General features: G+C 64.5%; 49 protein-coding genes and 1 pseudogene (1 of these 50 only partly in view). 28 read left to right on the top strand and 22 right to left on the bottom strand.

Annotated elements, in window-relative coordinates; genetic code table 11:
* Positions 1-231: the 3' end of a nicotine blue oxidoreductase gene (gene nboR / locus BMF89_RS13380; protein ID WP_078107596.1), read on the top strand. It extends 399 nt beyond the left edge of the window; the window shows 231 of its 630 coding nt (coding positions 400-630); its start codon lies beyond the left edge, outside the window; its stop codon occupies positions 229-231.
* Between the two features lie 49 nt (positions 232-280).
* On the opposite strand, the gene BMF89_RS13375 is transcribed toward nboR, so the two are convergent.
* From BMF89_RS13375 to BMF89_RS13355, 5 genes are all read right to left on the bottom strand, one after another.
* Positions 281-3118, bottom strand: a complete 2838-nt coding sequence (locus tag BMF89_RS13375; RefSeq protein ID WP_078107595.1) for a molybdopterin cofactor-binding domain-containing protein — start codon at positions 3116-3118, stop codon at positions 281-283.
* 2 nt (positions 3119-3120) lie between these two features.
* Positions 3121-4074, bottom strand: a complete 954-nt coding sequence (locus BMF89_RS13370) for an FAD binding domain-containing protein (RefSeq protein ID WP_078107594.1) — start codon at positions 4072-4074, stop codon at positions 3121-3123.
* Complete coding sequence (locus tag BMF89_RS13365) at positions 4065-5261, bottom strand: XdhC/CoxI family protein (protein ID WP_078107593.1); 1197 nt, start codon at positions 5259-5261, stop codon at positions 4065-4067. The genes BMF89_RS13370 and BMF89_RS13365 overlap by 10 nt, the downstream gene beginning before the upstream one ends.
* 306 nt (positions 5262-5567) lie before the next feature.
* The gene (locus tag BMF89_RS13360) at positions 5568-7139 is read right to left on the bottom strand and encodes an NCS2 family permease (RefSeq protein ID WP_078107592.1); all 1572 of its coding nucleotides are present in this window, start codon (positions 7137-7139) and stop codon (positions 5568-5570) included.
* A gap of 15 nt (positions 7140-7154) precedes the next feature.
* On the bottom strand, positions 7155-7649 hold the full coding sequence (locus BMF89_RS13355) for a nucleoside deaminase (RefSeq protein WP_078107591.1): 495 nt from the start codon (positions 7647-7649) through the stop codon (positions 7155-7157).
* Positions 7650-8046: 397 nt separating this feature from the next.
* Here BMF89_RS13355 and BMF89_RS13350 point away from each other — a divergent pair, with 397 nt between their 5' ends.
* Positions 8047-9450 (top strand): 8-oxoguanine deaminase, encoded by a 1404-nt coding sequence (locus tag BMF89_RS13350; RefSeq protein ID WP_078107604.1) that lies wholly within the window; start codon positions 8047-8049, stop codon positions 9448-9450.
* Between the two features lie 34 nt (positions 9451-9484).
* Positions 9485-9601 (top strand): annotated as a pseudogene (locus BMF89_RS22775) (DUF2510 domain-containing protein); the annotation flags it as partial.
* 855 nt (positions 9602-10456) lie between these two features.
* On the opposite strand, the gene BMF89_RS21960 reads toward BMF89_RS22775, so the two are convergent.
* On the bottom strand, positions 10457-10633 hold the full coding sequence (locus BMF89_RS21960) for a hypothetical protein (RefSeq protein ID WP_171983492.1): 177 nt from the start codon (positions 10631-10633) through the stop codon (positions 10457-10459).
* Positions 10634-11046: 413 nt separating this feature from the next.
* On the opposite strand from BMF89_RS21960, the gene pucL reads away from it, so the two are divergent.
* The 4 genes from pucL to BMF89_RS13325 all read left to right on the top strand — a co-directional run bounded on the left by pucL (position 11047) and on the right by BMF89_RS13325 (position 16267).
* Positions 11047-11961: a factor-independent urate hydroxylase gene (gene pucL, locus BMF89_RS13340; protein ID WP_171983491.1), complete on the top strand. Its 915-nt coding sequence runs from the start codon at positions 11047-11049 to the stop codon at positions 11959-11961.
* A gap of 161 nt (positions 11962-12122) precedes the next feature.
* Positions 12123-13613, top strand: coding sequence for a nucleobase:cation symporter-2 family protein (locus tag BMF89_RS13335; RefSeq protein ID WP_078107589.1), 1491 nt, complete (start codon positions 12123-12125; stop codon positions 13611-13613).
* Between the two features lie 111 nt (positions 13614-13724).
* Positions 13725-14549 (top strand): MurR/RpiR family transcriptional regulator, encoded by an 825-nt coding sequence (locus tag BMF89_RS13330; protein ID WP_078107588.1) that lies wholly within the window; start codon positions 13725-13727, stop codon positions 14547-14549.
* 140 nt (positions 14550-14689) lie between these two features.
* Entirely contained in the window at positions 14690-16267 is a 1578-nt protein-coding gene (locus BMF89_RS13325) for an NCS1 family nucleobase:cation symporter-1 (RefSeq protein WP_078107587.1), read from the top strand.
* Positions 16268-16351: 84 nt separating this feature from the next.
* On the opposite strand, the gene BMF89_RS13320 is transcribed toward BMF89_RS13325, so the two are convergent.
* Complete coding sequence (locus BMF89_RS13320; RefSeq protein ID WP_078107586.1) at positions 16352-17107, bottom strand: IclR family transcriptional regulator; 756 nt, start codon at positions 17105-17107, stop codon at positions 16352-16354.
* 211 nt (positions 17108-17318) lie between these two features.
* Here BMF89_RS13320 and BMF89_RS13315 point away from each other — a divergent pair, with 211 nt between their 5' ends.
* The 6 genes from BMF89_RS13315 (at position 17319) to BMF89_RS13290 (ending at position 25332) form a co-directional block, all read left to right on the top strand.
* Complete coding sequence (locus tag BMF89_RS13315) at positions 17319-18743, top strand: NAD-dependent malic enzyme (RefSeq protein WP_078107585.1); 1425 nt, start codon at positions 17319-17321, stop codon at positions 18741-18743.
* A gap of 14 nt (positions 18744-18757) precedes the next feature.
* Positions 18758-20353 carry a malate synthase A gene (aceB, locus tag BMF89_RS13310; protein ID WP_078107584.1) on the top strand — a complete coding sequence of 532 codons (1596 nt, stop codon included), beginning with the start codon at positions 18758-18760 and terminating at the stop codon, positions 20351-20353.
* A 2-nt stretch (positions 20354-20355) separates the two neighbouring features.
* Positions 20356-21624 (top strand): aldolase, encoded by a 1269-nt coding sequence (locus BMF89_RS13305; protein ID WP_078107583.1) that lies wholly within the window; start codon positions 20356-20358, stop codon positions 21622-21624.
* A 10-nt stretch (positions 21625-21634) separates the two neighbouring features.
* A complete protein-coding gene (locus tag BMF89_RS13300) occupies positions 21635-22447 on the top strand; it encodes a bifunctional allantoicase/(S)-ureidoglycine aminohydrolase (protein WP_078107582.1) in 813 nt (270 codons plus the stop codon).
* A gap of 200 nt (positions 22448-22647) precedes the next feature.
* Positions 22648-23880: a serine hydrolase gene (locus tag BMF89_RS13295; RefSeq protein ID WP_078107581.1), complete on the top strand. Its 1233-nt coding sequence runs from the start codon at positions 22648-22650 to the stop codon at positions 23878-23880.
* Positions 23881-23937: 57 nt separating this feature from the next.
* On the top strand, positions 23938-25332 hold the full coding sequence (locus tag BMF89_RS13290; protein WP_078107580.1) for an ATP-binding protein: 1395 nt from the start codon (positions 23938-23940) through the stop codon (positions 25330-25332).
* Between the two features lie 33 nt (positions 25333-25365).
* Here BMF89_RS13290 and BMF89_RS13285 read toward each other — a convergent pair whose 3' ends face one another.
* Both BMF89_RS13285 and BMF89_RS13280 read right to left on the bottom strand, forming a co-directional pair.
* Positions 25366-25611, bottom strand: a complete 246-nt coding sequence (locus tag BMF89_RS13285; RefSeq protein ID WP_078107579.1) for a hypothetical protein — start codon at positions 25609-25611, stop codon at positions 25366-25368.
* Between the two features lie 74 nt (positions 25612-25685).
* Entirely contained in the window at positions 25686-26318 is a 633-nt protein-coding gene (locus tag BMF89_RS13280) for a GDSL-type esterase/lipase family protein (protein ID WP_253190815.1), read from the bottom strand.
* Positions 26319-26757: 439 nt separating this feature from the next.
* On the opposite strand from BMF89_RS13280, the gene BMF89_RS13275 reads away from it, so the two are divergent.
* Positions 26758-29367, top strand: coding sequence for a DUF2156 domain-containing protein (locus BMF89_RS13275; protein WP_253190814.1), 2610 nt, complete (start codon positions 26758-26760; stop codon positions 29365-29367).
* Positions 29368-29373: 6 nt separating this feature from the next.
* Here BMF89_RS13275 and BMF89_RS13270 read toward each other — a convergent pair whose 3' ends face one another.
* From BMF89_RS13270 to BMF89_RS13255, 4 genes are all read right to left on the bottom strand, one after another.
* On the bottom strand, positions 29374-31224 hold the full coding sequence (locus tag BMF89_RS13270) for a glycoside hydrolase family 15 protein (RefSeq protein WP_290439679.1): 1851 nt from the start codon (positions 31222-31224) through the stop codon (positions 29374-29376).
* Entirely contained in the window at positions 31221-31796 is a 576-nt protein-coding gene (locus tag BMF89_RS13265; protein WP_290439678.1) for an adenylate kinase, read from the bottom strand. The genes BMF89_RS13270 and BMF89_RS13265 overlap by 4 nt, the downstream gene beginning before the upstream one ends.
* A gap of 103 nt (positions 31797-31899) precedes the next feature.
* On the bottom strand, positions 31900-32832 hold the full coding sequence (locus BMF89_RS13260; protein WP_078107575.1) for a threonine/serine dehydratase: 933 nt from the start codon (positions 32830-32832) through the stop codon (positions 31900-31902).
* 87 nt (positions 32833-32919) lie between these two features.
* Positions 32920-33192 carry a hypothetical protein gene (locus BMF89_RS13255; protein ID WP_253190813.1) on the bottom strand — a complete coding sequence of 91 codons (273 nt, stop codon included), beginning with the start codon at positions 33190-33192 and terminating at the stop codon, positions 32920-32922.
* A gap of 205 nt (positions 33193-33397) precedes the next feature.
* Here BMF89_RS13255 and BMF89_RS13250 point away from each other — a divergent pair, with 205 nt between their 5' ends.
* The 4 genes from BMF89_RS13250 to BMF89_RS13235 all read left to right on the top strand — a co-directional run bounded on the left by BMF89_RS13250 (position 33398) and on the right by BMF89_RS13235 (position 39418).
* A complete protein-coding gene (locus tag BMF89_RS13250) occupies positions 33398-35572 on the top strand; it encodes a transglycosylase domain-containing protein (protein ID WP_078107574.1) in 2175 nt (724 codons plus the stop codon).
* Between the two features lie 218 nt (positions 35573-35790).
* Entirely contained in the window at positions 35791-37503 is a 1713-nt protein-coding gene (locus BMF89_RS13245; RefSeq protein ID WP_216353821.1) for an alkaline phosphatase family protein, read from the top strand.
* A 183-nt stretch (positions 37504-37686) separates the two neighbouring features.
* On the top strand, positions 37687-38028 hold the full coding sequence (locus BMF89_RS13240; protein ID WP_078107573.1) for a hypothetical protein: 342 nt from the start codon (positions 37687-37689) through the stop codon (positions 38026-38028).
* 118 nt (positions 38029-38146) lie between these two features.
* Positions 38147-39418 (top strand): MFS transporter, encoded by a 1272-nt coding sequence (locus tag BMF89_RS13235; RefSeq protein ID WP_078107572.1) that lies wholly within the window; start codon positions 38147-38149, stop codon positions 39416-39418.
* A gap of 35 nt (positions 39419-39453) precedes the next feature.
* On the opposite strand, the gene BMF89_RS13230 is transcribed toward BMF89_RS13235, so the two are convergent.
* Positions 39454-39753 (bottom strand): hypothetical protein, encoded by a 300-nt coding sequence (locus BMF89_RS13230; RefSeq protein ID WP_139359653.1) that lies wholly within the window; start codon positions 39751-39753, stop codon positions 39454-39456.
* A gap of 407 nt (positions 39754-40160) precedes the next feature.
* Between BMF89_RS13230 and BMF89_RS13225 the strand changes: the two genes are divergently transcribed.
* The gene (locus BMF89_RS13225) at positions 40161-41666 is read left to right on the top strand and encodes a CYTH and CHAD domain-containing protein (protein ID WP_078107570.1); all 1506 of its coding nucleotides are present in this window, start codon (positions 40161-40163) and stop codon (positions 41664-41666) included.
* Positions 41667-41721: 55 nt separating this feature from the next.
* On the opposite strand, the gene BMF89_RS13220 is transcribed toward BMF89_RS13225, so the two are convergent.
* On the bottom strand, positions 41722-42024 hold the full coding sequence (locus tag BMF89_RS13220; protein ID WP_059389433.1) for a DUF4193 domain-containing protein: 303 nt from the start codon (positions 42022-42024) through the stop codon (positions 41722-41724).
* A 119-nt stretch (positions 42025-42143) separates the two neighbouring features.
* Entirely contained in the window at positions 42144-42674 is a 531-nt protein-coding gene (locus BMF89_RS13215) for a MarR family transcriptional regulator (RefSeq protein WP_078107599.1), read from the bottom strand.
* Between the two features lie 98 nt (positions 42675-42772).
* Between BMF89_RS13215 and BMF89_RS13210 the strand changes: the two genes are divergently transcribed.
* Positions 42773-43519, top strand: a complete 747-nt coding sequence (locus BMF89_RS13210) for a hypothetical protein (protein WP_078107569.1) — start codon at positions 42773-42775, stop codon at positions 43517-43519.
* Positions 43516-44319 carry an SDR family NAD(P)-dependent oxidoreductase gene (locus BMF89_RS13205; protein ID WP_078107568.1) on the top strand — a complete coding sequence of 268 codons (804 nt, stop codon included), beginning with the start codon at positions 43516-43518 and terminating at the stop codon, positions 44317-44319. The genes BMF89_RS13210 and BMF89_RS13205 overlap by 4 nt, the downstream gene beginning before the upstream one ends.
* Positions 44320-44327: 8 nt before the next feature.
* Here BMF89_RS13205 and BMF89_RS13200 read toward each other — a convergent pair whose 3' ends face one another.
* A complete protein-coding gene (locus BMF89_RS13200; RefSeq protein ID WP_078107567.1) occupies positions 44328-44939 on the bottom strand; it encodes a DUF1992 domain-containing protein in 612 nt (203 codons plus the stop codon).
* Positions 44940-45098: 159 nt separating this feature from the next.
* Here BMF89_RS13200 and BMF89_RS13195 point away from each other — a divergent pair, with 159 nt between their 5' ends.
* The gene (locus tag BMF89_RS13195) at positions 45099-45350 is read left to right on the top strand and encodes a DUF2630 family protein (protein ID WP_078107566.1); all 252 of its coding nucleotides are present in this window, start codon (positions 45099-45101) and stop codon (positions 45348-45350) included.
* 53 nt (positions 45351-45403) lie between these two features.
* On the opposite strand, the gene BMF89_RS13190 is transcribed toward BMF89_RS13195, so the two are convergent.
* The 4 genes from BMF89_RS13190 to BMF89_RS13175 all read right to left on the bottom strand — a co-directional run bounded on the left by BMF89_RS13190 (position 45404) and on the right by BMF89_RS13175 (position 50770).
* A complete protein-coding gene (locus BMF89_RS13190) occupies positions 45404-46303 on the bottom strand; it encodes an NAD(P)-dependent oxidoreductase (protein ID WP_078107565.1) in 900 nt (299 codons plus the stop codon).
* A gap of 3 nt (positions 46304-46306) precedes the next feature.
* Positions 46307-48226: a TRAP transporter large permease subunit gene (locus BMF89_RS13185; RefSeq protein WP_078107564.1), complete on the bottom strand. Its 1920-nt coding sequence runs from the start codon at positions 48224-48226 to the stop codon at positions 46307-46309.
* 92 nt (positions 48227-48318) lie between these two features.
* Positions 48319-49356, bottom strand: coding sequence for a DctP family TRAP transporter solute-binding subunit (locus BMF89_RS13180; RefSeq protein ID WP_078107563.1), 1038 nt, complete (start codon positions 49354-49356; stop codon positions 48319-48321).
* Positions 49357-49414: 58 nt separating this feature from the next.
* Positions 49415-50770 (bottom strand): Gfo/Idh/MocA family oxidoreductase, encoded by a 1356-nt coding sequence (locus tag BMF89_RS13175; protein WP_078107562.1) that lies wholly within the window; start codon positions 50768-50770, stop codon positions 49415-49417.
* A 239-nt stretch (positions 50771-51009) separates the two neighbouring features.
* Here BMF89_RS13175 and BMF89_RS13170 point away from each other — a divergent pair, with 239 nt between their 5' ends.
* Positions 51010-52044 (top strand): LacI family DNA-binding transcriptional regulator, encoded by a 1035-nt coding sequence (locus tag BMF89_RS13170; RefSeq protein WP_078107561.1) that lies wholly within the window; start codon positions 51010-51012, stop codon positions 52042-52044.
* Positions 52045-52053: 9 nt separating this feature from the next.
* Positions 52054-52365, top strand: a complete 312-nt coding sequence (locus tag BMF89_RS13165; RefSeq protein ID WP_078107560.1) for a putative quinol monooxygenase — start codon at positions 52054-52056, stop codon at positions 52363-52365.
* 58 nt (positions 52366-52423) lie between these two features.
* Here the strand turns inward: BMF89_RS13165 and BMF89_RS13160 are convergent, their stop codons facing one another.
* Positions 52424-53203, bottom strand: coding sequence for an SDR family NAD(P)-dependent oxidoreductase (locus BMF89_RS13160; RefSeq protein ID WP_078107598.1), 780 nt, complete (start codon positions 53201-53203; stop codon positions 52424-52426).
* Between the two features lie 81 nt (positions 53204-53284).
* Here BMF89_RS13160 and BMF89_RS13155 point away from each other — a divergent pair, with 81 nt between their 5' ends.
* From BMF89_RS13155 to BMF89_RS13140, 4 genes are all read left to right on the top strand, one after another.
* Entirely contained in the window at positions 53285-53902 is a 618-nt protein-coding gene (locus BMF89_RS13155) for a TetR family transcriptional regulator (protein WP_078107559.1), read from the top strand.
* A gap of 19 nt (positions 53903-53921) precedes the next feature.
* Complete coding sequence (locus tag BMF89_RS13150) at positions 53922-54395, top strand: NUDIX domain-containing protein (RefSeq protein ID WP_078107558.1); 474 nt, start codon at positions 53922-53924, stop codon at positions 54393-54395.
* A gap of 116 nt (positions 54396-54511) precedes the next feature.
* On the top strand, positions 54512-54871 hold the full coding sequence (locus BMF89_RS13145) for a VOC family protein (protein WP_078107557.1): 360 nt from the start codon (positions 54512-54514) through the stop codon (positions 54869-54871).
* 58 nt (positions 54872-54929) lie between these two features.
* Positions 54930-57320 carry an excinuclease ABC subunit UvrA gene (locus tag BMF89_RS13140; protein ID WP_078107556.1) on the top strand — a complete coding sequence of 797 codons (2391 nt, stop codon included), beginning with the start codon at positions 54930-54932 and terminating at the stop codon, positions 57318-57320.
* The last annotated feature ends 100 nt before the right edge of the window (positions 57321-57420 follow it).

The raw sequence follows: 57420 nt of genomic DNA, 5'->3' as shown, positions 1-57420 counted from the left end.
TACGCCGAAGCCCCCTTCGAGGGCGGCCACACGACAAAGCTAAGGCGCGGCCACCCCTTGATCATCGACGCCGGCCTCCGCGCCGAGGTCGCCGAGTCCGCCGTCGGCGACGCCGGGGCACGCCGTTTCCTCAAGGCGCACCCCGGACTGGTGGAGGTCGTCGACTGCAGCGATCTGACCGACGGAGCCGACGTGGACACGAAGGACAAGCTGCACCTCCTCGGCGACTAGCTCCCCAACTGACTCGCAGTAGATGCCGTTATGAGGCCCCAAAACGACATCAAATGCGAGTCAGTTGGGTGGGGGTGGAGGCGTCGGCGTCCTTCAGCGCCAGGTAGATCTTGTCCCGGGCGATGGGTAGCGCCGCGAACCTCACCCCGGTAGCGTTCCGGATGGCGTTGGCCAGCGCAGGGGCCACGGGGTTGAACGGGCTCTCGCTCATCGACTTCGCGCCGAGCGGCCCCATCTGGTCGTTCGTTTTCGCGAAGTACACCTCGCTGCGCGGCACGTCCGCGAAGGAAGGGATGTGGTACTGCCGCAGGATGTCGGTAGTGACCTTGCCTGCGTCGTTCACGCGGACTTCCTCATACAGTGCGACACCCAGTGCCTGGGCGATTCCGCCTTCCACCTGGCCGCGGCATTGCCGTGGATTGACCACGACTCCGGCATCGGCCGCCTGCACGCTCTGCAGGATCCTCAGCTCCCCCGTGCCCGTATTCACGGCAACGCGGAATCCGTGGACGTTGAACGCGACCGAACGCGGGGTCCCTCCCCAACGCCCTTCGGCTACGGATTCAACGCCCTGCTGCCGCGCGGCGTCGTACACCTCGGTGAAGGGAACCACCCGCGAACCGCAGCGCACGGCGCCGTCCTCGAGCACGCAGTCCGCCTCCGGCACACCGGCAACCTCGGCCGCCACCGCCCGGATCCGGAGCGCGAGCTCCTGCGCCGCGAGCAAGGTCGCTTGCCCGGCCACCACGGTTCCTGCGGAGCCGAACGCGCCGGTATCGTGCTCCACGAGGTCCGTGTCGGACTGGCGAACGGCCACGTTCGACGCCGTCGTGGACAGGGCGGTGGCCGCCAGTTGGGCGTGGACCGTGGTGGTGCCGTTGCCGAACTCGGCGGTCCCGACGGCGGCGTCGAACGTCCCGTCCGGCAGGAGCCTGAGGCGCGTGTGGGCGAAGTGCCCTCGAGGCGGAACGGTGTCGATCATGGACAGTGCGGAACCGACGCCCGTGACCCACCCCGGGCCGAAGTTGTCGAGGCCGGCATCCCGGTAGCGTTTCTCGCCCCGCTCGAGGGCATCCCGCACCAGAGCCACGCACTGGTCCAGTCCGTAACTCCCGTAGAAGACGTCCTCCTCCGGTTCCGGGTGCGTGGACAGCATGTGGTCCCCCGGCCGGACCATGTTCTTGAGCCGGAAGTCCAAGGGGTCCATGCCGATTCCCACGGCGAGTTCATCCATGGCGGACTCAATCGCGAAGATCATCTGGCTCAACCCGTAACCACGGAAGGCACCGGCCGGGACCGTGTTGGTGTACACGGCTTGGGCATCCACCTTCTTGTTGTCGCAGTTGTAGACGGCCAAGGACTCGCCGCAACCGTGGAACATCACTCCGGGCGCGTGGTTTCCGTACGCACCGGTGTTGGTGACCACGTCCACCTGCATCGCGGTCAGGTGGCCGTCCCTGCTGGCTCCGGCCTTGACTTTGATGGTGAAGGGGTGGCGAGTGGTGGTGGCGGTGAACTGTTCGGTGCGGGTGAACTCCACTTGGACGGGCCGGCGCAGCTTGAGCGCCGCCATGGCCACGAGGTCCTCGGTGAGCACTTCCTGCTTGCCGCCGAACCCGCCGCCCACGCGGCCGGCCACCACGCGGATGCGGTCTTCGGGAAGATCGAACACGCGGGCAAGAGTGCGCCGGACCAGGAACGGGACCTGGCTGGAGGAACGCACCATGAGCCGGTCCTCCCCTGGGTTCTCTGAGGGCTCCACCCATGCGATGGAGCAGTGCGTTTCCATGGCGACGTGCTGCACCCGCTGGGTCTGGTACGTGTTCTCGTGGATGAAGTCGGCCGCCGCGAATCCGGCTTCGACGTTCCCCAGCTCGGAGTGGACCTCCGCCACGACGTTGTTCTGCGGGCGGGAAATCCGGGCCGTTTCCCCGTCCTTCTCCCCGTGGATCGCGGGCGCACCGGGCAGCAACGCCTCCTGTGGCGAGAAGACAGCGTCCAGGAGTTCGTACTCCACTTTGATGGCCCGGGCCCCGGCTTCGGCTGCGCCCACCGATTCGGCGACGACGGCGGCAACCCGCTGGCCGATGAAGCGCACCACGTCGTCGAGGACGCGGGTGTCGTCGGGATCATCGGTGTAAAGCTCGTGCTGGGCCGTGGAGAACAACCGGTCCGGCGCGTCCTCATGCGTGAAAACCGCGACGACGCCGGGTACCTGGAGGGCCGCCGTCGTGTCGATGGAAACAACCCGGGCATGCGCGTGCGGCGAGCGCAGCAGTTTGAGGTGCAGCAGCCCCGGGAGTTGTTCTGCCGGGATGTCGAGGGTGTAGCGGGCGGTGCCGGTGACGACGGCGTGCCCCGCCGGGGCGGGTACGTTGTCGCCGAGTTGGCCGGAACCCTCGGCAACTGCCCCGGAACCCTCGGCGACTGCGCCGGAGCGCGCCACGCCGCCGTCGGGCGCGTGACTGCCGCAGACCGCGTCCGCGATCGAGCGGTAGCCTGTGCAGCGGCACAGGTTTCCCTTGAGGTTTCGCGGGAGGTTCGCCTTCTGTTCCTCGTCGAAGGTGGCGGCGGTCATCATCATGCCGGCCGTGCAGAAGCCGCACTGGAAGCCCTGGTTTTCCAGGAACTGTTCCTGGACCGGGTGCAGCTCTTCCCCTCCTGACAAGCCCTCGATGGTGGTGACCGAGTGCCCTTCGGCGCGGACGGCCGGGTAGATGCAACTGTGCACGGGTCTACCGTCCACGTGGACGGTGCACGCGCCGCAGTCGCCGCCGTCGCACCCTTTCTTGACGCCGAAGTTGCCCTGTTCGCGGAGGAACGTCCGAAGGCACTGGCCCGGGCGGGGTGCGGCCTCGGCGGCTGTTCCGTTGATCTCGATTGCCATGCTCAGGCCTCCTTCTGCTGCTCGGTGGTGAATTCAGGTTGCGTGGACGGTTGCGGCGACGTGGCATGCGGCGGCCAGAAATCGCCCGATACGGTGGGCGGTCCGTCTGGAACCGGATCCAGCAACTCGGAGCGGATCTCCTCGGCCAGGCGAAGGGTCATGTCGTGGCGCCATTCCGGGAGCCCGTGGATGTCGTCGTGGTACAGCTCCGCAGGGATTGAATGCCCGACGGCGGCGGCCAGCCGCTCGGCGTCCGGCAACTCCGCTGCGGCGAACCGCAGTTGCACGGGCCGTTTGGTCGCGGCGGTGACGCTGAGGACCAGGCCGCCATCGGCGTCGAGCCTTCCGATCAGCAGCACCCCGGATCGCCCGAGGTTGCTCAGCGAGAGTCGGCGGAAGGCCACCCTCGCCGCCAAGGCCGACGCCGGCAGGTGGATGCTGCGCAGGAGCTCGCCGGGTGCCAGGCAGTTTTTCCCGTCCCCGGTGACGAACTCGGCCACCGGAACAGTTCGGCTGCTGCCGTGGCGTCCGAGGATGGTGGCCTTGGCATCCAGGCCGGCGCACAGGGAAATCATCGGCCCGGCCGGGAGCGAAGTGCACACATTGCCGCCAACAGTGGACATGTTCCACACCTTGAACGAGGCAACGAAAGAGTCGCAGCACGGCCTGAAAAGTTCCAGTCCCGGCCAGTTCCGGCCGGCCACGGCGTCGGACATGGGCAAAGCGTAGAGCTCGGCGATGGTACAGGTGGCGGCCAGCTCAATGCCGGCGTCGCTCACGGTGACGGCGGGCCAGCCTGCTTGCCCCAGATCGAGCAGCCGTCTGAGGGGTTCTTCGCTGCCCACCGGGCTGCCGTAGGAAAACAGGACCGTACCGCCGGCAAGCCAGGCATCGCCGTCGCGCCACTGGCCTGGATCCGTGGTGGCAACCACGGACTCGATGGTGTTCATGTCCATGGGGTCACCTTGCTTTGTTTGGGGGTATTGGTGCGGTGGATCGGTCCCGTTCCGTCTTTGAGCGAACCCCGGGCGGAGGCCGGGTGCGGAGCGCGGGACGCGAGGATTTCGGCGGTAATGGAAACGGCCACTTCTGCGGGAGTGACCGCGCCAAGATCCAGTCCGATCGGCGAATGGAGGCGTTCGAGGGCCTCGGCCGGGACGCCGCAGTCCAGCAGTCCGTCGATCCGTTGCCGGTGGCTGCGCCTCGAACCCATGGCTCCCACATAGGCGAGATCCAAATCCAGGGCGGTTTCCAGCAGCGGAATGTCGAACTTGGGATCGTGGGTCAACACGCACACGACCGTGCGGGAATCGATCCGGCCCGCGGCTGCTTCCGCGGCAAGGTAGCGGTGCGGCCAGTCGGTGACCAGCCGGTCGGCGGCAAGGAATCGGACCTGGCTCGAAAAAGCAGGCCGCGCATCGCACAAAGTGACGTCGTAACCCAGGAGTTTCCCGGCGGGGAGCAAGGCCGCGCCGAAGTCGTTGGCGCCAAAGATCAACATCCGGGCTGCGGGCAAGCGGCTTTCCACGAAGAGGGTAAGGGGTTCGGCTCCCGCAGCTGAGCCCGAGCAGCCTTCGGCCGGAGCGAGCCGCACCAAGCCCGCACGGCCTCCATGCAGGAGTGGTTCGAGCTGGGCCGCGGCCGCGCGGATCACGGCGTCATCCCCGCCGAGAAGGGCCGAAAGTTCCCGTGAACCTGCGGCGGAAAAACCCGCCGGATCAGGAACGACGACGGCGCCTCCCGCCGCGTCGAGCCTGCGGATGAGTGCCAGGGAAGAGCCACCGGCGCTGTTCAGGAGTGCCAGGTCAAGCCCGGCGGCGCTGGTTGATTGGATTGGCTGGATGTGGATTTCCAACTCGCCACCGCAGGTGAGCCCGACGGCGAACGCGTCCTCGGCACTGTAGCCGAACGACTCAAGGCGGCTGCCGCCGTCGTGCATTGCTTGAAGGGCGGCCTCCACCACGGCGCCTTCCACGCAGCCTCCGGAGAGGCTGCCAAGCACGTCGCCGTGTTCGGAAACCAGCATTGATGTGCCGAGGGGCCGGGGCACGGAGCCTCCCGCGGCCACGATGGTGGCGACGGCGCACCGCTGCCCGGAGACAGCGGGCCGCCAGGTGCCCAGCGAGGGCATCAAATCCAGCATGGCAACACCTCCATAACCGAGGTCCCGGACCGGAAACCTGCCCGGGGCAGTGTGCGATCTTGCCTCATATTCTCATTCCTTGCGTCTGTACAGGAGAGCTTCGGGTAAACAGGCACCCCGTTGCGTGAAGAGGACCGGGGCGGGCCTCTCATTTCCCGCCCCGGTCCTTGGCGGAGCGGCCGCATCTCGCCGCCGCCCGCCGTCGTCGTCCGCGTTGTGCGGGTGGTGACGATCGGCGGACGCCTATTCATTGCGGTGACTTGCGGCCGGACCGCCGTCTCAATGGCCGGCTACGCTCCTGGCCGGCTACCCTCCCATGAGCGTGCTGATCGGGCCGCGGGCGAAGTAGATCAAGAAGCCCACGGTCACTACCCACATGAGCGGATGGACTTTCTTGCCCTTCCCTGCTGCCGAATGGATCACGGCCCAGGAGATGAATCCGACGCCGATGCCGTTGGCGATGGAGTACGTCAGCGGCATGGTGACGATGGTGAGGAAGGCGGGCAGGGCCACGGAGAACTTGGAGAACTTGATCTCGCGGATCTGCGCCATCATCATCGCGCCGACAACTACCAACGCCGCGGCTGCGACCTCGAGCGGAACCACGCTGGTGAGCGGGGTCAGGAACATCGAGCCCAGGAACAGCAGCCCGGTGACTACCGACGCCAGGCCGGTACGGGCTCCTTCGCCAATGCCGGCCGCGGAGTCGATGTACACGGTGTTGGACGAGCCCGACGTCGCGCCGCCGGCTACCGCGCCCAGGCCTTCGACGATGAAGGCCGACTTGAGCTTGGGGAACGTCCCGTCCTTGTAGGCCACCCCGGCGCTCTTGGCGAGGCCGGTCATGGTACCCATGGCGTCGAAGAAGTTGGTGAACACCAGGGTGAACACCAGCATCGTGGCCGCCAGGCCGCCGATCCTCGAGAACGAACCGAAGAGGTCGAAGTGGCCCACCAGGCTGAAGTCCGGGGCGGAAACCAGCTGGCCTGACAGTACCGGGGTGTTGAGGTGCCAGCCACCGGGATTGGCGGCGCTGCCAGGCCCGATGTGCATGACGGCCTCGACGACGGCGGCGAGGACCGTGGTGGCGACGATTCCGATCAGGAGGCCGCCTTGGATCTTGCGGGCCACGAGGATTCCCATGACCAGCAGACCGACAATGAAAACAAGGGTTGGTATTGAGGTGATGGAGCCATCGGTGCCGAGCTGGACCGGCGGTCCGCCTTTTGTGGGGCGGACGAAGCCGGAATCGACGAAGCCGATGAAGGCGATGAACAGGCCGATGCCAACGGTGATGGCGGCCTTGAGTTCCTTGGGCACAGCCTTGAAGATCGCGGTCCGGGCACCTGTGACACCGAACAGGACAATCAGAATGCCGTTGATGACCACCAGGCCCATGGCTTCCGGCCAGGTTACTTCGTGGATGACGGCTACTGCGAGGAACGAGTTGATTCCCAGGCCTGCGGCGAGCCCGAACGGCAGGTTCGCGATCAGGCCGAAGAGGACCGTCATGACGCCGGCGGTCAGGCCGGTGACCGCCCCGACCTGCGCCGCGGACAACCATCCGCCAGCCACGTCCGTGGGTGCGTTCTGGGCGGAGAATCCCCCCAGGATCAGTGGGTTGAGGATAACGATGTAGGCCATCGTGAAGAACGTGACGATGCCGCCGCGGAATTCGCGGGCCAGCGTGGAGCCACGCTTGGTGATCTGGAAGAAACGATCCAGGAAGGAGTTCGACGCCGGGGGCTTGGGGCTGCTGCCCCGCCGTGCCAGTCCGGTTGCCGTGTGCTTTTCGCCTGCCTCTGTCTGCCCTGCGCCGGAAGGCGCAGCCTGCTTTTCAGTTGCCGTTCGCATTTCTGCGGGGTCCAGGATTGTCATTTTCAGCCACCGGCCCTAGTAGTCAATCCTGGAGTCAAGCGTGTTCCAGGTGTTGAACGGTTCCAGGATGGCCGGCGCCTGGGGGTCGCCCAGTTCCAGTTTGGCGACCGGCATGAGGGTATTCCGGTCTTCGTTCTCGAAGTATTCGTAGAAGACGGCGTCGTCGAAGCCGACGGACGCGGCGTCGTGCCGGTCCGCTGCGAAAACCACATTGCCGATGCGGGCCCAGAGAGCCGAGGCCAGGCACATGGGGCATGGCTCGCAGCTCGTGTAGAGAGTGGCTCCGCTGAGATCGAAGGTGCCGAGCTCGCGGCAGGCGTTGCGGATGGCGGTGACCTCGGCGTGCGCCGTGGGGTCGTTGGTAGCGGTGACCCTGTTGACGCCTTCGAAGGCGCGGCCATCCGCGGTGACAATGACGGCGCCGAACGGCCCGCCGCTGTTGAGGACATTGGCTGTTGCCAGCTCAATGGAAGTGGCCAAGAAATGTTCGGCCGTGACGGTGGTACTCATGTGCGACTTCCTTAGTGCTGAGGAAGCCTGTAACCAGGGGGCATCTGAACATGACAGACCAGTGCTGCGGTTACCAGGCTTCAGCATGTGCTTTTGAAGGTTTCGCCTGGTAGATAGCTTCCCGGAGTCCGGGTGCCCGCCTTTGGCAAATTGAGATTAGCACCGGAGTTGTGAGCCGCGCCATAGTTTCTGGAAAAAAAGTTTCAACATGTGAAATTCTGGCTTGGTGGCGGGCAGATGGCTGGGCGAGCGCCGGGCTTGGGCGCCGGTCACATTGACGCACTTCGGGGAGCCACCTACGCTGGGTGCCACCGGCAGGATTGGCCTCCGGAACCTGGATCAGCAGACAGGAACCACTGAGCTGGAACGCAACTACGCCGACCAGACAAGGATCCCCGTGTCCCCGACATCCGCTTTCCAGCCAACCACTCCCGCAACAGACCCGGGCTCTTCCCGGCTCTGGATCAAGAATCCCCTCGCAGTGTTCACCGCCAACGGCCACGACGCCCGCGGCGGCATCGTGGTCAGCGACGGGAAAATCGCCGAGCTCGTCCCCGCAGGCAAGAGTCCATCCGCGCCGTGCCATGAAACGTTCGACGCCGGCAGCCACGTCCTGCTGCCCGGGCTCATCAACACGCACCACCACTTCTACCAAACCCTCACGAGGGCCTGGGGCCCGGTGGCCAACGCTCCCCTGTTCCCCTGGCTGCAGAACCTGTATCCCGTATGGGCGCGGTTGACGCCGGACAGCCTCGAACTTGCCGTGAAAGTCGCGCTCGCCGAACTCCTGCTGTCCGGCTGCACCACGGCAGCCGACCACCACTACCTCTTCCCCTCGGGACTTGAGGACGCAATCGACGTCGAGGTCGGCGTCGTACGCGGACTCGGGATGCGCGCCACCCTCACGCGCGGGTCCATGACGCTGGGCGAGGACGACGGCGGACTGCCGCCGCGGTCCACCGTCCAGCGTCCGGAGGTGATCCTCGCCGACAGCGAACGGCTCATCGGGAAGTACCACGAACGCGGAGACGGAGCGGTCATCCAGATCGCTTTGGCCCCCTGCTCGCCGTTCTCGGTGACAAGGGAGATCATGGCTGAGAGCGCCGCCATGGCCGAACGACTGGATGTCCGGCTCCACACGCACCTCGCGGAAACCATCGACGAGGAAGATTTCTGCCGTGAGATGTTCGGACTGCGCACCGTGGACTATTTGGAGAGCGTCGGGTGGCTCGGAAAGCGCACCTGGCTTGGCCACGGCATTCATTTCGACGACGACGAGATCGCCCGGCTGGGTGCCGCCGGCACCGCCGTCGCGCATTGCCCGACGTCGAACATGCGGCTCGCGTCCGGCACCGCGCGGGTGCTGGAACTTGAGGCCGCCGGGGTTCCGGTGGGGCTGGGAGTGGACGGTTCGGCGTCGAACGATGCCTCCAACATGATCCTCGAAGCGCGGCAAGCGCTGTACCTGCAGCGGCTGCGCTACGGCGCGGACGTCCCGGTGGAGCGGGCGCTCGGCTGGGCGACGCGGGGGTCCGCCGCAGTGTTGGGGCGCACGGACATCGGCCAGATTGCGCCCGGCATGCAGGCCGACCTTGCCATGTTCACGCTTGACGGGCTGCGCTTCTCCGGCAGCCACGATCCCATCGCGGCCTTGCTGCTCTGCGCTGCGGACCGCGCCGACCGTGTGATGGTGGGTGGAAAATGGCGCGTTGTGGACGGGCAGATTTCCGGCCTGGACATCCCGGAACTTATTGCCAAACACTCAGCCGCCGCACAGAAAATCATCAGGGCTTCGGAGTAGCCTCTCGATTAGGTCGTAGATCAGGAGGCACATCATGACCGTCCCCCAGCACAACACGCCGACTCCTCCAGGTTGGTACCCGGACCCCTCGGGCTCCGGGCAACTACGGTGGTGGGACGGCAACGCCTGGACCGGGAACGCGTGGAACCCACCGGCTCAGGCCGGCGCAGGTCAGCCCGGCGCGGTTCAGCCCGGCGCAGCGTGGCCCGGCGCAGCGTGGCCCGGCGCAGGTCAGGCGGGCGCGGGTCAGCCCGGCGCAGCGTGGCCCGGCGCAGGTCAGGCGGGCGCGGGTCAGCCCGGCGCAGCGTGGCCCGCGGCCGCGAGGTCCGGGCAATACGGCGGAACGGGGCAGTACGGGGGACCCGGGCAATACGGCGGAACAGGACAATACATGGGACCTGTCCAGCCCGCGCCGCGCCCGGAAATCAGCAAACAGACCCCGGTCTACAATCCGTTCATCTGGCTTGTCACGCTGCTGCCTGTGATCACGCTGATCATCCTGCTGCTCTGGAACCCGGTCTTCCACGTGAGGTACGTCGGTGCCCGCCGCGTACCGACCCTCGATCCCAGCGCATTCAGCGTTCCATATTTCCTGCTCGTTATTTCAGCCTGGCTCATCTACGGAGTCAGCGTTCTCTTGTCCTACCTCGACTGGCAAAAGCTCCAAAGGGACGGGGTAGTCCGCCCCTTCCACTGGGCATGGGCCTTCCTGGGCGCCGGGGTCTACGTGGTAGGCCGCTCTGTGATCGTCCACAAGGTCGCCCCGCGGCGAGGGCTCGCACCGGTTTGGGCACTGATTGGCCTGACTGCACTGAGCTTGATCCTGGTGTCGGTCAAAGCGGGCTCGATCGTTTCCACCCTCGCCAAGGCCATGCAAATGTAGCTTCGCCGGACGGATTTTCCATCGCACGACGCAAAACGGCGGGCGGCACGACCCCTGGGGAGTCGTGCCGCCCGCCTTTTTTGGCTCTGTTGCGCAGAGTCCTTCATCCCCGGGGCAGGAGCCCTAGGAACGCTGGCGGCCGAACACCGGGAGCGCGCGCAGCCAGCGGGAGAACGTCCCGGGCATACGGTCACAATCGGCCGGAATATAGAAGTCGGGATCCGTGGCGCCGAACGGCAGGTACAGTTCCTGGCCGGGCGCCGGGAAGTCCACGACGTTGTTCTTATCCTGCGAGTCCATCTGTCCTCCTGTTTCATGCGCTCAAGTTCTCCGTGGCGATGTGGCTATTCTGAGTTGAACTTCCACATGTTGGAAAACAGTTTTTGTTATATGGAAATCGTAGAGGGGATTCCGGAACCGCGTCAAGGGGTGCCCAACGGGCACGCCATCGCCGCCACCCGCCGCCGGTCACAATCGGAAAGTACATAACGATTCTTCGGAAGTGATGTACACCACTGGCAAACGTGGGCTACGCTTTCTTCAATTCGTGGCGCAGGTCACGTAACCTGGGAGCAGCAGGCAGGGTCGTAATGAGCTGGCATCAACGGATGCCGGCTCTTTTTTGTTGGGTCGGCTCCACCAGAAACGCGTATGAAACACGCGCTTAATTTCATTGGTGGACCTTAGGGGTTCCACCTCATAGAAGTTGGGATATGACCATGAGCAACAACATCGTCCTCGGCGACAACCAGTACGGCAAGGCAGAAGTCCGCGTCGTCAAAGTCACCCGCGACACCGACCGCCACCAGATCGAAGACCTCAACGTCACCTCGCAGCTGCGTGGCGACTTCCAGGCTGCGCACCTCCAGGGCGACAACGCACACGTCGTCGCCACGGACACCCAGAAGAACACCGTCTACGCCTTTGCCCGCGAGGGCATCGGCTCCCCTGAAGCCTTCCTCCTGCGCCTGAGCGAGCACTTCACCTCAAGCTTCGAGTGGGTCACCGGCGGCCGTTGGGAAGCCGAGGCCTACACCTGGGACCGCATCCAGGCACACGGCTCCGAACACGACCACAGCTTCGTCCGCAAGGGGCAGGAAGTCCGCACCGCCGTCGTGGTCCGGGAAGGCAACACAACGCACGTCATCTCGGGCCTCAAGGACCTGACCGTCCTCAAGACCACGCAGTCCGGCTTCGTGGGCTACCCCCGCGACCGCTACACCACGCTGCCCGAGACCACGGACCGTATCCTCGCCACCGATGTCTCGGCCCGCTGGCGCTACAGCACCGGCCTTGACATTGCCGGGACCGACTTCAACAAGAGCTACGAAGACATCAAGGCCCTGCTTCTGGAAGGCTTCACGGAGAACTACTCCCACGCTCTGCAGCAGACCTTGTTCGACATGGGCAAGAAGGTGCTCGAGGCCCATAGCGAAGTGGACGAGATCAAGTTCTCCATGCCCAACAAGCACCACTTCCTGGTGGACCTTAGCCCGTTCGGCCTCGACAACCCCAACGAGGTCTTCTTTGCCGCCGACCGCCCGTACGGCTTGATCGAAGCCACGGTCCAGCGCGACAACACCACACCTGCCCCGGCTGCGTGGAACGGCATCGCCGGCTTCTGCTAAGCCCCCAGGTACCCGCCCAACTGGCTCGCAGTAAGTGTCGTTTTGGACCCTCAAAACGACATCAAATGCGAGTCAGTTGGGCAGCCATACCCAAAACCACATTGTTAGCCAGACAAAGTTAGCCAGACAAAGACGTCTGCCATGAACCAAGAGAGTCTGCCATGAACACGAAGAAGAAATCCCGCCCCGCAGAGTCCGGGCCGGCCCGACCCGAGGACAAGCGCCTCTCGCTCGGAAGCACGTTCGCCTACGGCTTCCAGCACGTCTTGACCATGTACGGCGGCATCATCGCCCCGCCGCTCATCATCGGAGCCGCCGCAGGCATGTCCTCGCAGGACATCGGCCTCCTGATCGCGGCCTGCTTGTTTGTGGGTGGCCTCGCGACCATCCTGCAGACGGTCGGCATCCCGTTCTTCGGATCGCAACTGCCGCTGGTCCAGGGCGTGTCCTTCGCCGGGGTCTCCACCATGGTGGCGATCGTCAACGGCGGGGGCGGGATCCAGGCGGTGTTCGGCTCTGTCATGGTGGCCTCCCTCATCGGCCTGCTGATCACACCCCTTTTCTCGAAGATCATCAAGTTCTTCCCACCGGTAGTCACGGGTACTGTCATCACCACCATCGGGCTGACGCTCATGCCGGTCGCGGCCAACTGGGCCATGGGCGGCAACAGCGCCGCACCCAACTACGGAAGCGTGGCGAACATCGGCCTCGCGGCGGCCACGATGGGCATCGTCCTGCTCCTGAGCAAGATCGGCAACGCGGCCATCTCCCGCCTGTCCATCCTCCTGGCCATGGTCATCGGAACCGTCATCGCCCTCGCTACGGGCATGGCCGATTTCTCCAAAATCGGCCAGGGTCCAGTGGTGGCTTTCCCCACGCCTTTCGCGTTCGGTGCACCCACCTTCGAGATCGCTTCCATCGTTTCGATGCTGATCGTCATCCTCGTCACCTTGACCGAAACCTCGGCTGACATCATCGCCGTCGGGGAAATCGTGGAAACCAAAGTCGATTCACGCCGTATCGGCAACGGCCTCCGGGCGGACATGCTCTCCAGCGCCATCTCGCCGATCTTCAATTCCTTCACCCAGAGCGCCTTCGCCCAGAACGTCGGCCTTGTGGCCATCACCGGCATCAAGAGCCGCTTCGTGGTCAGCGCCGGCGGGTTCATCCTGGTGATCCTCGGCCTGCTGCCCGTCCTCGGGCGAGTTGTCGCAGCGGTTCCCACGCCGGTCCTGGGCGGCGCCGGCGTCGTACTCTTTGGAACCGTGGCCGCAAGCGGCATCCGGACGCTCTCCAAGGTGGAGTACCGCAACAACATGAACCTGATCATCGTGGCGGCGTCCATCGGCTTTGGCATGATCCCGATCGCGGCCCCGAAGTTCTACGACCAGTTCCCGGCATGGTTCTCCACGATCTTCCACTCGGGCATCAGCTCGGCCGCGCTCATGGCCATCCTGCTGAACGTGCTCTTCAACCACCTCAAGGCCGGCAACTCGGACAACCAGTCCGTGTTCGTAGCAGGAACGGGCCGCGTGGTCAGCGAAGCGGACATTGCCTGCCTCGCGCACGGCGACCGTTTCGAGAACGGCAAACTGATCGACGCCGAAGGCAAGGAAGTGCCGCTCAAGTCGGACAGCCCCGCCGAGCACTGACCCTTTTGCTCCGACGAACTGGCAGGTGTTGCCCCTCTCGCAAGGAACGGGCAGCACCTGCCAGTTCGCGCTGCATACGTTTTTGCCACCTCCGCGTGAGACGGTTGTTTCATGAGGATCGATGAGCGAATCGAACAACACTATTCGGAACTTGGGCCGCAGGAGCAGAAGGCCGCAGACACCCTGCTGGACCGCCTGGGCGACTTGGCTGTCTACAATGCGGCCGAGCTCGCTCAGCTAAGCGGCGTCTCCAAGGCCACCATGAGCAGGCTCTTTCGCCACCTCGGATTCGCCGATTTCAACGAGGTGAAGGAACACACGCGGGGCCTGAGGTCCAGCGGAGTGCCGCTTGCCAAACAGGAGGCCGACGGCGGAATCCCCCTGCATTTGGCTACGGAACAGCAGAGCCTGAACCGGCTTTTCGAAACGCTCGACGACGATCGCCTCCGCAAGGTGACGCAGCAATTGGCCGAGGCCGGCAAGGTCTTGCTGATCGGCTTCCGCAACAGTTTCCCTGTAGCCCTCCACCTACGGCAGCAGCTCCTGCATTGCCGCCCCTCGGTAAATCTGGCCCCGCAGCCGGGCCAAAGCGTGGGTGAGGAACTGGCAGGGCTGGACGCTCACGACGTCGTGGTCCTGATCGGCTTCCGGCGCCGGCCGGACGGCTTCCACCAGGTCCTGAAGGCCGCCACCGCGACCGGCGCGAGCACCATCCTGATCGCGGACCCGAGCGCCCGCTGGCTTGCGGCGGAGGCCTCCGTTTGGATCGAATGCCCTGTGGAAGGCAGCGCCGCCTTTGACAGCTATGCCTCGGCCATGAGCCTCATGAGCGTCCTCGCGAACGGCGTACTGGCCGCGCGGGGGCGTCCGGGAAGGGACCGTGTCAGGGAAATAACCGGCGTCTACGACTCGCTGGGAGAGATCGAGCGGAGGTAGGCGGGCAGGGCCCAAACCCGGCGTCGAGCAAGCGTAAAGAAGAGTTAGCGGCCCGGAAACGGCACTGAAACATCTGTTCCATTCAATTGAATCAGTGAAACGACTGCCCCTGTCGTGGATAACCCTGATTCGAGGAACCGATGGCCGAAGCACAACTCGCCCCAGAGCAAACCGGCACAGAGCAAACCGCCACCCTGCTGGGCAGCCCGATTGACGAAGCCGCAGCACACCGCGATCCGCGGCTCAGCAATGAAGACTTGGCGCCCCTGAAGAACCAGCGCTGGAGCAGCTACAACCTGTTCGCATTCTGGATGTCAGACGTCCACAGCATCGGGGGCTATGTGACTGCGGGCAGCCTCTTCGCCCTCGGCCTCGCCAGCTGGCAAGTGTTGGTCGCCCTGCTGGTGGGCATCGTGATTGTCCAGGTTTTCTGCAACCTCGTGGCGAAGCCCAGCCAAAAGACCGGCGTACCGTACCCCGTGATCAACCGCGCCGTCTTCGGCGTCAAGGGCGCCAACATCCCAGCTATCATCCGCGGCCTGATCGCCGTCGCCTGGTACGGAGTTCAAACCTTCCTGGCCTCCGAAGCCTTGGTGATCGTGTTCCTGAAGTTCTTCCCCGCCATGAAACCGTTGTACGACGTCCATCAGTACGGCTTCCTCGGCCTCTCTGCCCTGGGTTGGATTTGCTACGGAATCCTCTGGGTGGCCCAGGCCGCATTGTTCTGGAACGGAATGGAAAGCATCCGCAAGTTCATCGACTTCGCCGGTCCAGCCGTATACGTGGTCATGTTGGTCCTTGCCATCTACTTGGTTTCCAAGGCCGGCATCAGCAACATCAGCCTGAACCTGTCCGCCGGCCAACCGCTCGACTTCGCTGCGTCCATCCCGGTCATGATCTCCGCGATCGCCTTGGTGGTGTCGTACTTCTCGGGTCCCATGCTCAACTTCGGCGACTTCGCGCGCTACGGCAAGAGCTTCAAGGCCGTCAAGAAGGGCAATCTCCTGGGCCTGCCGGTCAACTTCCTGTTCTTTTCTTTGCTGACCGTCATCACGGCGTCGGCTACCATCCCGGTCTTCGGGCACCTCATCACGGACCCGGTCAAGACCGTGCAGGAAATCGATTCGGTGTTCGCCGTGCTGCTCGGTGGGCTGACCTTTGTCATCGCAACCGTGGGCATCAACATCGTGGCCAACTTCATCTCGCCGGCGTTCGACTTCTCGAATGTGAGCCCCCAGAAGATCAGCTGGCGCATGGGCGGCATGATCGCCGCAGGCGGATCCGTCATCCTGACCCCTTGGAACTGGTATTCGAACGACGACGCCATCCACTACACGCTTGGCGTACTGGGTGCGCTGATCGGCCCGCTCTTCGGCATCCTGATCGCAGGCTACTACCTGGTGGGCAAGCAGAAGGTGTGGGTTGAGGACATGTACACGATGAAGCCCCACGGCAAGTACTGGTTCCGCAACGGCTACAACCCCAACGCGGTGAAGGCAGTAGCCATCAGCGGCGTCGTCTCCATCGCTTCGGTCCTGATCCCCAAGGCGCTCCTGGACTCAGGAGCCACGACGGTCAACGCAACCTGGATCGGCAACTACAGCTGGTTCCTCGGTTGCGCCTTGGGCCTGCTGACCTTCTGGTACTTCGAAAAGCGCTCCCCCATGATCAACCTGGAGCCGAACGGCGTCGAAGCGAACGACGGCGCCCTCGTCTGAGGAACCCCTTAGCCGAGCTGGCAGTTGTTGCCCCTAATTCGTAGGAAGGGGCAACAGCTGCCAGTTCGCGCGAGAAAAGGGGCGCTAGTTCTGGTTCAGCTCGGCCGAGATCGCGAGGGCGGCCTCGCGCAGTAGGGGCACGGCACGGTCGGCAAAGTGCTGGTCCACGCGGGAGACAGGTCCGGACACGGAAATGGCGGTGGGCGTCGGAGCGTTGGGGACGGCCATCGCGAAGCAACGGACGCCGATCTCCTGCTCTTCTTCGTCGATCGAGTAGCCTCGTTCGCGGATCCGGTCGAGATCGGCGAGCAGGGAGTCGATGTCCCCGATGCTCTTGGCCGTGGGGGTCGGCATGCCCGTGCGGGCCACGATCCCGCGAACCACCTCGTCGTCGAGCTGGGCCAGGATGGCCTTCCCGACGCCGGTGTCGTGCGTGTGTGCGCGGCGGCCCACCTCGGTGAACATGCGCATCGAGTGCAACGACGGAACCTGGGCCACGTAGATGACCATGTCGGAATCCAGCACGGCCATGTTGGACGTTTCGCCGAGCCGGTCCACGAGGGACTTCAGCTGGGGGCGGGCCAAGGCTCCGAGTTGCTTGTTGGCGCCTTCGCCAAGCCGGATGAGGCGGGGGCCCAGCGCGTAACGACGATTGGGCAGCTGCCGGATGTAGCCGAGGGACACCAAGGTGCGCAGCAGGCGGTGGATGGTGGGGAGCGGCAGGTCCGTCGACGACGACAGTTCGCTCAACGTGACGTCTCCGCCGGCGTCGGTGATGAGTTCCAGCAGTTCGAAGACGCGCTCGACGGACTGCACGCCTCCCGAGGGCTTTTCAGCCATTCCGTTGTCTCCTATGGCTCGGAATCCGACAACTCTTATCCGCATCGTGAAAAGAATTGCTTAGAACACTCAAGATACAGCACGCGACGCCGGAATGCTCGCTCACCAAACAGGGCTTGTGTTTCCACTTTGTAGATAATAATATCCATAATACGAAAACATTCAGTTTGAGCGGAGGCCCGTCACGGGCCTTGTACGAGGAGGAAATTCAATGGCGAACCCGAGCCCCGGAAATTCGATCACCCTGCGCGTCGCCGCGCCGTCGAGCTTCACTGCTACGAGCGAGCTGGCCGCAGCCGTCGGCGCTGCCGGCGCAGCCGTCACCGCACTGGATGTGACCGAGTCGCACCACGACACCCTGGTTGTCGACGTCACTTGCAACACCACGGACGAAGACCACGCCAACCGCGTCAAGGACGCCCTCAACGCGCTCGACGGCGTCACGGTCCAGCACGTCTCGGACCGCACCTTCCTCATGCACCTGGGCGGCAAGCTCGAGGTCGTCCCGAAGGTGGCCCTGCGCAACCGCGACGACCTTTCGCGCGCCTACACCCCCGGCGTCGCACGCGTTTGCCTCGCCATCGCCGAGGACCCGGCGGCTGCACGCAACCTGACGGTCAAGCGCAACACGATCGCCGTCCTCACCGACGGTTCGGCCGTCCTTGGCCTGGGCAACATCGGCCCTGCCGCAGCGCTGCCTGTCATGGAGGGCAAGGCCGCACTGTTCAAGCAGTTCGCCAACGTCGATGCCTGGCCGGTCTGCCTGGACACCCAGGACACTGAAGAAATCATCATGATCGCCAAGGCCATGGCCCCTGTCTACGGCGGTATCAACCTTGAAGACATCGCAGCCCCGCGCTGCTTCGAAATCGAGAAGCGGCTCCGCGACGAGCTGGACATCCCCGTCTTCCACGACGACCAGCACGGAACCGCGATTGTCACCCTCGCGGCCCTCGTCAACGCATTGCGCGTCGTCGACAAGAAGCTGTCCGAGGTCAAGATCGTGGTTTCCGGCGTCGGTGCCGCCGGCTCGGCGATCATCCAGCTCCTCAAGGCCCAGGGCGCGCAGCACATCGTCGCGGCCGGCCGCTCCGGCGCCATCCACTCAGGCGAAAAGTACGACGACGAGCACCGTTCCTGGATTGCGGCGAACACCAACGAGGCCGGCTTCTCCGGCACGCTGCACGAAGCCCTCAAGGGTGCCGACGTGTTCATCGGCGTCAGCGCACCGCACGTGATCGGCGAAGAGCAGGTCGCCTCGATGGCCGAGGACGCAATCGTGTTCGCCATGGCCAACCCGACCCCGGAAATCGACCCGGTGATCGCGTCCAAGCACGCAGCCGTGGTCGCCACAGGCCGGAGCGACTTCCCCAACCAGATCAACAACGTGCTGGCCTTCCCGGGCTTCTTCCGCGGACTGCTCGACGCCGGAGCATCGGACATCATCCCGGAAATGCTCGTGGCCGCCGCAGAGGCTATCGCCAACCGGGTCGCAGATGATGAACTGAATGCGAGCTACATTATCCCCAGCGTCTTCGACCCCCACGTTGCAGCCGATGTCGCCGCAGCCGTAGCCAATGCAGCAAACGCGGCAAACGCGCGGCAGCAGCAAACGCAGGCCACCAGCGCTCTCTAGGAAAGGACCATCCCATGGCTCTCACAGTCACAGACCCCCGGCCGATCGAACGAGCCGAGGAGATCCTGACTCCCAAGGCGCTGGCCTTCGTGGAGGAACTGCACCGCCGTTTCGCGGGCACCCGCACCGAACTCCTCGCGGCCCGCGTCGCCAAGCGCGAAGAAGTGGCCCGCACCGGCCGCCTCGACTTCCTGCCCGAAACGCAGGACATCCGCGACGGCGACTGGAAGGTCGCCGAAGCACCCAAGGCCTTGCAGGACCGCCGGGTCGAGATGACCGGCCCGGCCTCCCCGGCCAAGATGGCCATCAACGCCCTGAACTCCGGCGCCAAGGTATGGCTCGCCGACCTCGAAGACGCCAGCACGCCGACGTGGGCGAACGTCATCGACGCCATCCTGAACCTCCGCGACGCCGCCCAGGGCACCCTGAGCTACACCTCCCCGGAGGGCAAGGAATACCGGCTCCGCACGGACGCGCCGCTTGCCGTCGTCGTCGCCCGCCCCCGCGGCTGGCACATGGACGAACGGCACCTGCTGCTCGACGGCGAACCCACCGTGGGCGCGCTGGTGGACTTCGGCCTGCACTTCTTCCACGTGGCCAAGCAGCTCCTGCTCAACGGCCACGGCCCGTACTACTACCTGCCCAAGATGGAAAGCCACCTCGAGGCCAGGCTGTGGAACGACGTCTTCGTCTTCGCCCAGGACTACCTCGGCATCCCTCAGGGCAGCGTCCGCGCCACGATGCTGATCGAAACCATCCCGGCCGCCTTCGAAATGGACGAGTTCCTCTACGAACTGCGGGACCACGCGTCCGGCCTCAATGCCGGCCGTTGGGACTACCTTTTCAGCATCGTGAAGTACTTCCGCGACGCCGGCGAGTCCTTCATCCTGCCGGACCGCGCGTCCGTGGTCATGACGGCCCCGTTCATGCGCGCCTACACGGAACTGCTGGTCAAGACCTGCCACAAGCGCGGCGCTTTCGCCATGGGCGGCATGGCTGCCGTCATCCCGAACCGCCGCGAGCCCGAGGTTACTGCCCAGGCGTTCGAGAAGGTCCGCGCGGACAAGACCCGCGAGGCCAACGACGGCTTCGATGGTTCCTGGGTGGCCCACCCGGACCTCGTCTCCACGTGCCGCGAAGTGTTCGACTCGGTGCTGGGCGAGAAGCCGAACCAGCTGGACAAGCAGCGACCCGAGGTTTCCGTGACCGCCGATCAACTGCTGGACATTTCCTCCGCCGGCGGCCACGTGACCGAGGCGGGGCTTCGCTTGAACCTCTATGTCGCCGTCGCGTACACCGCCGTGTGGCTCTCCGGCAGCGGCGCCGTTGCCATCCACAACCTCATGGAAGACGCCGCCACCGCGGAGATCTCCCGGTCCCAGGTGTGGCAGCAGATCCGCAACAAGTCCGTCCTTGCTGACACCGGCAACACGGTCACCCGCGAACTGGTGACCAAGATCCTGGGCGAAGAGACCGACCGCCTGCGCAGCGAGGTCGACGCCGAGACCTTCGGGAAGTTCTACGAGCCGGCCAGCCGCCTGATCGCGGACATCTGTCTGTCCGAGGACTACACGGACTTCCTCACCACTCCCGCCTACGAGCTGGTGTAGGAATGGCCGCATCCTCTTTCTCGGCGGCCGATCTCGCCGCGATAGACTCTCAGCTGGCCGCGACCGACCAGCTGTTGGAACGCAACTACCCTGGCGACGACGGCACCCGCCAGCCCGTGCACACCGTGTACGTCCCGGCGGACCGTTTCACGCCGTCGCTCTCCGCAGAATGGGGCGCCCAGGCGATCACGACGGCGGAGGCCCACGGCGGTCTCGAAAGGCTCGGCACGCTGCTGGGCCAGGAGCCCGAACTGGCCGCCGCCGTCGCCACCCGTGTGGCTGCCAAGTTGCGCAGCGAACCGATCGAGGACTTGCGCCTCGACTTCGAAGACGGCTACGGCGACCGCGGCGACGAAGCGGAAGACGTCGCGGCCGTAGCGGCGGCCCAGGCTGTCAGCGAAGCCGTTTCCGCGGGTTCCGCCCCGCCGTTCATCGGCATCCGCTTCAAGTGCTTCGAGGCCCCCACCCGGGCACGTGGCCTGAAGACCCTTGACCTGTTCGTCTCCACGTTGGCCTCCGCCGGGGAACTGCCCGAGGGTCTTATCCTGACACTGCCGAAGGTCACCACAGTGGCCCAGGTACAGGCGATGGACTTCGCGGTCTCCCGCTTGGAAGAGATCCACTCCCTTCCGGCGGGCCGGCTCCGTTTCGAAGTCCAGGTGGAGACGCCTCAGCTGATCCTCGGCCCGGAGGGGACCTCCCCCGTGGCCCGGCTTCCGCACGCAGTTCCTGGCCGTATCAGCGCATTGCATTACGGCACCTACGACTACTCCGCTTCGCTGCAGATCTCCGCGGAGTACCAGTCCATGGAGCACCCGGTGGCCGATTTCGCCAAGGAAGTCATGCAGCTGGCCGTCGCGGGAACGGGCATCCGGCTCTCCGACGGCTCCACCAACATCATCCCCGTGGGGGACAACGTGGAAAACGCGTGGAAGCTGCACGGTCGTTTGGTCCGCCGCTCCCTTGAACGCGGCTATTACCAGGGCTGGGACCTGCACGCTGCCCAGTTGCCGAGCCGCTTCGCGGCAACGTACGCCTTCTACCGCGAGGGCCTGCCTGCCGCCGCGGCCCGCCTCCGCAACTACGTGGAGCGTACCGAAGGCGGCGTCATGGACGAACCCGCCACCGCCCGCGCCCTGGCCGCCTTCGTCCTGCGCGGCGTCCAATGCGGAGCGGTGGGTTCCGAAGAAGTGCTGGCGCTTGCCGGCGTCGAACTCCCCCGGCTGACTGCACTGGCGCATCCGCGGCTCGCACACACCACCTCCAAGTAAGGATCCAATGATGGGAAAGTACTACTACCCCCAGGGCGGGCTGCCGCCGCAGACCCACCTCACCACGGAACGGGCCATCGTCACCGAGGCCTACACCGTGATCCCCAAGGGTGTCATGACCGACATCGTGACCAGCACCCTGCCGGGCTTCTCCAACACCCGTTCCTGGATCCTGGCCCGCCCCATTTCCGGATTCGCCACCACGTTCTCCCAGTTGATCGTTGAGATCGGCCCGGGAGGCGGCGCTCCCAAGGCCGAGTTCGAGGCAGGCGTCGAAGGCGTCGTCTTCGTCACCAAGGGCAAGGTCAACCTGACTCTCGACGGCGAACTGCACGAGCTCGAGGAGGGCGGTTATGCCTACCTCGCCGCCGGTGCCTCCTGGGGCCTGGAAAACGTCTCCGACGACATCGTCTCCTTCCAATGGATCCGCAAGGCCTACGAACGGCTTGAGGGTTACGAGGCAAAGTCCTTCGTGACGAGTGATGCCGAGGTGGAACCCACCGCGATGCCGGACACCGATGGCGCCTGGAAGACCACCCGCTTCACGGATTCCAGCGACCTGGCCCACGACATGCAGGTGAACATCGTGACGTTCCAGCCGGGCGGGGTCATCCCGTTCCCGGAGACCCACGTCATGGAGCACGGCCTCTACGTGCTTGAGGGCAAAGCCATGTACCTGCTCAACAATGACTGGGTGGAAGTGGAAGCCGGCGACTTCATGTGGCTCCGCGCCTTCTGCCCGCAGGCCTGCTACGCCGGCGGTCCGGGCCAGTTCCGTTACTTGCTGTACAAGGACATGAACCGGCAGATCAAACTGACCTAGGACTCGTCCTTCCGGCTTCCCCAACTGACTCGCAGTTAATGTCGTTATGAGCGCTCATAACGACAACTACTGCGAGTCAGTTGGGTTTGGGGGGCACTTGCGTTCTCGGCGTTGACCCCCTCGCTTGGGAAGAGGACGATCGAAGCTAGGGGGCAAGGGCGCCCAGCCGTTGCCCTGCAGCGTTGCTTCAGGAGGCAGCCATGGAGGCTGCGCGGGCCTCTCGGACTTCCCGGACGTCGCGGCGATCGCGGACTTCCCGGACGTCGCGGCGAGCGGGGGTCGCCGCGGTCCTGGCTTTGACCTTGGTGTCCGGAGCTTGCACCTACCCCCTGACAAGCGAACCCCCGGCGGACACTTCGCTATCCGATTCGCAGGCGGCACTTCCTGAGTCCCCTGTTGCGGATTTCTTCGCGCATGAAATGCTCAACCGGGGTGCGCCGGCCGTCGTCGTCCAGATCAAAGTCCGGGGTCGGGAATGGTCCCAGGCCTACGGAAGCCAAGACGTCGAAACCGGCGAACCCGTGGCCGTAACCGACCGGATCCAGGCCGGCGGCATCACTCAGTCGATGGTGGCGGTCTCGGTGCTCAAGCTGGTCCAGGAAGGAAAGCTTGGCCTTGAGGACCCCGTCACGGAATACTTCCCGGAATTCGAGCAGATCGACCATCCGCCTGGCCCCGTCACCATCCGCTCCCTTCTGAACCACAGTTCCGGCCTGCCCGATGCGCCGCAAGCCATCTTGAAGGCCATGCCGCCCAAACAGGCCATCGACACGAGGTTCGGCATCCAGGACTATCTCCGGATGGCCGGGACGGTGCCGTGGGCGCACGCAAACTTCCAGCTCTACCGTTACTCGGATGCCAACTACTTCGTCCTCGCCGCGATCCTGCAAAAGCTCCGCGGCCGACCACTCGGCGATGTCCTGAATTCGGACATCTTCGCGCCGCTGGGAATGAGCCACACCTCGCTGGCAGCCGAGCCGGATCGTGATGCCCGCGACATGATCCAGAGCTACGAATTCATCGACGGCGAGCGCATCAACGCCTCGCAGCCGGAGTTTCTCATCGCTTCCCCCGCAGAGGGGGTCATCTCGACGGTGGGCGACATCAACACGTTCTATGCAGCGCTCATGCAGGGGCGCCTCCTGACGGCGGACACCCTCCGCGACATGCAAACAATGTGGCAGGAGGACCACGGACTCGGGCTGCAGCGTTGGAATGACGAATGCACCAACGGTTTCTACTACGGCTATGGGGGCAGCACCTGGTTTGCGAGCATCGCGTTGTCCACGAGCGACGGGAGCCGCCAGATAGCGATGAGCTTCGCCTATCCCTCCGACACGGAAAAGCACCTTGAGTCGACCGACGGGAGCGGCCAGCCGGAGTTCGAACAGCTCCGGGAGGTGGCCATCGCGGCGATGAACGGACTCTGCTGATTCACTCCGACGCCGGCGCCCCTGACCATGCAATTCCCCTCCTGCTAGGGTCTGACCATGGATGAGAATCTGGGGAAATTCATCGAGGACTTCGCAACACTGACCCGATTGGCCCAGTCTGGAATGGACCAGTCCGACGCCGAGCAGCTGCTGCAGGCGCTGACCGGGCATCTCGGCGTGCCCGCACATGAACTATCCGTGGTGGCGGAGGAGATCCCGCCGCACCGGTTGGTGGATGTGGACATCGTCATGGAAAGGCTTGCCGGCCGGGATCCGGACTATCGGCTGGTAGGCATCGGCGGTGGCGATCAACGCCACCATATGTCCTTCAGCGATATGCTCCAGCAGTCCCGCAGCTATCCGCGCTTTCCCATCGCCCAGCCGGATTACACCAACCTGGCCACGGGTCCGGATTCCCAGCGCCAGGCCGTGGCGCTGGGACTGTGGCTTTTCGACTATGGCGGCTCGCCCGTGGCAGTCCTCCAGCGCGAGGCCAAGATGGAACGACACCGGCAGACTGTCTCGCTCGAAGTCCTGGCCACCCGCCCTGCCGTCGCATCCGGGCTTCTGGCGGAGGTGCGTCGCGACATGGAACGCCAGAGTGTTTTCAAAGGCCAGATCGTCGCCCTCGCAGTCAGCGATTACGGGCCGAACATCAGCGGTGTGACCTTCATCAGGCGCCCGGAGCTGGCCAGCAGCGACGTGGTCCTTCCGGCCGGCCTCCTCGACAAAGTGGAGGGCCACACCCTGGGCATTGCCCGGCAATCGGCCATCCTGGCTGCGCACGGACAGCATCTCAAGCGCGGCCTCCTCCTCTACGGGCCGCCGGGCACCGGTAAAACACACACGGTCCGGTACCTGCTGAGCCAAAGCGAGGGTACGACGGCGGTACTCCTCTCCGGCGGTTCGCTCGCCAGGATTGCCGAGGCAGCCAAGATGGCCCGGGCCTTGGCGCCGTCCATCGTGGTGCTGGAGGACTGCGATCTGATCACCGAGGACCGCAGCTTCGGCCATGGACCCAGACCTTTGCTTTTCGAAGTGCTCGACGCCATGGACGGGTTGGACAACGACGCTGACGTCGCGTTCGTGTTGACCACCAATCGCGTGGAACTTTTGGAACGCGCACTCTCCCAGAGGCCTGGACGAGTGGACCTGGCGGTTGAGATACCCCTTCCGTCCAAGCACGAACGGGTGGAGCTATTGAAGCTGTATTCGAGCGGACTCCGGTTCTCCCCTTCGGCGATCGAAGGTGCCGCTGCCCACACAGCCGGCACTACGGCGTCGTTCGCCAAGGAACTGATCCGACGCTCGGTGGTAGCGGCCGCGGTGGCAGGCCAAGCTCCCGGCGATTCGCACCTGGGCGACGCGGTGGGCCAGCTCATGGCCGATAGCGAAGCCCTCACACGGAGCCTGCTCGGAAGCGACGGCCGGGGGCCCCTCGCAAAGGAGTAGCCGCCGCCCAAGCTCAGTACGCCAAGGGCGCGCTCAGCCGGGATTGCCCTCCTGTTCGGACTCTTGGTCCGCGGGTGTCCACGTGAGCTTGACCGTGGCTCCGCCGTTGTTCTCGTCGATCCTCAGGCGCAGTTCCTCGCCGTAGAGGAACTCGTGTTCAAAATGCCGTCCGTCAATCCGAGCCGCATCCAGGAGCTTCGTCATCGCCGTTGCCATCGCCCGGCCCCAGTCATGCGGATTCTTGCTGGACGCGTCTTCAAGGGCTGAATAGCTGACCATAGATCAATTGTTCTCCGGCGCACGAAGTTCTGCCAGCATCAATGTTGGCGCAGGTCCATGACTTTGGAGACGGGTCAGTTGGCAGGATCCGCGGGCAAGCGAAGTCCCGCCGCGGCCATGTCTGCCGCGAGGACACCCGCGAGCTTGGCATGCCCGGCAGCATTCAGGTGCACGCCGTCCACCAGGTCCCCGGCGACCTGATATTTGGTGATCCAATCGCCCACGCTGAAGAAGGTCGCTCCGGCCTTTGCCGCGATGGTGCCCAGTAGCGCGTCAACCTGCGTACGGCGGCCACCGCCGGCGTTGGCACCCCTTGCCAGGGTTCCGATCATCGCAATCTTCGCCAGCGGATACCTCTTCCTGAGGGCTGCGATGAGCCTGTTGGCATTGCTCGTGATCTGCTCATCGCTCACTTTGCGGGAAGCATCGTTGCCGCCGCCTTGGAGGACGATCAGGGGTGGCGTCCCATACGGCAGTACCCAGTCTCCGCGTTGCAGCGCATCGATATAGTTGCCGGTGGTGCTCGTCGCGGCCACGAAACCCGTTCCGCCGCGACCGACTGTGTACACCTTGTAGCCAATGGCTCCCAAGGCTGCCCGCGGCCAGGATCCTTCAGGCTGGGACTGGGAGTCGCCGATGAGGACGGCCGTGTGCCGGACGTCCGCGAGGATAATCTCGTTCCGGTTGTCGCCGGGATTCTTGTACAAGGACCCCACGGGAAGCTTTGACGGGTCCTGCCCCGAATCAACCTTCCTGGGACCCTGGCCCGCTGCCGCCGGACTCCCCGAGGGCGCAATCGGTGCCGCTGTTTGCCTGCCGCCGGATGAGTCGGACGGTACGGTGGCCGCTTGCGAACAGCCCGCCAAGAGCACTCCGGCGGCGATCACGGATGCAGCGAAGCGGAATATGCGAGATTTGTGCATCGTCCTGTACCGGGCTTGCTTTCTGTTCGGTTTAGCGGTGGTTAAGCACCATTCCATTACTCATAGGCGGGTGACGGTGCGAGCCGCCAGCCTGCCTACGTCGGAGTCTATTGGATCGGGACCGGGAAGGTCACTGCGACGTTGGAATTAACCTCGCCGGACGGCCGGTGTGGAAGAATTTCATTTCGCACCCCCATCCTTCCGACGCACAGATAGGAACCCCGTGCACGCACCGGCGCCCAAGCCGGGAACCCCGTCTGTCCCGGACGTCCCTTTGCGGCGATCATGGACGGGAAGGCTGCGCTCAGCGCAGCTCACGTTGGGTTTTGTCATCGTTTTCTGGGGCTTGGGAGCCCTGACCTCAAGTCTTGCCACCGGACCGGACGCGCAGTGGCGGCTCAACGTCGCCCTGACGCCCCGCTCCTTGCCTGATCACTGGGAGGCCATCGTGGCTTCCGCCGCCTGGGCCAGGGATCTGACGGGCTATGTGCTGGATACTGCGTTGGTGCTGCTGCTGGGTGTGCCTTTGGAGCGGCGAATGGGGCGGCGAGCGTTCGCCATAGCTGCTGTCTCCAGCCAGATTCTGGGCGTCGGCATTGCCCTTGGATTCCTTGCTGTGGCCCAGGGCCTGCTCGGTAACTGGACCGAGGAGATCGGCAGTCACCTCTTCTTCGGTCCGAGTGCATTCATCATCGGTACGGCGATGGCGGGAACTGCGTCCGTGCCAACCCTGTGGAGGCGCCGCATCCGGCTGGTCGTCTCCGCCTTGCTCCTCCTCCTGGCCCTGTACAGCGGAGGCTTTGCGGATCTGGTCAGGCTCGGCGCTGCAGGTGCGGGCATGGCTCTCGGTCCATTCCTGATGGGCCGTCGGCCGCGGTTCGCGCGCCCGGTAAGTTCCCGGCACGAAGGCCGGGTGCTGCTCTCGCTGCTCATTGCCGCATCGGCGATCGGACCGGTGGTCGCCGGCCTGATCCCGCATGCCGTGGGACCGTTGTCCATCCTGCGTTTCCTTTTTACCAACATCCAGCCTGTCGATCCCCAGGCACTCCAGAGCCTCTGTTCGGATCCGGCGCAAGCGAAGGACTGTGCCGTCGCACAGCTGCAGTTGCGCGCCGGCGCCGGTGGGATCTTCATGGCCATCCTTCCGTCCTTCCTCCTGCTCCTGCTTGCGGAGGGCCTCCGCCGCGGACGGCGCTTTGCATGGGTGGGGACCCTCGTGATCCAGGTGGGCCTTTCCGTCCTGGCCGGAATTGCACTCGCCGGAGTCCTGCAGCCGACCACTTCGGACACCGGTGCGAGCGAGGGGATCGTCGCAATCGAAGGTTCGGCCTCCTCGCAGCCATTCACCTTGGCACTCCCCCTCCTTTTGCCCCTTGCATTGACCATCATCCTGCTCGCAACCCGGAAGCTGTTCCACGTCAAGGCGCCGAAGGGGACCTACAGACGCCTCGCCATCAGGGTTCTTGCGATGGCGGCCGTGCTCAGTGTTGTCTACGTCAGCGCCGGGCTCGTCCTCGCCCAGGAATTCTCCCCTGTTCCGGGGCTGCCGGACCTACTGGCGGATGTCCCTGACCGCTTCCTTCCGCTGGGCTTCGTCCTGGACGTGCCCCCGGCCATCTTCCCCCTGGGCACGGCCGCCGTTCTCGTGTACGAGGGCGTGGGGGTCGTCTTCTGGGCCGTCGCGGGTGTCCTGATCTTCAGGACTTTCCTCCACCAGTCCCACACCCGGCACGACGCCAGTACGGAGCGTGCCCGGAAGGTCATCAAGACGTGGGAGGGAAGCTCACTGTCCTGGATGACCACCTGGCCGGGAAACATGTACTGGTTCTCAGCGTCCGGGCAGTCCTTTGTCGCCTACCGGGTCAGCACGGGGGTCGCCCTCACGCTCGGCGGCCCGGTGGGACCCAAATCCGAGATGAAGGCCGTCTTCGACGAATTTGTCCTCTATTGCAGGGGCAATGGGTGGACGCCGTGTTTCTACTCCGTACCCCAGGAATTGCGCGACCACGCTGATGCCTCCGGTTGGAGCTCGGCACAAGTGGCCCAGGAAACGGTCCTGCCCTTGCATTCAGTGTCCTTCAAGGGGAAGAAGTTCCAGGACATCCGCACCGCGTTGAACAATGCCTCGAAGGCGGGCATCCGCTACGAATGGACGCGTTACGCCTCGGCGCCGTTCTCCGTCCAGGTCCAGATCGAGGAAATCTCCGAAGAATGGGTGGCAGACAAGAACATGCCCGAAATGGGCTTCACCTTAGGCAGCCTCGACGAGCTCGACGACCCCGAAGTGCGTTGCCTGCTCGCAATCGACCAGCGCCACACCGTTCACGCCGTCACCTCCTGGTTGCCCGTTTACCGCAACGGGCACATCGTGGGCTGGACCCTGGATTTCATGCGACGACGCAGCGGCGGCTTCCGTGCCAGCATCGAGTTCCTCATCGCTTCCGCGGCCCTCAGCCTCAAGGATGAAGGATGCGAATTCGTGAGCCTTTCCGGTGCGCCCTTGGCACGGGTCGAAGAGGATCCTTCCGAGATGCCACGCCCGAGGCTCCGATCCCGGCCTCCGGGCAACCTCGACCGCTTGCTCGACTGGTTGGGGGCGACTTTGGAACCGGTGTACGGGTTCAGGTCCCTCTTGGCGTTCAAGGCAAAGTTCCGGCCCCGGTACGAGCCCCTCTACATGCTCTACCCCGATGCCGCGTCCCTGCCTGCCGTTGGAACCGCCGTGGCGCGAGCCTACCTGCCAATGCTCAACCTCGGGGCCGGGCTTGCCTTGGCAGGCCGGATCTTCCGCTGGCCCAAGCGCGCCGGAACCTCAGCTCAAGGCCGCTCCTGAAGCCAGCTACGATTCATGCGACTCTGGCGATGTGTCCGACGGCGGGACCCCGCCGATCGGTACATTGCTGTGGTGCGCTTTGCCGTGGTGAAGTTGCAAGGCACTGAGCACCATGCCGAAATGGCTGAAGGCCTGGGGGACATTGCCAAGTTGCCGGCCCTCCTGGACGTCCCATTCTTCGCTCAACAGACCCACATCATTGCGCAAGGCCAGAAGCCGCTCGAAGAGTGCCGTCGCCTCCGCGCGGCGCCCGGCCCCCAAAAGCGCGTCCACCATCCAGAAGGAACACGCAAGGAAGACTCCCTCCCTGCCCGGCAGCCCGTCATCGCTGTCCTGCGGACGGTAGCGCAGCACAAAGCCGTCTTCCGTGAGGTCGCGCTGGATGGCGTCAATGGTGCCGATCACGCGTGGATCGTCGTGCGGCAGGAAGCCTACTTTGGGGATCAGGAGAAGGCTCGCGTCCAGTTCCTTGCTCCCATAGGACTGGACAAAAGTGTTGCGGTCCGCGTCGAATCCGTGGGTCATGACTTCGTCATGGATGGTGTCCCGCAAAGCCTCCCAGCGATCCAAGGGGCCGGGCATCCCCGACTCACGGATTCCGCGGACCATGCGGTCAGCGGCAACCCAGGCCATCACCTTGGAGTGCACGAAGTGCCGCCGCGGGCCGCGTACTTCCCAGAGCCCGTTGTCCGGCTGGTCCCAGGTGCTCTCAAGGTGGCGCATCAGGGCGGTCTGGATTGCCCAGGTCTCATCGCCGACGTTCATCAACGATGCGCGGGTCAGGGACAGGCAGTCGAGGACTTCTCCCCAGACGTCCAGCTGAAGCTGCTCCGCTGCCGCATTCCCGGTGCGCACCGGCGTCGACCCTTGGTACCCCGAAAGCCAGGTCAGCTCCGCCTCAGGCAACCTCCGGCGTCCGTGCAGGCTGTACATGATCTGGAGGTCGGCCGGGTCGCCTGCCACAGCACGCAGGAGCCAGTCCCGCCACGCGGCGGCCTCCTCGGTATAGCCCGCTGCGAGGAAGGCCTGGAGGGTCAACGTGGCGTCACGGAGCCAACAATAGCGGTAGTCCCAGTTCCGCGGGCCGCCGATCTGCTCGGGCAGCGAGGTGGTGGCGGCGGCAACAATGCCCCCCGTGGGCGCGTAGGTGAGGGCCTTCAACGTGATCAAGGAACGCAGTACGGCTTTCCGGTAAGGCCCCCGGACGGTGCAACGCTTGGACCAGTCCGTCCAGAACGCCGCGGTGTCGTCGAGCGCGATATCTGCCTCGACCGTGCGTGGCCGCCGTTCGTGGCTCGGAGCCCAGGTCAGCACGAAGGGGATGTGGTCGCCGGCGTTCACCGTGAATTCGCTGACCGTCGTGAAGTCCTTGCCTTTCAACGGCGCCGGGGTCTTGAGGTAGACGGAGTCCGGACCGGCAACGGCGCGGAGGCCATGCCTGTCGCGGCGCACCCAAGGCACGACGTGCCCGTAGTCGAACCTCAGGATCAGCTCGCCGCGCATCTTGACCGTCCCGCGGATCCCTTCAACAACCCGCACGATGTCCGCGACGGCGTCGCGCGGGGGCATGAAGTCGATGACCCGGACGTGCCCCTCCTCGGTTTCCCAGTCTGTTTCGAGGATGAGGGTTCCGTCCCGGTACTGGCGGCGCGTGCAGATTCCCCCGGCCTCAGGCGCCAAGAGCCAGCGCCCTGCTTGCGGTGAATCCAGGAGCGCGGCGAAACACGCGGGCGAATCGAAACGTGGGAGGCACAGCCAGTCTATGGAGCCCGCCGTGCTGACCAGGGCCGCGGTGTGCAGGTCCCCGATCATCGCATAGTCTTCGATTCTCTGGCCGATAGGCGGTTGACCGTTCACAGTCCCTTTCCTAGTGCTGATTCAATGGCGGTTATGGCCTTGGCAGTGATCTCTTCCCGCTGGCCGGAACCTTCCACGGCGAGCACGATACCGCGCTCGGAGTATCGCTCCACCACGGTCTGCGTCTCGTTGCGGTAAAGCTCCAGCCGACGCCGGATCACCGGCGCTGTGTCATCGCTGCGGCCCTGCTCCTGCGCCCTGCGGAGCATTCGCTCCACGAGTTCGTCGTCGTCGACGGTTAGTTCGACGACGGCGTCAAGCTGCTGCCGGTTGCCGGCCAGGATGCCGTCCAAGGCATCGATTTGAGCCGTTGTGCGGGGGTATCCGTCCAAGAGGAACCCAGCCAGGACATCGGCGGCGCCAAGCCGCTGGCGGACCATGGCATTGGTGACGTGATCCGGCACGAACTCGCCGCTGTCCATGTACTTGCTGGCTTCGGCTCCGAGTTCCGTCCTGCCTCCGACGTGCGCGCGGAAGATGTCTCCGGTGGAAATGGCGGGTATACCGAAATGCCCGGCAATATGTTCGGCCTGGGTGCCCTTGCCCGAGCCGGGAGGGCCCATGATGATCAATCGCAAATGTCACCTGTCCGTTCGTGAAGCGGTTTCGCGTGCCCCGGCATTGTGGCTCGAGCTTAGCAACTGCGGAGCGCTCGCGGCAGGGCTTGACTCGCCCCTAGACCGTGGCGGGGTCGGTGTTGGCACCGCAAAGAATCACGGCCACGCGTTCCCCTTCAGCAGGAACATACGCTCCGGAGTTCACGGCCGCGAAAGCAGCTGCTGCGCCGTGTTCCACGACTATGCGGTACTGCTCCCAGAGCAGCGAGCGCGCCGCGGCGATATCGTCGTCGGACACCAGGACCGTCTGGACGCCCGTGCGGACGGCCACGTCGAAACCGATCCGGCCGATCTGCCGGGCGCCGAGGGAATCCGCGGCGATCCCGGAGACGGCAACGTCGACAGGTGCGCCTGCGGCGAGGGCCGAATAGAGGGTGGGAGCATTGTCCGGTTCGACGCCGACAACCCGAGCGTGGCCTTCGACGGCAGCCGCGATTCCCGCCATGAGCCCGCCGCCGCCAACGGCTACCACGACGGTGTCGATGTCGCCCAGCTGGTCCAGGAGCTCCGAACCCACGGTGCCGGCCCCCGCGGCGATTTCGGCTTGGTCGTAGGCATGGCAGTAGACCGCCCCGGTTTCCGTGGCGTAGCCGAGGGCGGCCTCAAATGCTTCGGCGTACTCCGTTCCGCGCTGGACCACCGTGGCTCCGCTGGTCTTGAGTTTCCTGACCTTCACGGCAGGGGCGGTTTCCGGGACAAAAACGGTTGCGGGCACACCGAGTTGGGCTGCGGCGTAGGCATTCGCCAACCCCGCGTTGCCGCCCGAGGCGACGACGATCCCGATTTCTTCCTTGAGCTCGCCGCGTTCCCGTGCGGCCAGCACACGGTTGAACGCGCCCCTCGCCTTGAACGTCCCCGTGTGCTGCATGAACTCGCATTTGAACCACAATTGTCCGGGCACCGTCCCGGCATCCGCCTCGAAGACGGGTGTGCGGCGGATCCTCCCCGCAATCCGGGCAGCGGCTTCATCGACGTCGACGCGTGTGATCATGGGAGGTCCTCGTTCCGTGCGGTCCGATCGTGGGCAGGCGCTAGCCTCAGGCTATCGCCTACCGTGTGGGCTCACGTCGGTGGGGACTTAGAAGGACTCGACGTCGGCCGATCCGAGCTCCTGCCGGCGAGCCTGGCGGTTCCGCAACCAACGGCGGGCAAGGTCCACGGCGGCCCAGATTCCAGCGAGGGGAGACAGCACTACCACGCCGTAGATGAAGATCAGCCACGTCAGGATTGCCAAGGGCTGCTGGGCTCCGCTCAACCAGGACAACCCGCCGAGCAAGCCGATTGTCCAGAACAAAACCACGCCCACGAGCACGGCTCCCGCCGGAAAATACTCGCTCCTCACAACAGCCATCAGTGTCTCCACCGGCTGCCACCTGCCTTCCATCACCGCGCCCGAATAACTTCAGTATGCATCCGCAGAAACGCCGGACACGGTCAGCGCGCGGGCGAAGTGACGAACATAACCACGAGGGCCGTGTCGCCACGGATTTCGGGGCCTATGTGAAGGGACGAATGGCGGCGTAATCTGTAAACACGCACGCTCGATAGCTGGAAAAATGGCTCCGAAGAACAACCCGAAAAGTGGTTTGGCGCGGGTCTTGCGAAGGATCTTCGGATTCTTCGTGGTGAGTGCGCTGTGCGGCGTGCTGGCTGCCGGGCTCGTGGTCCCCGGCGTAGCGTCGGCCGGGATGGCCGTCAGCGGTTCGATCGAGTACTTCAACAACCTCCCGGGTGATCTGGAGGTCAACCCGCCGTCGCAGTCCACGAAAGTGCTCAGCGCGGACGGAAAGACGATCGCCACCTTCTATGCCGAGAACCGGGTTCGGGTCAGCCTGGACCAGATGTCGCCCTACATCAAGGAAGCGATTGTCGCCATCGAGGACAACCGCTTCTACCAGCACGGCGGCATCGACCCCCAAGGGATCCTCAGGGCATTGGCATCCAATTTCACCAAGGGCACCAACGAAGGTGCCTCGACCCTGACCCAGCAGTACGTGACCAACGTACTCAACGAGTCCCGTTTGGCGGCAGGCCAGACCGGACAAGTGGTGCTCAGCGGTCAGAAAACCATTGGCGACAAGGTGCGCGAAATGAAACTCGCCGTCGAACTGGAGAAGAAATTCACTAAAGACCAGATCCTGGAGGGCTACCTCAATATCGTGTTCTTCAACCGGGACGCGTACGGCATCGAAGCCGCGGCGCAGCACTTCTTCAGCGTTTCCGCCAAGGACCTGAGTCTTCCGCAAGCCGCCCTGCTCGCCGGCCTCGTCAATAGCCCCAGCTACTTCGACCCCTCCGTCCATCCGGACAACGCCATCCAGCGCCGCAACCTGGTGCTGTCCGACATGCTCGCTCAGGGCAAGATCCAGCAGGCAGCGTATGCGGCCGCCGTCGTCACTCCCTTGAAGCTCACCATCACACCAGCGAAGCAAGGCTGCGCCGCCGCAAACATGGCTGCGTACTTTTGCGACTACATCTCCCACCTCATCCTCAACAACCCTGCGTACGGTGCCAGCGTCACGGACCGGGAACAGCTCCTGTACAGCGGCGGCTTGACGATCACCACCACGCTGGACAGCCGGCTGCAGGCAGTCGCCCAAACACAGGTCGATGCCACGGCAGGCGCGAACCCGGACAAATGGGGCGCCTCCTTGGTCACAGTGCAGCCCGGCACGGGCAAGATCCTGGCCATGGCGCAAAACACGGTATTTCTTCCCCAACCCGGAAAATTCGATACCCAACTCAACTTCAATGTCGATTCCAAAGACGCCAACGGCAATGATCTCAACGGAGCCGGAGGCTTCCAGCCGGGTTCCGCCATGAAGCCGTTCACCTTCACGGAGTGGCTCAACGAGGGCAAGTCCATGACCACGGTGGTGGACGCGTCGAGGAGGGTCTACCCACTAGGATTCCCCTGGAGGGACAGCTGCGGGCGGGTACTGGGCGGCTACAGCACGGCCCAGAAAATCGCCGGCCTGGGCACAGCTGACGATCTCCGCAACAACGACGAGGGCTACTACCGTCCCATGCCCGTCAACTATGGGCTCTACAACTCCATCAACACCGCAACATTTGCCGAGGCGGCCCAACTGGACTTCTGCGGCATCCAGAAAGTGGTGGACGCGGTGGGCCTCCACAGTGGCGTGGACAGCGCACCGGTCAACATGCACCAATTGGGCAATCTCCTCGGCGGCACCGAAATATCGCCGCTCGTGATGGCCGACGCCTTTGCCACTTTCGCCGACGACGGCACGTACTGCTCGCCGATCGCCATTGTGGGAATCACCGATCCCTCCGGCGGGAAGCTGCCCGCGCAAGCCGGTTCATGCCACCCCGCCATCAAGCCCGAGGTTGCCCGGGGCGTCAACTCCGCACTCCAGGACGTCTTGAAGCGGGGATCCGGCATTTACATTCAGCCGAAAGTCCAGGACATGTTCCCCACCGCGGCAAAAACGGGAACAAACAATAGCAACGGGTCCACGTGGGTGGTCGGATACACCACGGGGCTCGCCACGGCGTCCTTCTTCGGCGACACCATGGCAGGACAGAGCCGGGCCGGACAAAACGTCACGATCAACGGCAAGTTCTACACCGCCATCGACGGATACATGCTGGCGGGGCCGCAATGGGCCAACTACATGACACAGGTCGCCGGGCTGTACCCCGCGGCTGCTTTCCCTGCGCCGCCCGCGTCCATGGCGGGCACGCCCTCGCCGAGTCCTTCCCGGTGAGAATTCCGGTCGATTAAGGACACGACGGCCTGCACACCCCCGGGGGTACGCGGATTTCCTGTGAGTTCCGGAAGAGTTCGGCTACCCGCAATTGAACCTGTCGTGAACGTTTCTGCGGTGCGGCCCAATTCGGGGGACGGACGCCCTCCCCGCAACAAGAATCAACCGGGGACGCATTCTCGAACGATAAGAACGCAATAGCGAAGGGTCTTACTTCCATGAAGACAGCCAAGAAGTACAGGCTTGCCACAGCAGCGGTCCTGGGGGCCGTGCTGGTGGCCGGGTCCGCGGTGGCGCCGGCGATGGCCGACGACGCTTCACGCGGCGGCCAGGACGTCCAGGGCCAGCAGGCATCAGACGGCAGCAAGGGCCAGGGTGGCCAGGGCGAAACGTCGAAGCACGTCCTGCTGCTTTCGGTGGACGGCCTTCACCAGAAGGACCTGGATCTCTACGTGAAGAACCACCCGACGTCGGCGCTCGCGTCGCTGGTCAACCACGGCACCAGCTACACGCACGCCCAGACTCCCGTGCCCTCGGATTCCTTCCCCGGCATGGTCGGCCAGCTGACCGGCGGCAATCCCGGGACCACCGGCGTCTACTATGACGACACCTTCAACCGGGCACTCCTGCCGGCAGGCACCACGGATTGCAAGAACACCGCGCCCGGCGCCGAAGTGGCCTTCACCGAAGCGGCGGACAAGGACCAGAACGCCCTCGACGCCGGCCAGGGCCTGCCCGGGCTTCCGGGCAGCATCCTGAACATGACCGGACAGCCCGGTTCGCTCCTGGACCCCGCAGCCCTCCCGGTTGACCCGGCGACGTGCAAGCCGGTGTACCCGCACCAGTACTTGAAGGTGAACACGGTCTTCGAAGTGGCGAAGAGCGCTGGCCTGACCACCGCATGGTCGGATAAGCACCCGGCCTATGAAATCCTGGACGGCCCTTCCGGGAAGGGCCTGGATGACCTCTTCACCCCGGAAATCAACAGCAAGGCCGCCGCTCCGTTCACTGGCGACTGGACGCAGGACAACGCCGCCACCCAGCAGTACGACGGCTACAAGGTCCAGGCCGTGCTGAACGAGATCGACGGCAAGGACCACTCCGGCACCAAGACGGCCGGAGTACCGGGCATCTTCGGGATGAACTTCCAGGCCGTCTCGACGGCACAGAAGCTCCCGACGTCGGATGGCCTCACCGGAGGTTACCTTCAGGGCGGCACCGTCCCCGGGCCGCTCTTGAGCAAAGCCCTGGACTTCGTCAACGCTTCCGTGGGCAAGTTCGAGTCCGAGCTGGCCGCTTCCGGCCACGCCAAGGACACCACGGTGATGCTTTCGGCCAAGCACGGACAGTCGCCGATGGACTCTTCGACGCTGACCAGGGTTCCTGACAGCGCAATCATCGATGGCCTGAACGCGGCATGGAAGTCGGCACACCCCGGCTCGGCAGACCTCGTGGCCTTCTCCACCGACGACGACATCATGCAGCTGTGGCTTTCGGACCACTCGCAGGCGGCAGCCAAGTTCGCCAAGGACTACCTGGCAGCGCACTCGGCCGCCGGCAACGACGTCAACGGTGCCGCCAAGACCGTGACAACCTCGGGGTTGAGCAAGGTCTACGCGGGCAGCGAGGTTGCAAACTACTTCGGCACCAAAACCAGCGACGCACGCTACCCGGACATCCTGGGGATCGCCCAGACCGGCGTGGTGTACACGGGCGGCCAGGCCAAGATCGCTGAACACGGCGGAGCCAGCGCGGACGACCGCGATGTGCCCCTCGTGATCTCAGGCGGCAACGACCAACACGCCCGGACCGTGACCACCGCCGTTGAGACGACGCAGATTGCGCCGACCATCCTGAAGACGCTTGGCCTGGATCCGAACAAGCTGCAGGCCGTGCAGATCGAGGGGACCAAGGCACTCCCCCAGCGCTGATCCAGCGCTGATCCAGCGCGCTTCGAACACTGGAGGGGTTCCGCGGCCGGACGGCCGAGGGGCCCCTCCCTTGTGATCTTCGGACCCGTGGCCGCACGAAATGAACCGTTCGGCTGGCGAAGCCGCATTGGGCGCCACGCGACGTCTGCTTACAATCAAACGTCAGCAACTACTGAGGGAACCATGAAGAAAATCACCACAGCCCTGCTCGCGGCCGGGCTCGTCCTCTCCGCATCAGCTTGCTCCGCACCGCAGCAGCTGAGCACCGCGGACACCTGCAGCCGGGTCAAGACCGTCATCTCGAACCCCACGAACACCACGGACAAAACGGGAACCATCCGGGTAGCCAACCAGCTCCGCCCGATCGAAGCCGTGTCCTCGGATGAGCTGAAGCCCACCCTGAAGACGATCGTGGACTACCTGGACGAGTCCTCGAAGGACAGCCCGGATACCGCGAAGCTCAACGCCCTGAAGAACGATTACCAGAACGCGGGCACCAATTACAGCAAGTACTGCAGCGGCTAAAGCGAGTTTGCATTCCGGACCCGAGGACTGGCCATGGCTGCCCAGTCCTCGGGTGCATTGCGTCGGTATGGCGTGCGCTGTCTCGGCTTCATCCTGCCTGTGAACGGACGCTGACCGCATGGATGGTTCGAACCCGCGGGACGTTTTCCGGATTCCCGGCTACCTGGCTTTCTGGTCGGCCTACACAGTGTCGGGTTTTGGAACCTACATCTCCACTTTGGCCCTGCAGGTCCTGGTGCTGGATTCGCTCCGAGGAACAGCAACCGACGTCGGTCTGCTGAACGCTGCCCGGTGGCTCCCCTATCTCTTCTTCGGATTGCTCGCAGGTGCCCTCGTCGACCGACGGCCCCGGAAGCCCGTGCTCGTGGGAACAGACCTTGCGCGGGGCATCCTCCTGCTGGCCATTCCTGTTCTCTACGCCGTGGGACGGCTGAACCTCGTTGTCCTCATCGTCTTCGTTGCTTTCTTCGGCGTGTTCTCCCTCTTCGGCGACGCGGCGTCCCAGTCGTTCCTCCCTCGGATCGTGGGCAGGCGGGACTTGCTGGCTGCACACGCGAGGGCCGACCAAAGCGATGCCGTCGCCCAGACTTCCGGCCCGCTGGTTGCCGGCGGCTTGGTCACGCTCCTGGGGGCTCCCTTCGCTGTCCTCGCCGACGCCGTGTCCTATCTCTTTTCCGCGCTGGCGATCTCCCGGGTGCGCGTTGTGGAGCCCCGGGAAGCATCCGGCTCATCCCTGCGAGGCCTCCGCGCGGAGATCGCCGAGGGACTCCGTTGGGTCTACCGGCACCGCGTTCTTGCGCCAATGGCCGTCGGATCCCACGTCTGGTTCCTCGCGAACAGCATGCTCGGAACAGTCTTCGTATCCTTCGTCTTGCTCGAATTGAGGTTGTCTCCTTTCGAGCTTGGTATCACTCTGGCGGCCGCCGGCGTCGCCGGGCTGCTCGGGAGCAGCTTCTCGACCAGGTTCGGGATGCGATGGGGTGCCGGGCGTGCGGTGATCATTTGCAATTTCCTCATGTCGGTCGGCTGGGCGATCATCGCCGTCGTGCCTACCGGCAACGGACAGAAGTGGCTCGTGATTCTCTTGCTCGCCGCGGGGCAGGCCGTCTACGGACTGGCCCTGGGACTGAGCAACGCGAACGAGATGGGCTACCGGCAAGCGGTAACACCGGACCATCTGCAAGGACGCATGAACACCACAATTCGGTCCGCGAACCGCGCGATGATCGTGGTCGGCGCACCGGCTGGCGGACTCCTCGCGGTATCAATCGGATACCAGCCGACGTTGTGGATCGGAATTGCGGGATTCGCGGCAGCGGCGTTGCTCCTTGCGGCCTCTCCGTTCCGCTCTGCGCGGCACGGCGACGCTGTCCAGGGCAGACGCCAGTAAGGGCTGGAGCTTGGCGACCCGCAGCCCGGCCAACGTTACAGCGCGGTGTGCTTCCCGAACGGATGGTGGCCCGTGGCCGGCTGTCCGTGGCTCCCCAGCCATTCGGACAGGGCCTCGCGCAAGATCTCGCTGGGCGTGAGGCTAAGCGTTTGTGAAGCCGACTCCAGGGCGCGGTCCAGTTCTCCGGGAATCTGGAAGTCCAAGGGCGAGGGACGGCGGTCTTCCTGCGATTCGGAAGGCACGCCATCGCCGCGCAACAGCTTGCCGACGGCTGGCTTCATGTCATCTTCAGTCCACGCCGAAAGGCGCTCGAAATGACTCACATCTCGTGTCATGATTTTCCCTCCCATCAATCAAGCATCCTCCGTTGTCGGGCCGCCGTCACCCTCTGCGAGTAATTACTCTCTAACCATCGCGAATTGCGTCGGGCGCGCGGCGAGGCCACGGGTTCATGTCCCGTTTCGGCGGGCTTTTGGCTGGTCCCAGCGGAGGTCGACCGGGCCCGTTCGAAGACCCAGGAGTCGCAGAACGGACCCGGCGCTCACGCTTAAGGGTGAGACCGCGACGGACATCGATCAGCGCAGGGCTGGTGCCGTCAGAGTGATCTTAGGGCTTGGGCGGATTCCGGTCTAGGGAATCGAAGGACCGGGGTTGTAAAACCTTGACCGCTCTTTCCCTGCAGGAGGCCTAGTGGGAGGATGCCTATAGGTGCGGACCAGCTACGAGAAGGACGGGAAACGGCATGTCGACCCAGGAATCCGTGGAAACAGAGCGCAAGTACGACGCCGACTTGGAAACGCCCCTTCCCGCGTTCGAGGACATCACCGGCGTCGAACAGGTCGCAGATCCTGCGGATCATCAACTCGAGGCCGTCTACTTCGATACCGAAGGCCTGGTCCTTGCCAAGCACCGGATCACCTTGCGGCGCCGCTCCGGAGGCATCGATTCAGGCTGGCATTTGAAACTGCCGGCAGACCGGGACAATCGCGTGGAGATCCAGGCGCCGCTGGGGCAGCCTGAGATCGTCCCGGAGGAGCTGGCGGAGCGTCTCATCGTCTTCACCCGCGGCGAGGAACTCAGGCCCGTGGCCCGGATCCATACCCGCCGCACTTTGCACCGGCTACACGGAAGCGACGACGTCACGCTGGCCGATTTCGTGGATGACCACGTGACGGCAGAGACCTTGCACCCGAGGCAACTGGAGAGGCGCTGGCGGGAATGGGAAATCGAGCTGGTCCACGGCGATGAATCCCTGTTCGAGAGCGCGGAGAGTGTCTTGTCAGAGGCCGGCGCAACCCCCTCCGGGCACGCGTCCAAGCTTGCGCGTGCCTTCGGCACGGCCTGGCCGGCAGCCGTGCCGGCGCCGCCGAAAGCACGTCCGAAGGGTTCTGCGGGAGACGCAATAGTTGCCTACATCGCCGCACAGATCGCTGAAATCACCGAACTGGATTCCGGAGTCCGGCAAGGCGTCGACGACGCTGTTCACCGCATGCGCTCGGCCACCCGCAGGCTCCGCTCGACGTTGTCCGCTTACGGCAAGCTCTTCGACGCCGATGCCGTGGATCAACTCAAGGCCGAACTCAAATGGCTGAGCAAGGTCCTGGGCAAGGCACGGGATGCCGAGGTGTTGCGGGACCGGATCGGGGAATTGATGAATGAACAACCCGACGGCTCGGTGTCCGCTCCAGCTGCCAGCAGGATCAATGACGAACTCGAGGCCGCCTTCAACTCCGGGTATCGCGAGATGCTCCGCTCCTTGGGAACGAAACGCTATTTCCGGCTCCTGGAGTCACTCGAGGAATTCCGCGACGAGCCTCCCGCGAAACCTCGTGCGGGGAAGAAGGCCCGTCCCGTCACGGCCAAGCTGGCCGGGAAAGCGGTCAAGCGGCTGCGCCGGTCCCAGAAGGCAGCGGCCGGGCAAACCGGCGTCGAAAGCGACAGGGCATTGCACCAGGTCCGTAAAGACGCAAAACGGCTGCGCCATGCAGCCGAAGCGCTGCGGGACGTCCACAGGAAACCCGCTGTGAAACTGGCCCGCAACGCCCAGAAGATCCAGAAGATCTTAGGAGAGCACCAGGACAGCGTTGTCAGCCGCTCGGTGCTGCTCCGGCTCGCAAGCGCTGCCGGCGGATCGGTGGAGGACAACTCGCCATACCGCCCCTTGCTCGCTGCCGAAGAGCAGCGAGCAGCGGATTCCGGGGCCCGTTATGAAAAGCTCGCCAAGAAGAAGCGCCTACATCCCCTGTGATGAACGTAACTGTGAGGGAGATGGTTAAGCGGCACGTGGATTGGATCTCAGAGGCTCAGCCTTCGCACTCTACGCAGTACGCGTGACCGTTCTTTTCACGGGCAATCTGGGAGCGGTGACGGACGAGGAAACAGGAGTAGCACGTGAACTCGTCTTCCTTCTGGGGAACGACCGCAATGATGAGTTCCTCGGCCACGAATTCGCCGCCTGGTACCTCGTTGCCTTCAAAAGCATCGGCCTCGTCAAGCTCCCGTACAACGCTGCGGGCATCCGGAGCATTGGCAGACTGCAGGGCCTGAAGTGACGTGCTTTGGGATTCCGCGACGTCGGAGCGGAGTTCGTCGTAATCGGTTGCCACCTGGGGTTATCTCTTCTCTTGTATATTTGCTGGCGAATGTGCAACATACACCATGCGGCTGCTATTCCCCACAATGTGGCAAAAATCGTGCCCTATTCGTCATGTCCGTTCCAGGCGGCCTAACGCGGCCCGTTCGCTGGCTCAGGGCCTGGATCGGCCGTCAGGCCCCCCGCCCCTCCACGCTCGCGGCCGACGTCGCGGTGGAGCTCCCTGTCCAGCCCGTGGCCGTTGGCGAGCTGGGCGAGCAAGTCGCCAAGTTGCTTGACCTGCTCCGTTGTCAGCGGGGCCAGGATCTCTGCTTCATGCTGTTCCGCGATTCCGCGCAGTTCCCGCAGCACGCGCTTGCCGGCGTCGGTGAGATGGAGTTCATAGTTCCGCCGGTCCGTGCTGCTGCGGACCCTCTCCACGAGGCCGCGTTCCTGAAGCGAGTCGATGAGTGAGACCACCCGGCTGGGGACGGCACCGAGCCGGTCCGCAAGGGAGCGTTGGCTCAATCCCGGAGCGCGACCGAGCAGGCGGATGACACCGGCGTCGCTGGGCGTGAGCCCGATCTCCCGGGTGCGGTCGGCAAAGCGGGAGGAGGCAACGGCCCCTAGCTGCGACAAAAGAAAAGCAGTCCGTTTCGGCCGACCCGGCGTGGCTAAGTCCATGGATTCAGGATACATGCTTGACAGAATAATTCTAGAGGTGAACCATTTCAGTAGTGATGCAATTACGAGATATCGGCCAGCACTAGAAAGGTCCAGCCATGAGTAGTCGTTCGATTCCCGATGAAGGCGGCCGTCCAGCTCGGTCGGGCGGCCCGCACCCCGGCGTTCTAGCCCTCGTCAGCCTGGGCATTTTCCTCGCCAGCCTCATCACGTCCGCAATACTGACAGGAGGCCAGACGTTCGTCTCGCCCTTTGCCCAGGCGGAGCAGGTGGCCGCGTTCTTCCAGCAAAACGTCGCCGCGACGCGAGTCGGCGGAATGCTCCAATTCGGCTCCGCGGTGCCATTGGGCATCTACGCGGCTACCGTCTACGCCCGGCAGCTCCGGCTCGGGGTTCGTGTTCCCGGACCGGCCATCAGCTTCTTTGGCGGCGTCAGCGCGGCCATCTTCCTGATGTTGTCAGGCTCAGTGACCTGGCTGCTGAGCCGGCCCGAAATCACCGCGGATGTGACGCTCACCCACGCACTCGCCTTCCTCGCGTTCATCACCGGCGGCGTCGGCTTCGTCGTCGGGACCGGCCTCCTCATGGCGGGAATTGCCGTCCCGGCCCTGATCCTTGGCTTCATGCCCCGTTGGCTGGCTTGGACCGGCTTGGTCATTGCCGCACTGTCAGAGTTGAGCTTCCTGTCGATGGTGATCGAGCCGCTTCAGTTCCTCCTGCCGCTGGGACGCTTCGGCGGCCTGCTTTGGCTGGTTGCTGCAGGCTTCCTGCTCCCGCGCAACCGGGCTGCCGCGAACCAAGAACCCCGGGCGCATGCGTCCGGGGCCAGCCGGACAGCGCCATGACGACGGCGGATCCCATCCGGCCGCTGTCCGGAAAGGTCGCGCTAGTCACCGGAGCGAGCCGCGGAATCGGTGCGGAGATCGCAGCTGTGCTGGCTGGCGCCGGCGCCGACGTCGTCCTTGCCTCTCGTGACGGCGCCCGCCTCTCCCAACAGCTTGCCGCCATTACTTCGGGCGGCAGGAATGCGGTGGCTATGACCGTGGATGTGGGCGACGAGGGCTCGGTGAAAGCCCTCATGGCCCGGATCCGGGACCGCTTCGGCCGGCTGGACTTCGCGGTCAACAATGCCGCAGGCGGCGGTCGGGCCCCGGCACCCCTGGCCGAGTGGGCGAGCGCGGAGTTCGACAGTGCAATCTCAGTCAACCTTCGGGGAGTGTTCCTCTGCCTGAAATACGAAATCGAGCTCATGCTGGCAAGCGGGAACGGCGGGACGATCGTGAACATGTCCTCCACAGCAGGCGAACAAGGCGTCGCCGGCATGAGCGGCTATGTGGCGAGCAAGTTCGGCGTCGGCGGCCTGACACGGGTTGCTGCCCTCGACTACGCATCGCACGGGATCAGGGTCAACGCGATCGCTCCCGGCCCTATACTCACTGAGCGGCTTGCAGGGGCGGGCCAGGCCGCCCAGGATCGCGTCGCCGCCACTGTGCCGCTGGGGCGGATCGGTTCCACGGCCGACGTTGCTGCCGCAGCCCTTTGGCTCTGCTCGGACCAGTCCTCGTTCGTCACCGGAACCGTTCTCGCCGTCGACGGCGGCCGGCTGGCAGGAACGCCAGCGTTCAACACCAGCAGGAGCCACTGAGGCCCGACCTACCCCGATCCGTTCCAGATCCGGCGCCACCACGGCCGCTTGCCCGCAAGTTCCTGGTTCACGGATTCCCGGGCCGCGGTTGCCTCGGCAGCCGCCGCCCGGCGCTCGCGCCAGCGTTCCAGCTCGACGCCGACGTCGCGGGTTTTCGTGATCACCGGCGGCCCGCCCTGGAGCTGACGGCGCGCGTCAATGACCCGGGCGTTGAAGTCCTCCACCAGATCGCGCACCTGCTTTTCCGAGTAAAGCGCATCGAGCTTCGCATCCAGTTCGGCATCCTCCGTCCGGAGGAGAATGGCCTTCGGGCCAAGGCCACTGAGATGCTCGCGCTGAATGAGGCCTTTGACCCACCAATCGGGATCGTAGCGCTCCCCCAGCCCGGGGATCGGTTTGCCTGCGTACTTCAGGTTGTCGAACTTCCCTTGCGCCATGGCGTCGCGGATCAGGTATTCAACCCGCGCGGCGTCATCCACCTTCTTGCGCTTCTGCCGCTCTTCTTCTTCGGCGGCTTCCAGTTCGGCTTCTTCTTCGGCCGTCATGCCGGTCGCGCGGACGTTCCGCAGCTCCATGGCTCGCTCCAGCCGGCGCTTGAATGCACTGCTTTCGCCGTTCACGGCTAATCACCGCCTTCGCTTGCGGAAATCTTGAATCTGCGTCCTAGTATTCCGCAAACCGAAGACCTCCGGCATGGCTCTGGCGAACACGGGCTCTGTTCATGCCCGGCGCACCTTACTAACCTGACTGGTAACGGCTAGTTCAGGAAGAGGGTCACCATGGACGAACAGGGTATTCTGCACCGCATCCAATCGCTGGTGGAGGAGGAACGGGAGCTCCGGGAGAAGGCAGAGGCGGCTCCGCCGGGTCCAGCCCATGCGCCGGACCGCGCAAGACTGGAGCGTATTGAACAGGACCTGGATCAATGCTGGGACCTCCTGCGGCAACGGCGGGCCAAGAGGCAGTACGGGGAGAACCCGAACGAGGCCAAGCCACGGCCCCCAAAACAGGTGGAGGGCTACGTCGGCTGAAGCCGCAGGAAACGCGAGACGACGACGGCGGGACGCTCCCGCCGTCGTCCTGGCTAGGCACGAATGCTGAGATAGATGCCCGTATGGTCCAGCCCGCCAAGTCCTTGCGAGATCATCGTTTGAAATGCGCTGCGGACGCTCCTGGAAACCGGAAGATCGAGTCCGGACTCTGCCGCGATTTCCGCGATGAAGGTCAAGTCCTTCAGCTGGTTCTTGGCGGATCCGCCGCCATCAAAATCCGCCTCGATCCAGCGTTGGCCTTTTTGTCGAAGTACTTCGGAGTTGGCCAGGCCACCGGCAAGTATTTCTTGGACATGCCCCAGATCGAGCCCGGAGGCCTCGGCTAGCGCCATGGCCTCCGAGAGTGCCGTTACTGTTGCGGCCACCACGATTTGGTTGCAGGCTTTGGCGATGGAGCCTGCGCCCGTACTCCCGAACCGCAAAACGGTGGCACCGTAGAGCTCGAAAAGCGGTTTGAGGCGCTCCACGACCTCACTTGGGCCGCCAACCATGATGCTGAGCCGGCCCTCTTCGGCGCCGATGGTACCGCCACTGAGCGGGGCGTCAATGACGGTTACTCCATGGAGCTGCCGGCATGTTGCGGCGAACGCCGCGACAGCGACGGGCGATACCGTGCCGTGGACCACCAGGACCGGGTTGTCTATCCGGTTGGCTTTCCACCCGGCAAGGAGCCCGGCTGGTCCGTTTAGTAGCTGCTCGACTTGGGGAAGGTCGGGAAGGACGGTCAGCACCACCTCGCTGGCTGCTTCCGCCGGGGAATCGGTGGGCTGCCCTCCGTGGATCGCTTTGGCCTTGTGGGCCGTCCGGTTCCAGAGTTTCAGCGGTACGCCGGCAGCGATGAGGTTCCGGGCAATGGGTGCACCCATCGGTCCGGTACCCAGCAGGGCCACCGACGAGGGAACGGGTGTCTCAGCGTTGGTTATCTGTGCCATGGCCTAGAACGGGATCAGTCCGGCGAGGGCGGGCAGGAAGGTACTGAACCACGGCACCGCCGCGAGCACCAGAAGTCCGACGAAAAGGGCCAGCAAGTACGGCCAGAAGTGTTTGAGGCTGTTTTCCACGGTTTCCCGGGCGGTGGCACACGCGACGTAGAAGCCGACGCCGGCCGGAGGGGCGAACGAGCCTATGCCCATGGAGATAATGAGCACCATGGCGTACTGCACGGGGTTGACGCCGAAGTCGGTGGCGATTGGCAGCAGCAACGGGGCGAAGATCAGCACGGCGGGAAGTCCCTCCAGGAGCTGGCCCATGATGACGAGCAGGATCACGGTGAACAGCATGAAGAGGACCGGGGAATCCCCGAGGCTGGACATGAGGTCGTGGATCTGCTGCGAGACACCGGCGAGGGCAAGGGTCTGGGCGAGCGGAGAGGCGGCAGCGATGATGAAGAGCACCATGCCCGCCGTCGTCGTGGTTTCCCGTAGCGTGTCCCCGAGCAGCCGCTTGCTGCCCCGGCGGTAGGCCGCGGCGAGGACGAACGCGTAGGCGACGGCGACGGAGGAAACTTCCGTCGGCGTCGCGAATCCGGTCAGGATCCCGGCGACCATGCCGACGGGCAGGAGGAGAGTGGGAAGCGCGAAGAATGTGGCCGAACCGCGTGCCCGCCAGCTTGCCTTGGGGCTGGCTACTCCGCCTTGTTTGCGTGCCCGCAGGAACACGAGCGCCATGACTACGAGCGCCAGGAATGCGGCGGGCACAAAACCGGCAAGGAACAGCGTGGTGGTCGAAATCGTGGTGATGGAGCCAAGGACGAGAAGCACGATACTGGGCGGGATGGTTTCACCCATGATGGCAGACGCCGACAGTACGGCGACAACCTCACCGCGCGGATATTTGCGCTCTTCGAGCATGCCCCGCATCGTGGTGCCGACGGCCGCGACGTCAGCAACTTTGGACCCCGAAATGCCGGAGAAAATGTACATGGTCACGACGACCACCTGGAGCAGCCCCCCGCGCAGGTGCCCGATAAGGGCGTCGACAAGCTTGGCCAACGGCAGCGTAAGCCCTGCGGAGTTCATGACTGTGCCGGCGAGGATGAAGAAGGGGATCGCCAACAGCACGAATCCCTTCGCGCCCGAGGCCATGCCGATCGGGATAGCGCTGACCTCGGAAATCCCTCCGAGGTAAAGGTAAATCCCGGAGCCAAGGGCAAGCACGAACGCGATCGGAAGTCCGAGGAACAGCAGGATGAACAGAACCGCAAGCACGGTGCCAAGGAGGACGTTCGGCGAGGCATAGTAAAAGAGCGGGGGCGCCAAAAGCACGACGACGACCAGTGCTGCCGCGATGCCCGCGGCTACCAGCACGGCCCGCTTTTGCTGCCGCCAAAGCTTGACGAGCGCGAACCAGGCGATGAGGACCATGCCCAGCGAAAACGGCATGGAGACCCAGAACACGGGGAGCTGGAGGATGGGGGTCTTTTCCTCGATTTGCTGGACGAGCGTGGGAACGAAAAGCACGAAGGCGCCCGCGCTCATCACGAAGACGAGCCAGTCCACCAGGGCGGCCAGATAGGGCTTCCATGCGGCGGGGAGGCGCATGATGAGGGCCTGGACGGACATGTGGGCGCCCTTGGGATACGCGATTGCCCCGCCCATGAACGCGATAGTCAGGAGTGCTATCTCGGAGACTTCCTGGGTCCATAGAACCGAATCACCCGTGATGACGCGGACGGTGATGTTCAGAAGGATGACGACGAGCTCGGCCAGGATTGCGGCGCCCACGATCCACTCCAAGGTCCGGTCCAGCCATTTCGCGCCGCTCCAACCCGAAGCGACGTGGCCCGCGTGCAGGATCTCTTCGGCATCGGGCGGGAGGGCCTCTTCCAGGTCGCGGGGGGCGAGGGTGTGTTCCATTGTGTCCAGACTTTCGACATTGAGAGCGGAATTGGTGTGCGGGCGGAGTGGGCTGTGGTGGGAGCCCGGGAGGGCTCCCACCCGTTGATGGATTACTTAGCGGGAGTGAAGGCGACCGCTTGGTCGAAGAAGTCCTTGCCAATGAGCTTCGAGAAATCCGGGTACAAGCTCTTGGAGACGGCCTTGAATTCTTCGATGCTGGAAGGGCTCAGCTCGTTCGCTTTCATGCCCTTTGCGGTCAGCTCGTCCAACTGCTTCTTGGCCTGATCCGTGTCGTAGGTGGTTTTGAACGAGGCGGTTTCCGTCGACGCATCGGTGAGCGCTTTTTGCTGGTCCGCGCTGAGTGTCCCCCACTTCTTCGACGACAGGGCAAGTACCCAGGCGTCGTTGATGTGGTTGGTCAGCGACACATACTTCTGTACTTCCGAGAACTTGTTGGTCCACGGCACCTCGATCGGATTCTCCTGGCCATCGATGGTGCCCGTCTGCAGGCCTGTGAAGACCTCGGAGAAGGCCATGGTGGTGGGACTCGCGCCGAGCTTGCCGAAGAAGTCCGTCCACAAGGTATTGCCCGGTACGCGGATCTTCAGTCCTTTGAGGTCCGAAGGCTGCGTAATGGGACGGACGGAGTTGGTGATTTCACGGCCTGTCCTGGTGAGGAAGCTCAGCGCCACGGTGTCCTTTTTAGCGAGCTTGTCCTTCAGGTCCTGGCCGGGTTTGCCTGCCAGGAACGCTGCCTCTTCGGTGGTGTCCTTGAAGAGGTAGGGAATGCTAATCGCGTTCATTTCGGGCACCACCGAGGCGTAGACCGAGGTTGAAAGGATCAGGGCATCCAACGAACCACCCTGGAGTCGGGTGACGGCAGCGTTCTGGTCGCCGCTGAAGCTGGTCCCGTTGGGAACGACGGTCACCACCACCGATCCGTTGGAGGTCTTCTTCACCTGGTCCGCGAAGTGCTGGGCAGACACGCCTACTGAGGAGGTGAGCGGATCAGGAATCGACAATTGGATCTTGGCGACGGGTGCGGCCTGGCCGCCGCCAGACGCGCCGGCGGCGGCACATCCGGCAAGGGCAGTTGCAGCCAGGCTGCAGGCGAGCACTCCGGTGATGGCGCGGGACTTGGTATTCATGCGATGCCTTTCTTCATTGGAAGGATGCGATCCGGATGACGGAAGCAAGGGTGTTGAGTCAGGCGCCCACGGGGGCGGCCTGCGCGATGAACGCTTCGGTTTCGCGGCGCAGCTCAAGCGCCTGGGACAGCGAGTCATCAATGATGACGTCGTCCCAGCCGACGATCGCTCCCTTGGCGACGTCGTTGCGGAGTTCCACGTGGTGGGCCAGGGCCACGGGCAGGGCCCCGGTAGCCACCGAGTGCTTGGCAGAAACCAGCTTGCCCCACACCGTGAATCCGCCTTCGCCGTCGAGGAACTCGCCGGCTTTGAGGTCCTTCTTCGCGGTGGCGACCACGTCGCCGAAGAAGCCGACGGGCGCGCCCGTCGCAATGCCCCGGAGCGCCGCATTAGCGATCGATACGTTCAGTTCGAGCCCGACGTAGTGGTACGGGCGGTACAGGGCTGCGTACTGGCCGGTGGGGTCCGGGTGCCAGGGATATTCGTTGAAGCAGCCGGAAACGTACGCGTTTGTTGCCTTGACGACGACGAAGACGCCTTCCTGCGTGTTGTGGCTGATCCAGCTGCCATCACGGTTCACGCTGGACATGACGTCCACGCTGCCTTCATGGGTGAGCGAGCCCCCGACGTCGTTTGGCCGGCAGATCGTGGCGATCTCCTCGACGTTGCCAGGCGTGAAGCTGAGCCCAGCGTCCGACGGTTCCAGGCCCGCACCGTTGGCGACGGCAGCCATCTCAATTGCCGCCTTCGTGCCGTCCCGGAACGAGGTGTGCATGTACGGGTTGAGCTGCCCGGAGTCCGTGAGCTCCTTCGAGAATTCCCAGTTCTCCCAGACGTTGTCCGGGTTCATCTCGTGGTAGTGCTCCAGGTACTTGGCACCCTTGCCAGCGCAGACCACATCGAAACCGGAGGTGCGCGCCCAGTCGACGAGCTCCATGATGAGGGCCGGCTGGTCGCCGTAGGCCATCGAATACACGACGCCGGCCGCTTCTGCACGCTTGGCCAGAGCCGGCCCCGCCAGCGCGTCGGCCTCAACGGTCACCATGATGATGTGCTTCCCGGAGTCGATGGCCGCCAGGGCGTGCTTGATTCCCACGATCGGGTTGCCTGTGGCCTCCACGATCACATCGATGTCCACGTCGAACAGTTCGTCCGCGTTGGCCACAATTGCCGTGGTGCGGTCCTTGAGCGCCGTAGCAATGTCGGGAGCGATCTGCTCGGCCGGCCATTCGACCAGGGCAAAAGCACCTTCTGCACGCTTCACATTAATGTCGGCGATGGCCACCACGTGGATGCCGGGAATGTTGTTCGACTGCGCCAGGTACATGGTGCCGTAACGTCCAGCGCCAATGAGGCCGACCCTGATCGGACGGCCTTCTTGCTCGCGGTCGACAAGGAGTTTGTGAAGGTTCACTGGAGTCTCTCTTCATAGGAGTGCGATGCGAAGGAAACCTGGCCGCATGGGCGGAGGGACAACTTCTTTGTCGCGTTGGGTGTGAAAACCATCCGGAGTGGAACCGGTTCCACTTTTGTACCACCCGGTGCTAAGCTGTGTCAACGACTCCACGCCAAGCGCCTTCATGTAGATGACGGCGGGCCGCGAGGAGCCGAACCATAAGACTTATGCCCAATCGATTCCCTCAAGGAGGAGCGGTGAAGAAGGCCCCGACCATTCGCGATGTCGCGGCGACCGCGGGCGTTTCCGTCTCCGTGGTGTCCCGGGTGCTGAACCCGGAGTCGGGACCCGTGGCGCCGACCAAGCGGCAGGACGTCCTCAGGGTGATCGACGAACTGGGGTACCGTCCCCGGGCCGCAGCCCGCGAACTGAGCGCAGGACACGCGCTCACCATTGGCCTGGTGGTCACCGACCTGTCCAACCCATTCTTTGCACGCCTCGCGGACCGCATCGTCTGGGAGGCCCGCAGCCACGGGATCCAAGTGGTGTTGATGACGACCCAGGAGGATCCGCACCTGGAAGCTGAATCCCTGGACACACTCCTCGACCGTTCCGTCAGCGGGGTCATAGCAACTCCCACTGGAGGAAACATCGAAAAGTGGGCGCGCCTGCAGGACCTGGGAGTGAATGTGGTGTTCGTTGACCGCACCATCGACGAACTCACCGATGTGGACGTCGTCAGCATCGAAAATTTTGACTCCGCCAAGCGCTCCACGGAGTACCTCATTGGCCTCGGACATGCGCGGATAGCCCTGGTGACAGGTCCGCGCAGCACGTCGACGGGACGGGCAAGAATCAATGGCTACCGGGCCGCGCACGAGGACGCGTCTCTCGCCGTCGATCCGCTCCTGATCCGAGATGTGCCGTTCCGTGGCGACTCGGGCGGGGACGCCGTCGGCTCCCTCCTCGCCATGCCCCAGCCACCAACTGGCCTCATCGTGGCCAACACCGCCCAGGTGCAAAGCTCGGTCAGGCGGCTGGTCCAAGTCGGCATCCGAATCCCGGAGGAACTCTCCGTGATCGTCTTCGATGACAATCCTTGGACCGAACTCATGTCACCGCCGCTCAGTGTGATCAGGCAGCCCTTGGACATGCTCGCAGTACACTCCCTCGAGCTGGTGCTAGGCAGGATGCAGGGCAAACTGCCAGACGGCCCTCGCCTCATTGAAGTCAAGGCAGATTTCCTGGCCCGCAACAGCTGCGCGCCTCTCGCCCAAACCACTATTCACTAAGGAGAACCCATGCCCGTCGTCGTCACCGCCACGTTTACCCCCAAGGAAGGATCGTTCGACCAGGTCGTCGCAGCCTTGTCCCCTGCCATCGCGGAAGTCCACCAGGAGCCCGGCTGCCTGCTATACGCCATCCACGACTCACCGAACGGCCAGATCCTCATGATCGAGAAGTGGGAGTCCGCCGAACTTCTCGACGCCCACGGCGACGGCGAACCGGTCAAAAGGCTTAATGCAGCCCTCGACGGTCTTCTCCAGCGTCCAGTCGAGGTATTGCGCCACGAGCCGATCCCTGCAGGAAATCCGGTTCAGGGTACGCTCTAGCATCGCGAGACGACGACGGCGGGACGCACCCCGCCGTCGTCCTGCTTTGAGATGCGCCCTACAGCGCCGACCAGCCGCCGTCGGATGCGAGGATGGCGCCGTTGACATTGGTGCCGTCGTCGCTGAGCAGGAAGGTAATGGAGGCTGCCAACTGCGCGGCTGTCGCAGGGTTGGGGACAGTAGCCTGCATAAGCGGGCCGAGGCGCTCGGCGGCCAATTGCGATCCCCACACCGCCTCGATGTTCGTAATGGTGGGCCCAGGGGCAACGGCGTTGAAGCGGAGCCCCTTCGGCCCGTACATCACGGCCGAGTTCTTGGTCAGGCCGACAACAGCATGCTTCGACGCCGTATAGGTGGCGCCGGCGGCGGAGCCGCGCAGCCCCGCCTCGGAAGCGACGTTGACCACGGAACCCGTGCCGGCCTCCAGCATCAGGGGCACCACTGCGCGCGTCAGGCGCATCAGTGCGGTGACGTTGACCCGGAAAACGCGCTCCCACATGGCGTCGTCCACTTCGTGGATCGGGGCGAAGTTATCCATGATGCCGGCGATGTTGGCGAGGGCGTCCACACGTCCGCCGGCAGCAACGACGACCCCCGCAACGGTCTCCTCGGTTGAAATGTCGCCGGCCACGGGCACGAGGTCCAGGCCGCTGTTTTTCTCCACCAAGGCGTCCAGGCGCTCCTTGCTGATGTCGGCGGCGATGACCCTGCCGCCTTCCTTCGCGACGCGCAGGGCCGTGGCCTGGCCGATGCCTGAGCCTGCCCCTGTGACGATCACCGTCTTTCCGGCAAAACGGCCATTGATGGCGGCTTCCTGCCATGCATTTTCGTTGCCCATATCGCTCCTCCCGAAGGTGTTGGTGGTTTCCATCCACTTTATGACACTCCATGTCATTATGTAAGAGTGGATACTGGAGAGATGCCCTCAGACCATACGAAGCCCGTCATCGGGCGCTCCACCGGACGCCCGGCGACGATTGATCCGGACGCCGTGGCCGGCGTCGCGCTCCGGCTTTTTGCCGAGAACGGCTACGAGCGAACGTCAATGGAGGACATCGCTCGAGAGGCGGGAATCGGGCGGAAGAGCCTGTATCGCTACTTTCCAAGCAAGGCTGACCTTGTGTGGGGCGGCATGGAACCGGTGGTGGAAGCCTCGGGCCGAGTGCTGGAGGCTGCTCGCACAGCGGAGCCGTCCGACGGCGGCATCCTCGCCGGACTGCAGGCGGCCGCCGTCGCCGGGGTTTCGGCGCTCCCGGACCTTACCGTGACGCGCGGGCGCCTGCGCCTGATCGCAGAGCACCCGGAGCTGGCGAGCAGGAGCTACGATGCCCTGGCCCCACAACGGGACCGGGCACGCCTTTACCTCGTTTCGCAGGGCGTCAGCGAAAGCGCGGCGCGCTACCTGTGCGCCGCCTATCTCGGTGCGACCTTCGAGGCATGGATGCAGTGGGCCGCCAGCACGGATGCGGATCCGGGGCCTTACTTGGTAGAGGCCCTGGGCGTGCTTCGGGTCCCGGCAGTCCGACCCGGCGGCTAACCTATGCCTGGGAGGGCAAATGACAGTTCGAAGCGCGGGCATTTTGTTGTACCGCCTGAGTTCCACTGCGGAATTGGAAGTGTGGATAGCCCACATGGGCGGCCCGTTCTGGGCCCATAAGGATGCACGCGCGTGGTCGATTCCCAAGGGCGAATACCTAGAGGACGAAGATCCCCTGGTGGCTGCCAAGCGTGAATTCGCCGAGGAGATGGGCACTCCCCCGCCCGACGTCGACTATCACCAGCTGGGCGTCTTCCGCCAACCGTCAGGCAAACTCGTGGCGGCTTTCACGGCGGAGTCGGACTTCGACCCAGAGCGAATCGTGAGCAACACCTTCGAGCTGGAATGGCCCAAAGGATCAGGCGTCATTCGGAGCTACCCGGAGATTGACGACGCCATCTGGGCCACGGAGGCCGTTGCCCGCACCAAACTGGTAGGCGGCCAGGTGCCGATCCTCGACGCGCTGATCCGGCACCTCGGGAGCGAGGCCTGAGCCTGCTCCCAGACCGGTCAGGAATGGAGAAGCGGCACTTTCGGGCCGCGCCTAGAATGGCGGTCATGGACAACCGTCCTCGCCAGCTTCGTCCTCTAACGACTCCAGGAGTGATCATGAGCGACTCTTCCAACGAGGGAATCAAGACCGTGCTGCATCCCGTATCCGACCTCGCCGCGGCCAAGGCGGTGTACACCGCGTTGCTCGGGACACCGCCGCAGGCCGACGGACCGTATTACGTCGGCTTCGACGTCGCGGGCCAGCACATCGGGCTCGTTCCGGGAGGCGGCCCGCAGGCCATGACCTCGCCCGTCGCCTACTGGCACGTCTCGGACATCGAGGCGAAGCTGGCAGAGGTAACCGCCGCCGGCGCTACCCTGAAGGACGCACCCCGCGACGTCGGAGGCGGCCGCTTGGTGGCCACCGTCACCGACCCGGACGGCAACGTCCTCGGGCTGCTTCAAGATCCTCAATAGCCAACCGGCCTTGCCGACGAAGAGCGAAGACGGCCCCCGCGTACCAGATGGAGACACGATGAGCACGGCCACGAGCACCGACACGCAGTCGCCTGAGCTGCATACTGCCGACACCCACGATCTGATTCGCGTGCAGGGCGCGCGGGAGAACAACCTCAAGGACATCAGCATCGAGCTGCCGAAGCGTCGGTTGACGGTGTTCACGGGTGTCTCCGGCTCGGGCAAGAGTTCACTCGTGTTCGCCACGATCGCCGCGGAGTCGCAGCGCATGATCAACGAGACGTACAGCACCTTCGTGCAAGGGTTCATGCCGACCATGTCGCGGCCGGATGTGGACCTGCTCGAAGGACTCACGACGGCGATCATCGTCGATCAGGAGCGGATGGGCGCGAACACCCGTTCCACCGTCGGTACCGCCACCGATGCGAACACCATGCTGCGCATGCTCTTCAGCCGTCTTGGCCAGCCGCACATCGGATCGCCCCAGGCGTTCTCGTTCAACGTCGCCTCGGTTTCCGGCGCGGGCGCGGTCACCTTCGAGCGCGGCGGTACGACGACGAAGGAGCGGCGGAGTTTCAGCATCACCGGCGGCATGTGTCCGCGCTGCGAAGGTCGGGGCTCGGTCACCGACTTCGACCTCACCGCACTGTACGACGCCAGCAAGTCGCTCTCGGAGGGCGCCCTCACGATTCCCGGCTACAGCATGGACGGCTGGTACGGCCGCATCTTCGGCGGCTCCGGCTTCTTCGACATGGACAAGCCGATCAGCAAGTACACGAAGAAGGAACTCCACGACCTCCTCCACAAGGAGCCCACCAAGATCAAGGTCGAGGGAATCAACCTCACTTACGAAGGCCTGATCCCGAAGATCCAGAAGTCCATGCTCTCCAAGGACCCGGAGGGAATGCAGCCGCACATCCGCGCCTTCGTGGAGCGGGCGATCACCTTCACCACCTGTCCCGATTGCGATGGCACCCGGCTCACCGAAGCCGCCCGCTCGTCCAAGATCAAGGGAATCAGCATTGCCGACGCATGCTCGATGCAGATCAGCGACCTTGCCGAATGGGCGCGCGGCCTCGACGAACCCTCAGTGGCACCGCTCCTCAAGGGGCTGCGGCACCTCCTCGACTCGTTCGCTGAGATCGGGCTCGGCTATCTCTCGCTCGACAGGCCCGCAGGTACGCTCTCCGGCGGTGAAGCGCAACGCACCAAGATGATCCGGCACCTGGGCTCCTCGCTCACGGACGTCACCTACGTCTTCGACGAGCCCACCATCGGCCTTCACCCGCACGACATCCAGCGCATGAACAAGCTGCTGCTGCAATTGCGGGACAAGGGCAATACCGTGCTCGTCGTGGAGCACAAACCGGAGGCGATCGCGATCGCCGACCACGTCGTCGACCTCGGTCCCGGCGCCGGCACCGCCGGCGGCGAAGTGGTCTTCGAAGGTACCCTCGAAGGGCTGCGGTCGAGCGGCACCCTGACCGGGCGCCACCTTGAGGATCGCTCAACCCTCAAGCAAGCGGTGCGGACAGCCGCCGGTGCAGTGGAGATCCGCGGCGCCACCGAGAACAACCTGCGCGGCGTCGACATCGACATTCCGCTTGGGGTCCTGGTTGTGGTCACGGGCGTCGCAGGTTCAGGGAAGAGTTCGCTGATCCATGGCTCGTTGTCCAAGCGGGACGGCGTCGTTTCCATTGATCAAGGGGCGATCAAGGGCTCGCGACGGAGCAATCCAGCGACGTACACGGGACTGCTCGAGCCCATCCGCAAGGCGTTCGCGAAGGCCAATGGCGTGAAGCCTGCGCTGTTCAGCGCGAATTCCGAGGGGGCATGCCCCACCTGCAACGGCGCGGGCGTTATCTACACGGATCTCGGGTTCATGGACACCGTCGCCACTCCGTGCGAGGAATGCGAAGGCAAGAGGTTCCAGGCATCGGTGCTGGAGTACCGCCTCGGCGGCCGCAACATCGCTGAAGTGTTGGCGATGTCGGTGAAAGAGGCGGAGGAGTTCTTCTCTGCCGGCGAATCAAGGATCCCGGCAGCCCACGCGATCCTCCAGCGCCTGGCCGACGTCGGACTCGGATACCTCAGCCTCGGCCAGCCTCTCACCACCCTTTCCGGCGGCGAGCGGCAGCGGATCAAGCTGGCCACCCACATGGGCGAAAAGGGCGGCATGCTGGTTCTCGACGAGCCCACCTCGGGCTTGCACCTCGCCGACGTCGAACAGCTGCTTGGCTTGCTGGACCGGCTCGTGGACTCCGGGAAGTCGGTCATCGTCATCGAGCACCACCAGGCTGTCATGGCGCATGCCGACTGGATCATCGACCTCGGACCGGGCGCCGGTCACGACGGCGGACGGATCATTTTCGAGGGCACGCCTGCCGATCTCGTCGCAGCCCGCTCGACCCTCACCGGCGAGCACCTGGCGGCTTACGTCGGACAATGAACTATCGGGACGGCTGTCCCGGAGCGCTGAAGCTGCGGGTGATGCCGCCCAGGGTGGCGGTGGCGAGGGTCGAGAGGTAGTCGTGCCGGCGTCGGGCGGT

The organism is Arthrobacter sp. SRS-W-1-2016 (genome assembly GCF_002009585.1).
Taxonomy (GTDB): domain Bacteria; phylum Actinomycetota; class Actinomycetes; order Actinomycetales; family Micrococcaceae; genus Arthrobacter; species Arthrobacter bambusae_A.
Note: the sequence above shows the minus strand (reverse complement) of the source record. Positions and strands in the feature narration are given on the sequence as shown.

Excerpts from the sequence above, each read along its gene's own strand:
- BMF89_RS13150 (WP_078107558.1), top strand. The coding sequence starts at position 53,922 with ATGACAGTTCGAAGCGCGGGCATTTTGTTGTACCGCCTGAGTTCCACT.
- BMF89_RS13290 (WP_078107580.1), top strand. The coding sequence starts at position 23,938 with ATGGATGAGAATCTGGGGAAATTCATCGAGGACTTCGCAACACTGACC.
- BMF89_RS13155 (WP_078107559.1), top strand. The coding sequence starts at position 53,285 with ATGCCCTCAGACCATACGAAGCCCGTCATCGGGCGCTCCACCGGACGC.
- BMF89_RS13285 (WP_078107579.1), bottom strand. The coding sequence starts at position 25,611 with ATGGTCAGCTATTCAGCCCTTGAAGACGCGTCCAGCAAGAATCCGCAT.
- BMF89_RS21960 (WP_171983492.1), bottom strand. The coding sequence starts at position 10,633 with ATGGACTCGCAGGATAAGAACAACGTCGTGGACTTCCCGGCGCCCGGC.
- BMF89_RS13165 (WP_078107560.1), top strand. The coding sequence starts at position 52,054 with ATGCCCGTCGTCGTCACCGCCACGTTTACCCCCAAGGAAGGATCGTTC.
- BMF89_RS13205 (WP_078107568.1), top strand. The coding sequence starts at position 43,516 with ATGACGACGGCGGATCCCATCCGGCCGCTGTCCGGAAAGGTCGCGCTA.
- BMF89_RS13355 (WP_078107591.1), bottom strand. The coding sequence starts at position 7,649 with ATGAGTACCACCGTCACGGCCGAACATTTCTTGGCCACTTCCATTGAG.
- BMF89_RS13235 (WP_078107572.1), top strand. The coding sequence starts at position 38,147 with ATGGATGGTTCGAACCCGCGGGACGTTTTCCGGATTCCCGGCTACCTG.
- BMF89_RS13160 (WP_078107598.1), bottom strand. The coding sequence starts at position 53,203 with ATGGGCAACGAAAATGCATGGCAGGAAGCCGCCATCAATGGCCGTTTT.
- BMF89_RS13195 (WP_078107566.1), top strand. The coding sequence starts at position 45,099 with ATGGACGAACAGGGTATTCTGCACCGCATCCAATCGCTGGTGGAGGAG.
- BMF89_RS13360 (WP_078107592.1), bottom strand. The coding sequence starts at position 7,139 with ATGACAATCCTGGACCCCGCAGAAATGCGAACGGCAACTGAAAAGCAG.
- BMF89_RS13370 (WP_078107594.1), bottom strand. The coding sequence starts at position 4,074 with ATGGACATGAACACCATCGAGTCCGTGGTTGCCACCACGGATCCAGGC.
- BMF89_RS13295 (WP_078107581.1), top strand. The coding sequence starts at position 22,648 with ATGGAGGCTGCGCGGGCCTCTCGGACTTCCCGGACGTCGCGGCGATCG.
- BMF89_RS13375 (WP_078107595.1), bottom strand. The coding sequence starts at position 3,118 with ATGGCAATCGAGATCAACGGAACAGCCGCCGAGGCCGCACCCCGCCCG.
- BMF89_RS13250 (WP_078107574.1), top strand. The coding sequence starts at position 33,398 with ATGGCTCCGAAGAACAACCCGAAAAGTGGTTTGGCGCGGGTCTTGCGA.
- BMF89_RS13335 (WP_078107589.1), top strand. The coding sequence starts at position 12,123 with ATGAACACGAAGAAGAAATCCCGCCCCGCAGAGTCCGGGCCGGCCCGA.
- BMF89_RS13210 (WP_078107569.1), top strand. The coding sequence starts at position 42,773 with ATGAGTAGTCGTTCGATTCCCGATGAAGGCGGCCGTCCAGCTCGGTCG.
- BMF89_RS13230 (WP_139359653.1), bottom strand. The coding sequence starts at position 39,753 with ATGACACGAGATGTGAGTCATTTCGAGCGCCTTTCGGCGTGGACTGAA.
- BMF89_RS13225 (WP_078107570.1), top strand. The coding sequence starts at position 40,161 with ATGTCGACCCAGGAATCCGTGGAAACAGAGCGCAAGTACGACGCCGAC.
- BMF89_RS13185 (WP_078107564.1), bottom strand. The coding sequence starts at position 48,226 with ATGGAACACACCCTCGCCCCCCGCGACCTGGAAGAGGCCCTCCCGCCC.
- BMF89_RS13255 (WP_253190813.1), bottom strand. The coding sequence starts at position 33,192 with ATGGCTGTTGTGAGGAGCGAGTATTTTCCGGCGGGAGCCGTGCTCGTG.
- aceB (WP_078107584.1), top strand. The coding sequence starts at position 18,758 with ATGGCTCTCACAGTCACAGACCCCCGGCCGATCGAACGAGCCGAGGAG.
- BMF89_RS13315 (WP_078107585.1), top strand. The coding sequence starts at position 17,319 with ATGGCGAACCCGAGCCCCGGAAATTCGATCACCCTGCGCGTCGCCGCG.
- BMF89_RS13320 (WP_078107586.1), bottom strand. The coding sequence starts at position 17,107 with ATGGCTGAAAAGCCCTCGGGAGGCGTGCAGTCCGTCGAGCGCGTCTTC.
- BMF89_RS13300 (WP_078107582.1), top strand. The coding sequence starts at position 21,635 with ATGGGAAAGTACTACTACCCCCAGGGCGGGCTGCCGCCGCAGACCCAC.
- BMF89_RS13305 (WP_078107583.1), top strand. The coding sequence starts at position 20,356 with ATGGCCGCATCCTCTTTCTCGGCGGCCGATCTCGCCGCGATAGACTCT.
- BMF89_RS13330 (WP_078107588.1), top strand. The coding sequence starts at position 13,725 with ATGAGGATCGATGAGCGAATCGAACAACACTATTCGGAACTTGGGCCG.
- BMF89_RS13145 (WP_078107557.1), top strand. The coding sequence starts at position 54,512 with ATGAGCGACTCTTCCAACGAGGGAATCAAGACCGTGCTGCATCCCGTA.
- BMF89_RS13240 (WP_078107573.1), top strand. The coding sequence starts at position 37,687 with ATGAAGAAAATCACCACAGCCCTGCTCGCGGCCGGGCTCGTCCTCTCC.
- BMF89_RS13365 (WP_078107593.1), bottom strand. The coding sequence starts at position 5,261 with ATGCTGGATTTGATGCCCTCGCTGGGCACCTGGCGGCCCGCTGTCTCC.
- BMF89_RS13180 (WP_078107563.1), bottom strand. The coding sequence starts at position 49,356 with ATGAATACCAAGTCCCGCGCCATCACCGGAGTGCTCGCCTGCAGCCTG.
- BMF89_RS13325 (WP_078107587.1), top strand. The coding sequence starts at position 14,690 with ATGGCCGAAGCACAACTCGCCCCAGAGCAAACCGGCACAGAGCAAACC.
- BMF89_RS13215 (WP_078107599.1), bottom strand. The coding sequence starts at position 42,674 with ATGGACTTAGCCACGCCGGGTCGGCCGAAACGGACTGCTTTTCTTTTG.
- BMF89_RS13260 (WP_078107575.1), bottom strand. The coding sequence starts at position 32,832 with ATGATCACACGCGTCGACGTCGATGAAGCCGCTGCCCGGATTGCGGGG.
- BMF89_RS13245 (WP_216353821.1), top strand. The coding sequence starts at position 35,791 with ATGAAGACAGCCAAGAAGTACAGGCTTGCCACAGCAGCGGTCCTGGGG.
- BMF89_RS13140 (WP_078107556.1), top strand. The coding sequence starts at position 54,930 with ATGAGCACGGCCACGAGCACCGACACGCAGTCGCCTGAGCTGCATACT.
- BMF89_RS13190 (WP_078107565.1), bottom strand. The coding sequence starts at position 46,303 with ATGGCACAGATAACCAACGCTGAGACACCCGTTCCCTCGTCGGTGGCC.
- pucL (WP_171983491.1), top strand. The coding sequence starts at position 11,047 with ATGACCATGAGCAACAACATCGTCCTCGGCGACAACCAGTACGGCAAG.